This window comes from Ancylobacter defluvii (assembly GCF_018390605.1).
Lineage (GTDB): Bacteria > Pseudomonadota > Alphaproteobacteria > Rhizobiales > Xanthobacteraceae > Ancylobacter > Ancylobacter defluvii.
The window spans coordinates 118,027-174,516 of the sequence record NZ_JAHBGD010000017.1 but is presented as its reverse complement, the minus strand read 5'-3'; the positions used below and the strand labels follow the sequence as shown (position 1 = coordinate 174,516).

Below are 56,490 nucleotides of genomic sequence, written 5' to 3'. Positions count from 1 at the left end.
CGGTGGCGGCGGAGATGCTGGCCGGCATCGGCCTGCCGCTGCTGGTAATTCCCGGCAATCATGATGAGCGGGACGGGTTCCGCGCCTGCTTCGCCGGGCACACCTATCTCGCCAAGGCCGGGCCGCTGCATTTCGCGGTGGGCGATCTCGGGCCGGTGCGCATCGTCGGGCTGGACGTCACCGTGCCCGGCGAGCATTACGGTGCGGTGTATGATGAGGCCAGTTCCTGGCTGGACTCCGTGCTCGCGGCCGAGCCGGACCGGCCGACGCTGGTGATGATGCACCAGCCGCCCATCCTCAGCGGCATCCCCTATATCGACGACTATAATTGCCGGGGCGGCGATCGCCTCGCGGCGGTGCTCGCGCGAAACAGGCAGGTCGAACGGGTGCTATGCGGGCATGTCCACCGCTTCATGCAGACTCGCTTCGGCGGCACGATGCTGATCACCGCTCCGAGCACCACCACCGCCATCGCGCTGCGCTTGCGCCCGGATGCCGAGCCGGCCTCCTTCCTCGAGCCACCGGCGATGGTGCTGCATCACTGGACGCAGCCTTCCGGGCTGGTGACGCATTACGTGCCGATCGGCCGGTTTCCCGGTCCCTATCCGTTCTTCTGAACGGCGGCGTCCGAAGCCCTTTCCACGGCGGGGGTGAGGCCCCATATTCCCGCCCATGGCCAAAGCTGCACGTCCCGGCGGATTCTCCGAGCGCTCCCAGCGCGCCTTCGAACCCGCGCAACCCGCCACGCTCGATCCCGTTCTCGCCGAGAAGCTCGGCGTGGCGCCGACCTCGGGCGCTTCCGCCACCGTCGCCGCGCTGTCGGCGCTGATCGAGGGCGGCCGCCCCGAGGTCGACGGGCAGGTGTGGATGCCGCACCGGCCGGCGCGGCCGGAAAAATCGGAAGGCGGCGTCCGGTTCGTCATCAAGTCCGACTACACGCCGGCCGGCGACCAGCCGCAGGCGATCGACGAACTGGTGGCGGCGGCGGATCAGGGCGAGCGCGATCAGGTGCTGCTCGGCGTCACCGGCTCCGGCAAGACCTTCACCATGGCCAATGTCATCGAGCGCGTGCAGCGCCCGGCGCTGATTCTGGCGCCGAACAAGACGCTGGCGGCGCAGCTCTATGGCGAGTTCAAGAGCTTCTTCCCCGACAACGCCGTGGAGTATTTCGTCTCCTATTACGACTACTACCAGCCGGAAGCCTATGTGCCGCGCACCGATACCTTCATCGAGAAGGAATCGTCGATCAACGAGCAGATCGACCGCATGCGCCACTCGGCCACCCGCTCGCTGCTGGAGCGCGACGACGTCATCATCGTCGCCTCGGTGTCCTGCATCTACGGTATCGGCTCGGTCGAGACCTATGCCTCGATGACCTTCAAGATCGCCGTCGGCGATCGCATCGACCAGCGCGGCATCCTCGCCGACCTGGTGGCGCTGCAGTACAAACGCATCCAGGGTGACTTCGCCCGCGGCACCTTCCGGGTGCGCGGCGACGTCATCGAGATATTCCCGGCGCATTACGAGGACCGGGCCTGGCGGGTGTCGCTGTTCGGCGACGAGGTGGAGTCGATTCAAGAGTTCGACCCGCTCACCGGCAACAAGTCGCAGGACCTGAAATTCGTGAAGGTCTATGCGAACTCGCATTATGTGACGCCGCGCCCGACCCTCATCCAGGCCATTCAGGGCATCAAGGCCGAGCTGAAGATGCGGCTCGACGAACTCAACGCCATGGGCCGTTATCTCGAGGCGCAGCGGCTGGATCAGCGCTGTACCTTCGACCTCGAAATGATGGAGGCCACCGGCTCCTGCGCCGGCATCGAGAACTATTCGCGCTGGCTCACCGGCCGCCGCCCCGGCGAGCCGCCGCCGACCCTGTTCGAATATGTGCCCGACAATGCGCTGATCTTCTGCGACGAGAGCCATGTGACCATTCCGCAGATCGGCGCCATGTATCGCGGCGACTTTCGCCGCAAGGCGACGCTGGCGGAATATGGCTTCCGCCTGCCGAGCTGCATGGACAACCGGCCGCTGCGCTTCGAGGAATGGGAGGCGATGCGGCCGCAGACGGTGCATGTCTCCGCCACCCCCGGCCCGTGGGAGATGGAGCATTCCGGCGGCGTGTTCGTCGAGCAGGTGATCCGCCCGACCGGCCTCGTCGACCCGCCGGTGGAAGTGCGCCCGGCGCGCACGCAGGTCGACGATCTGCTCGGCGAAGTGCGGCAGGTTGCGGCGCAGGGCTACCGCACGCTGGTGACGGTGCTCACCAAGCGCATGGCGGAGGACCTGACGGAATATCTCCACGAGAACGGCATCCGCGTGCGCTACATGCATTCGGACATCGACACTATCGAGCGCATCGAGATCCTGCGGGACCTGCGGCTCGGCGCCTTCGACGTGCTGATCGGCATCAACCTGCTGCGCGAGGGCCTCGACATCCCGGAATGCGGGCTGGTGGCCATTCTCGATGCCGACAAGGAAGGTTTCCTGCGCTCGGAGACCTCGCTGATCCAGACCATCGGCCGCGCGGCGCGCAATGTCGACGGGCGAGTGGTGCTCTATGCCGACAACATCACCGGCTCGATGGAGCGGGCGATGGCGGAGACCGAACGTCGCCGCGCCAAGCAGGTGGCGTGGAACGTCGAGCACGGCATCACGCCGGAGAGCGTGAAGAAGGCGATCGGCGACATCCTCAACAGCGTCTATGAGCGCGACCATGTGACCGTCGATACCGGGCTCGCCGAGGCGCCGGCGGCCTATGGCAACAATCTCGCGGCGGTCATCGCCGACCTCGAGAAGCGGATGCGGGCGGCGGCGGCGGATCTCGATTTCGAGAAGGCGGCGCGGCTGCGCGACGAGATCAAGCGGTTGCAGGCCACAGAACTGGCGATTTCCGACGACCCGCTGGCGCGGCAGGAGACCATCGACGACAAGACCGGCGGCTATCGCGGCGAGCGCAAATATGGCCGCTCGGCCAATCTGCCGGAGAAGAAGGGCAAGGGCGGACGTGGTGGCGCGCGGTCCTCGCCCGGCCATGTCTCCTCCGGCCATCAGGCGCGGGCCGACGAGGCGCAGGCCGGCTACGCGGCTGATGATGGAGCGCATGGCGGCTCGCGCATCGTCAGGCCGTCGCTCGACGACATGGGTCCCGGCACCGATCGCACCGAGCCGCTGCGTGCTACCGAATGGACCCGCCCGGAGCGGCCGGACCCGATGACCAAGGGCCATCGCAAGGGTGGACGGCGCGCGCCGAAGCGGTAGTTGGCTATGTTGTGGCGATTCGTTATATCGGCCGTTACGTTTTCCATCCGTTGGATACTTCCACCATGCCGCCGAGAACCCTCCGCACCGAGAAGGCCGGCAAGAAAGAATTGCGGCTCGTACTCGATGGCAATGTCTATGTTGGTCTAGTCGATGGCCATCGGCTGGCGGACGGGGAGGATGCAGACGAAGTCTGGTCGAATCTGCGCCGCAATGTCGGCGTCGCCGATCCGCGCTATTTCGGCTATTCGGGGGCGATCAATCACTTCCGGCGGTTCTTCCCGAACGGCTTCGCCTCGCAGGGTTTCGCCTCGCAGGAGCGAGGCGACAAGATCGTGGCTCTGGACGAGCTGTCCCGTAACGTGCCGCTTGTCGCAGCGGTGGACGGAACCGGTCTTGCCGAAGCGGTGCTCGCCGTCTTCCGACGGACGAACTTGCCGGGAAAGTTCGAGCAGATTTGGGTGCAGAACCTATTACGCAGCGCGGATGCGGACCGGTTCATTCAATTCTCGGCACGCTTTGCACTCGAGCCGTCGCGCAAGCATCTCGCCGAACTCGCCACATGCGCCAAGCCCCATAAAGCCGCGACCTGGCCGATCCTCACCTATCTCCCGTTCTTCTGGCAGCCGGAGCGGCATATGTTCCTGAAACCCGAGGTGACTCGGGAATATGCGGCCCGCGTGGGGCACATCTTCGCCGAACTCTATGCATCGCCGCCGGACTTTCCCACTTATGAGGCTCTGCTTGATCTCGTCGATGTCACACGTCGGAAGATCGGCGAGCTCGATCAGCGGGACGGCATTGATATACAGGGCTTCATTTGGGTTGTCGGCGGCGGCTACAGGGAAAGCGACGGCGTCTATCCGTAGCCGCTCGCGTTGCCGGCCTTGCCGTAGCGTTCCGACAGTGCCGAGGGGTGCGGTCTCGTGAGACGGGAGGAGGACAGCATGGGCTTCACGCAGGCGATTTCGAGCGTTCTGGGAAAATACGCGACCTTTCAGGGGCGCGCGCCGCGCTCGGAATATTGGTGGTGGGCCCTGTTCACCATCCTGCTCAACTGGGTGCTCGGTCTGGTCGATCTCGCGCTGTTCGGCGCGTTTTCGTTCATCGCGACGGGCGACGTGCACATGTTCACGCCGCTAACCACCCTTGTCGGCGTCCTGCTGATCCTTCCGTCGATCGCGGTGGGTGCGCGTCGCTTCCACGATATGGATCGCACGGGCTGGTGGCTGCTGATCGGCCTGACCGGCATCGGCGCGCTGGTGATCTTCTTCTGGTTCATGTTCAAGGGAACCGAGGGGCCGAACCGCTTCGGGCCGGACCCGCTGGCCCGGTACTGAGGCGGCACGGACCCAGGCAAGAAAAAAGCCTCCATGACGGACTGCCCGTCATGGAGGCTGTTGATTCAGGCGCGGGCACCCGGCTGGCCGGGCACCTGCGGGTCAGGGAGGGCTTAGCCGCCCTGCTGGATGGCGCTTACCGTCCACTCGCCGCCGCCGGCGGGGCGGGTGAAGGTCCAGAATTCCACCACCGATTCGAGGCGGTCCGGGTCGCCCTGCACCAAGCGGCCGCTGGCGCGCTCGATCACCGTGTCCTTGAGCTGGTAGCGCATGGCGACGGTGGCGAAGTCGCGGCCATCCTCGCTCCAGGCCTCGGAGAGGTCGCCTTGCAGCAGCTTCACCTCGTCGAGGCGATTCTGCAGGCCGTCCTGCGCATAGCCGTCGAGTTCCTCGGAGACATAGCCGAGCATTTCCGGCGTCATCAGCTGCGACAGGGTGGCGCGGTCGTCGCGGCTATAGGCGTCCTGCACATCGCTGAGCTTGCGCTCGAAGGTGTCGAAATCGGCACCCTGAAGCTGCAGCGGCCGGCCGCGCGGGCGGCTGGCGAAGCCGGAGCGACCGGCAGCGGCGGCGTTCGAGGCGGGAGCCGAGCTGCCGCCGCCGAACATATCGCGGGCCAGCGGCGCGCCGGGCTGCGGGCCTTGTGCGGTGGCGGTGGCCGGACGGTTGCGCGAGGCGAACCAGCGCATCGCCAGCCGGACGACGATGAAGATCAGCCCGACCTGCAGCAGCAGGCCGAGAATGCCGGCGAGGCTGCCGAGGCCGGAGAAGAAGCCGCCGCCCATCAGCAGGCCGAACAGGCCGGCGCCGAGCAGGCCGCCCATCAGCCCGCCCATGAAGCCGGGACGGTTGAAGAAGCCGCCCTGGCGCGCCGGTGCGGCCATGCCGGGATTGGTGGCACCCGGCTGGGTGGCCGAGCGCTGCATGGTCTGGGCGGAAGGGGCGGTGGGTGTGGGGGCGGGGGCGGACCAGGTGCGCGCGCCGCGGCTTCCCATGCTCTTGCCGCCGCCCACGCGGGCGTCGGCATCGGGAACGACGGCAATCAGGCTGCCGGCCACGATCAGGGCCGCCGCGCCGGCACGCGCGGCGGTAGCCAGGGTAGGCAGGCGGAACAGGGACGTGATGCGCATGGCCTCTCTCGGAACTGACACGGGGGTCACGATGTGACGCTGCGTCAGCATATGGGGAAGCCATCGCCATTTGTCACCTCCCCGGCCGATCAAGCCTGCGGGAGGGCGACGCTCAGAAGCCGAGCTGCGTCTCGATGGCGGCGATGGAGCCGACCGGTGCGGGCGCTACGTTGGAAGCCTGCTTCTCGGTGGAGGTCTCGACAGCGCGGGGGACCGTCTTGAGGGCGGCGGCGGGCTGACGGAGCGCGGCGGGAACTCGTTCCTCGGCGCGATTCCTGACGGCGGACATAACTCAATCCTCTTTTGTACGCGATACGCGGTTACGCGATGCGACGTCTCTAACGGTAGGCACGTCTAACGGTAGGCACGACACCTTTATGGACCCACAATCCTGAATGAGGACTGACTGGTCCGTTCATGGTCACGGCTATTTCGTTCAGAATCGCGGCGGGTTCTAGGCGAATAGCGGGTAACTCGACGGCAGCGGCCTCCCGCGTGTGGATTTGGAGATGCTGCGGCCAAATGGCCACACCCCGGCATGCTAATTGCTAAGTTGCGTCGATCACGGGAGCGAATAAGCCATGTCTTTTGCCCTCACACTCGCCCAGCCGGATGCCGAACCCGAAGTCGATGCCGGGATCGATCACTCGCTGCGCGACGACATCCGTATGCTGGGTCGCGTGCTTGGCGATACACTGCGCGACCAGGAAGGCGAGCCGACCTTCGATCTGGTGGAAACCATTCGCCGGGTCTCGACCCGCTTCCATCGCGAGGACGACGAGGGCGCGCGCCACGAGCTGGAGGAGATCCTGCTCGGCCTCGACCCCGACGAGACCATCTCCATCGTCCGCGCCTTCAGCTATTTCTCCCACCTCGCCAACATTGCCGAGGACCAGCATGTGATCCGTCGCGGCCGCGCGCTGGCCGCTGCCGGCCAAGGGCCGCGCCCGGGCACATTGGCGAATGCCATCGAGCGGGCGATGGAGGAGGGGGTGTCGACGGAGGGGCTGCGCAAGTTCTTCGACACCGCGCTGGCGAGCCCGGTGCTGACCGCGCACCCGACCGAGGTGCGCCGGCGCAGCACCATGACGCATGAAATGCGTATCGCCGAGCTGCTCGCCGAGCGCGAACGTACCATCGAGCCGACGCCGGAAGAGTTCGCGCTGATCGACGACGAGCTGCGCCGGCGGGTGCTGACGCTGTGGCAGACCAACCTGCTGCGCAAGACCAAGCTGACGGTGCTCGACGAGGTGGCCAACGGCCTCGCCTATTATGACTACACGTTCCTGCGGCAATTGCCGCGGCTTTATGCGTCGCTGGAGGACCGGCTCGCCGCCATCGAGGAGGCCGGGCCGGTGGCGCCGGAGGTCGGCTCCTTCCTGCGCATGGGCAGCTGGATCGGCGGCGATCGCGACGGCAACCCCTTCGTCACCGCCGCCGTCACCCGCGAAACCATGCGCATGCAGGGCGCGCAGGCGGTGCGCTTCTATCTGCAGGAGCTGGACGAGCTCGGCGCCGAACTGTCGATCAGCACCATCCGCGTCGCGGTGTCGGAGGAATTGCTGGCGCTGGTGGATTCCTCGCCGGATCTCTCGCCGCACCGGCGCAACGAGCCTTATCGCCTCGCCGTCACCGCCATCATCGGGCGGCTCAAGGCCACCGCCTTCCGACTGGAGGTCGCGGACCTCGTCGGCGTTACCGAGAAGCCGAAGGTGCGCCCCTACGCCTCGGCGGCCGAGCTGCGCGCCGATCTCGACGTGATCGACGGCTCGCTCAAGACCCACAAGTCCGGCGCCATCGCCCGTGGCAAGCTGCGTGAGCTGCGCCGCGCGGTCGATTGCTTCGGCTTCCACCTCGCCATCCTCGATTCCCGGCAGAATTCGGACGTGCATGAGCGCTGCATCGCCGAGCTGTTCGAGGTGGCGGCGCCCGGCACCGGCTATAAGAGCCTGCCGGAGGGCACCCGCGTCGCGCTGCTGCTGCGTGAGCTGACCACCGCGCGCCCGCTCACCTCGCCCTTCGCGAGCTATTCCGACGAGACCGTCGGCGAAATGGACATGCTGCGCACCTGCGCCCGCATTCACACGATCTACGGCCCCGAGGCGATCCAGACCTGCATCATCTCCAAGGCCGAAGGCGTCTCCGACATGCTGGAGCTGGCGCTGCTGCTGAAGGAGGTCGGCCTCGTCGATCCGGCCGGCGCGGCGGCGGTGAACATCGTGCCGCTGTTCGAGACCATCGAGGATCTGCGCAACTCCGCCAAGGTGATGGAGCAGATGTTCCGCCTGCCGGAATACCGCATGCTGGTCGACAGCCGCGGCGGCATGCAGGAGGTGATGCTCGGCTATTCCGACAGCAACAAGGATGGCGGCTTCGTCACCTCCGGCTGGGAGCTCTACAAGGCGGAGATCGAGCTGATCGAGGTGTTCAAGCGCCATGGCGTGCGGCTGCGGCTGTTCCACGGCCGCGGCGGCTCGGTCGGCCGCGGCGGCGGGCCGAGCTACGACGCCATCCTCGCGCAGCCGGGCGGGGCGGTGCAGGGGCTGATCCGCATCACCGAGCAGGGCGAGATCATCTCGTCGAAATACTCGAACCCGCAGGTGGGGCGCGGCAACCTCGAAACCCTCGCGGCGGCGACATTGGAGGCGACGCTGCTCTCCGGCGATGCCAAGGCGCCGCGCGAGGAATACCTCACCGTGATGGAGGCATTGTCCGATGCCGCCTTCAAGGCCTATCGCGGCCTCGTCTACGAGACCCCGCGCTTCGAGGACTATTTCTGGGAATCCACCGTCATCAACGAGATTGCGACGCTGAACATCGGCTCGCGTCCGGCCTCGCGCAAGAAGACGCGGCGCATCGAGGACCTGCGCGCGATTCCCTGGGTGTTCTCCTGGGCGCAGTGTCGGTTGATGCTGCCGGGCTGGTATGGCTTCGGCACCGCCATCCGGCAATGGCTGGCCAAGAACCCGGACGGCTTGCCGCTGTTGCAGGAGATGTATCGCGAATGGCCGTTCTTCCGCACCCAATTGTCCAACATGGACATGGTGCTGTCGAAGAGCTCGATCGCCATCGCCTCGCGCTATGCGCAACTGGTGGAGGATGTCGAACTGCGCGAGAGCATCTTCGGGCGGATCCGTGCCGAACATCAGGCGGCGATCGAGGCGCTGCTGTCGATCTCCGAACAGGAGAAGCTGCTCGGCTCCAACCCGCTGCTCGACCGTTCGATCCGCGCCCGCTTCCCCTATATCGACCCGCTCAACCATGTGCAGGTCGAGCTGCTGCGGAAGTACCGCGCCAGCGACACCGACGAGAAGGTGCTGCAGGGCATCCAGCTGACGATCAACGGCATCTCGGCGGGCTTGCGCAACTCGGGGTGAAGGCGCGGCGATAACGGGTGGTGGCCTCCCGGCCGGCGGGACATGTTGGACCTTGAGAAGAGTCCAACATGTCGTTCCGCATCACCGGGCTGTCGCCGGTGCCGTTTCAACGCTACTTCGGCCTGCCGGACGCCGAACTCGCGAGCCTGGGAATCCGGCGCGTCGTGGTCGACGAGGCGCCGGGCTTTCCCGACCGCATCGAGATGCGCGAGGCGGCGGTGGGAGAGACCGTGCTGCTGCTCAACCACACCAGCCCGCCGGCGGACACGCCCTATCGGGCCAGCCACGCGATGTTCGTCCGCGAGAGCGCCAGCCGGCGCTATGACGCCATCGACCAGGTATCGGATGTCATGCGCCGCCGGTTGTTGTCGTTGCGGGCGTTCGACGCCGACGCGACGATGGTCGATGCAGACACCGTCGAGGGCAGCGAGATGGAGGGACTCATCGAGCGCCTGCTCGCCAATCCCGCCACCTGCTACATCCACGCTCATAACGATCCACGCTCATAACGCCAAGCGGGGTTGCTATTCCGGTCGGATCGACCGCGCCTGACGACGGCGATGCGCTTTATCCCCCGCCCACCGCCGGAATCGCCTCGGGCGCGAGATTGGGCGGCACCCGCGACATCAGGAACGCCGCCTTGATCAGCGCGGCATTGCCCTCGGCCTCGTCGCCATTCGGCAGGTGCTTGCCGTCCTCCAGGCCGATGCGCCCGTCGAGACCGCGCAGCAGCGCGTCGCGGTAGAGCGGCCAGACGGTGGCGTCGAGGCCGTGCTGCAGGATCGGCACGTCGAGGCTGGCGCGAGCGAGCACGGTGCGGATGCCGGCAGCGGCCGCCAGCCCTTCCGTCTCGTCCTGCTCGTTGATCTCGATGAGAATGCGCAGGCATTTCGGCGCCTCGGCGAGCTTCACGAAGCGCTCGGCGTCGGCGACCGACCACAGGCCGGCCTCGACGCCGATGCCGCGCTTGAGCGCCAGCGCGATCATTTCCGGCGCGTCGTCCTCGATGAGATTTACCGACACATAGTCCGGCCGCTCGGTCCACCCGGCCACCGCGTCGAGCCGTCCCTTGCCGCCGGGGGCGATGCCGCCATGGGTGGACAGGCCGACCGGCACGCCGGGCACGCGGGCGCGAATGGCGGTCAGCGTGGCGGCGACGTGGGCCGGGTCGAGCGTCTCGGCCCCGCTTGCGTCGCGCGGGTGCACATGCAGTTCGCCGGCGCCGGCGGCGATCACCATTTCCGCCTGGAAGGCGAGCTCGGCGGGGGTGAACGGCGTGTCGGCGTGAAACGCCTTATCGCGCGAACCGTTAAGGCAGGCCTGGAGCATGGGCGTTTCCTGTCGGCTGGTGGGTTCCACCGCTTCAACCCGCGTGGAACCCCATTCGTTTCAAGCGCGAGACGCTTCTCTCCAAGGATTGCAGAAATTCCGAGCGGTCGCGCGGCGAAAACGGCCGGGGACCGCCGGTGATAGCGCCGGCTTCGCGCAGATCCTGCATCAGATTGCGGGTGGCCAGCTGCAGGCCGATGGAGGAGGCGGTGAACGCCTTGCCGCTCGGCGCCAAGGCTTCCGCTCCCTTGGCCACTACCCGAGCGGCGAGCGGCACGTCGGTGGTGATGACGATGTCACCGGGCTCCACCCGCTCGACGATCCAGTCGTCGGCGACGTCGGCACCGGCCGGCACGATCACCCGCTCGATCCAGTCGGTGCGCGGCGTGTTGACGAAGCTGTTGGCCACCACGAACACCTTGAGCCGATGGCGCTCGGCGACACGATAAGTCTCGTCCTTCACCGGGCAGGCGTCGGCGTCGATATAGATGATGATGGATTTCGCCAAGGTATTAATTTGCAGTTGATGAGGAAGGCTCAAGAAAGAAGGGCTGCCCGTGAGGACAGCCCTTCCCATGTCAGACCGCGGCCCGGCCCGGTAACCGTCCGAAGGACGGTGCTTTGTGTCGCATCACGCGGCACGGACCTCGCTAAAGGCAAGAGTCCAGGTCACGGATACCGACGACCGCGGATCAAGACGATCAGACACTGGATCACCTCCTTTCGATTGTTGACGACGATGTGAGCTTAACGTGATTCGCGCCGACGTCATCCTCCCTTACGGCACGACTGTTCACATCGGGTTGCGGTGTGACATGTTCGGTGAGCGGAGCGGCGCCTGATCGGCCCGAACAAGGCTCCATGTCTGGATTCGAGTGCCATTCCGATCGATCGGAACGGCCTCTCGATACGGGAGGTGACGATGCGCAGTGCCTATGGCTATGCCCTGAACAGGCCACTTGGATGGATTTTGGCCGCGGCGCTGATGGCGACGCCCGCCCTCGGCCAGCAGGCTTCGGACACGCAGGCGCCGGAAGCCCCGAGCGCCATTGCCGCCGCAGCGAAGTCGGCGACCTCCACGCACTGGATGGTCGCCACCGCCAACCCGCTCGCCACCCGGGCCGGCGCGGCGGCGCTGCGCAATGGCGGCAACGCCATCGACGCGCTGGTGGCGGCGCAGGCGGTACTCGGCCTTGTCGAGCCGCAATCCTCCGGCCTCGGCGGCGGCGCGCTGCTGGTCTATTGGGATGCGGCGGCGGGTCGCCTCACCACCTTCGACGGCCGCGAGACGGCGCCCCGCGCCGCGACGCCGACGCTGTTCCAGGACGCCAAGGGCGAGCCGCTGAAGTTCATGTCGGCCGTGGTGGGCGGCCGCTCGGTCGGCACGCCGGGAACGCCGCGGTTGCTGGAATTCGTGCACCGGCGCTACGGCCACATCGCCTGGGCGCATCTGCTCCGCCCGGCGGTACGGCTTTCCGAGGAGGGCTTCCCGGTGTCGCCGCGGCTCTCCAAGCTGATCGCCGAGGATGCCGAGACGCTGAAGGCCAATCCGGTCGCCGCCGCCTATTTCTTCGACGACAAGGGCGCGCCGCTCGCCGTCGGCTCCACGCTGAAGAACCCGGCCTATGGCGATACGCTGCGCCAGCTCGCCCGCTATGGCTCGGCCGCCTTCTATCGCGGCCCGATCGCCCGCGACATCGTGCGCACGGTGCGGGGGGCGAAGGGCAATCCCGGCGTGCTGACGCTGGAAGATTTGCGCGCCTATCGGGTGAAGGAGCGGGCGCCGGTCTGTGCCGATTATCGCGACGTGGATGTCTGCGGCATGGGGCCGCCGAGCTCCGGCGCCCTGACCGTCGGGCAAATCCTCGGCATGCTGCAATCCTACGACCTCAAGGCGCTGGGGCCGGAGTCGCCGGAGGCCTGGCGGCTGATCGCCGATGCCTCGCGCCTCGCCTTTGCCGACCGCGACCGCTACATGGCCGATCAGGACTATGTGCCGATGCCGACCAAGGGGCTGCTGGCGCCGGACTATCTCAAGCGCCGCGCCGAACTGCTGCGGGGCGACGACGCGCTGCCGGAAGTGGCGCCGGGCAACCCGACCTGGGACCATGCCATGCTGGCGCCGAAGCGCGCCGACGACGAGGCGATCGAACTGCCGTCGACGACGCAGATCACCATCGTCGATGCGGCCGGCAACGTCGCCTCGATGACCTCGACCATCGAGGCCGGCTTCGGCTCGCGGCTGATGGTGCGCGGCTTCCTGCTCAATAACGAGCTGACCGACTTCTCCTTCCGCTCGCAGCGCGACGGGGTGCCGATCGCCAACCGCGTCGAGCCCGGAAAGCGCCCGCGCTCCTCCATGGCGCCGACCATCGTGATGAAGGACGGCAAGCCGCTGCTGGCGCTGGGCTCGCCGGGCGGCAGCCAGATCATCGGCTATGTCGCGAAGACGCTGATCGCCCATCTCGACTGGGGCATGGACCTGCCCGCCGCCATCGCCGCTCCCAATGTGCTGGCGCGCTTCGACACGGTGGAGATCGAGGAGGGCACCCCGGCCGAGTCGCTGGAGCCTAAGCTCACCGCGCTGGGCTTCAAGGTGAAGAAGGCACCGATGACCTCGGGCGTGCAGGCGGTGCTGATCGGGCCGAATGGATTGACCGGCGCCGCCGATCCGCGCCGCGAGGGGTCGGTGATCGGGGAATGAGGCGGCGCCTGGGCTCGTCATCGCCGGGCCTGGCCCGGGGATGACGAGACGGTGCCCGGACTTGAAAGGCGTGGATGGCGGGGGCCAGGCCCGGCCCTGACGAAGGGAATGCCGCCGCGCCGCTCAGTGGCTGATCATCCACGGGCGCGCCGAGGGAAAGCTCTTGGCGCCGCTCGCCGAGGTGGCTGTGCGGTTCTTCTTCGTCCGGCTCTTCATGCCGCCGGAACAGCAGGAGCAGCCGGCGGCATGTCTGGCGCGCTCCTGCTTCTCCCGGTAGCCATCGACGCTCATCGGCGCGTGGCGGGCCTGCTCGTTGGTCGCGTGGGCGCTGAAGCTCGTCCGCGACATCGAGGTGAAATGCGGGGCGGTGAGCATCACGCGCGGGGCGGAGCGGGCGCAATCCGGGCAGGGCTGCGGGTCGAGATACTCGCTCATCGGGCGCAGCGCGGTGAAGTCGCCGCACTCCTCGCAGAGATATTCATAGACGGGCATGAGCCTTCTCCTCGGGCGTTTCCTCGATGGAGGCGGGGCGGCGTCGCCACCGTCCCGCCGGCCGGACGTTCAAATGGGGGTCAGAGGTCCGGCGAGAGCGGCATGTCGACCGAGCCATCGATGAACTTGGTCGGACCGGCCGAGGAGGGCTTGATGTCGAAGTCGAAGATCTCGGTCGGCAGCCACAGCGTGGCGCAGGAGTTCGGGATGTCGACCACGCCGGAGAGATGGCCCTGCACCGGCGCCACGCCGAGGATCGAGTGCGCCTGCGCGCCGGAATAGCCGAACTTCTTCAGGTACTCGATGGCGTTGAGGCAGGCCTGGCGATAGGCGACATTGGCGTCGAGATAGTGCTGGGTGCCGCTCTCGTCGACCGAGATGCCCTCGAAGATCAGGTAATCCTTGTAGTTCGGGGTGATCGGCGACGGCTTGAAGATCGGGTTCTTGATCCCGTACATCTCCATGCCGTTCTTGATCAGGTCGACCTTGATGTGCAGCCAGGCGCCGAACATCTCGATGGCGCCGCAGAAGGTGATCTCGCCGTCGCCCTGGGAGAAGTGCATGTCGCCCATGGAGAGGCCGGCGCCGTCGACATAGACCGGGAAATAGATCTTCGAGCCGCGCGACAGGTCCTTGATGTCGCAATTGCCGCCATGTTCGCGCGGCGGCACGGTGCGGGCGCCCTCCGAGGCCACCTTGTCCCAGGCGTCGCCCTTGCCGAGCTTGCCGAGATGCGCGGTCTTGGGCGCCGGCGGGTTGGCGAGCGGCGGCACGCGGGTCGGGTTGGTGTCGATCAGTGCCTGCTCGCGGGCGTTCCAGGTGTCGAGCAGCTTCTGCGAGGGCAGGGTGCCGATGAGGCCGGGATGGATGAGGCCGGCGAAGCCGACGCCCGGCACGTGGCGCGAGCGGGTGAACATGCCCTCATAGTGCCAGATCGACTTCTGGGCGAACGGGAAGTGATCGGTAAGGAAGCCGCCGCCGTTCTTCTTGGAGAAGAAGCCGTTGAAGCCCCATTCATGGCCCTTCAGCGTGCCGGCGTCGAGGATGTCGACCACCAGCAGGTCGCCGGGCTTGGCGCCCTTCACCCCGATCGGGCCGGAGAGATAGTGCACGGTCGACAGGTCGACATCACGGATGTCGTCGGCGGAATCATTGTTGGCGATGGCGCCGCCGGTCCAGTCGACGGTCTCGACGAGGAAGTCGGCGCCGGGCTCGACCCAGGTGGCGATCGGAATGTCCGGATGCCAGCGATTGTGCAGATATTCGTTCTCCGTGGCCGGCTTCGACAGGTCGACCGAGATCAGTGTTTCAGGCATGGCGAACTCCGTTCCCCTTGGACTGCATGCGGAAGAGTTTGGAAATGGGGCGCCGGCCCGCAGGCCGGTGCCGGGCCTCAGACGGAGAGGAAGCGCGCGACCTTGGCCTCGTCGACATCGGCGCGCTTGTCCTCATGGACGATCTCGCCGTTCTCGATCACCAGCACCCGGTCGGCGATGTCGAGGGCGAAGGACAGCACCTGCTCCGACACCACGATCGACAGGCCGCGCTCGTCGCGGATGCGCTTCAGCGTGCGCGCCATCTCGCGAATGATCGAGGGCTGGATGCCTTCGGTCGGCTCGTCGAGCAGCAGCACCTTCGGCTGGGTGGCGAGCGCGCGGGCGATGGCGAGCTGCTGCTGCTGGCCGCCGGAGAGGTTGCCACCGCGCCGGCCCTTCATCTCCAGCAGCACCGGGAACAGCTCGTAAAGGTCCGGCGGCACCTTGATCTCGCCGCGCGGGATCAGGCCGGTCTCGATGTTCTCCTGCACCGTCATGGTGGAGAAGATCATGCGGCCCTGCGGCACATAGGCGATGCCGTTGGCCACCCGCTCATAGCTCTTGAGCCTGGTGATGTCGGTGGCGCCGAGGGTGACCGAGCCGCTCTTGGTCGGCACGATGCCCATGAGCGACTTCATCAGCGTGGTCTTGCCCATGCCGTTACGGCCCATGATGGCGACGATCTCGTTCGGCGCCACCTTGATGTCGAGGCCGTGCAGCACCTCGCTCTGGCCGTAGGAGACGTGGAGGTCGGCGATATCGAGCATGGCGTGCCTCCTCAATGACCGAGATAGACTTCGATGACCTTGGGGTCCGCCTGGACCTTGGCCATCGAACCCTCCGACAGGATCTTGCCCTGGTGCAGCACCGTCACCTTGTGGGCGATGTCCTCGACGAACTTCATGTCGTGCTCGATGACGATCACCGAGCGGTCCTTGATGATGCGGTTGAGCAGCTCGGCGGTCTTCTTGCGCTCGGAGACGCTCATGCCGGCCACCGGCTCGTCGAGCATCAGCAACTCGGGGTCCTGGATCAGCAGCATGCCGATCTCCAGCCACTGCTTCTGGCCGTGCGAGAGATATTCGGCGCGCTGGTCGAGCTGGTCGGCGAGGAAAATGGTCTCGGCGACCTCCTGCACCCGCTCCTTCACCGCACTGTCACGGCGGAAGGTGAGGGCGCCCCTGACGGTGCGGCCCTTCGGGTAGGAGATTTCCAGGTTCTCGAAGACGGTGAGGTCCTCGTAGATCGACGGGTTCTGGAACTTGCGGCCGACGCCGGCGCGGACGATTTCGTGCTCCTTCATCCTGGTCAGCTCGCGTTCCTTGAAGCGGATCGAGCCGGTGGTCGCCTTGGTGCGGCCGCAGATGAGATCGAGCACCGTGGTCTTGCCGGCGCCATTGGGGCCGATGATCACCCGGATCTCGTTCTCGTCGACATAGAAGGACAGGTCGTTGACCGCCTTGAAACCGTCGAAGGAGACGGTGAGCCCCTCCACCGCCAGCACGAAGTCCTTGTTCATCTGGTCGCTGATGACATTGGCGTTCATGGTTCCGGCTCCTATTCCGCTACGGCAGGGGCGGCGGGTACGGCCGGCTCGGAGGCCGGCGAGGGGACGGCGCGCTTCGCCGTCCCGCCGAACAGCGGCCCGAGGCGCGGGGCGACATAGGTCTGCCAGAGGCCGGCGAGGCCGTTCGGGAAGATCAGCACCACGGCGATGAACAGGCCGCCGAGGCCGAACAGCCACAGCTCCGGGAAGCTCTCGGAGAACGAGGTCTTGGCCCAGTTGACCAGCAGCGTGCCGTAGATCGCGCCGAGGATGGACAGGCGCCCGCCGACCGCGGTGTAGATCACCATCTCGATCGACGGCACGATGCCGACGAAGGAGGGCGACATGAACCCGACCTGCAGGGTGAACATGGCGCCGCCGATCGCCGAGAGCGACGCGGCGAGGCAGAACACGAACACCTTGAAGCTGGCGACGTCGTAGCCGGAAAAGCGGACGCGATCCTCCTTGTCGCGCATGGCGACGAGGATGCGGCCGAGCTTGGACGACTTCACGTAATAGGCGAGCAGGATGCAGGCGATGAGCAGGCCGACGCAGACGAAGTAGAGGATGGTCTTGGCGGCGTCGGTGCGGATGTCCCAGCCGTGCAGGGTGCGCAGGTCGGTAATGCCGTTGATGCCGCCGGTATAGCCCTGCTGGCCGACGATCAGGATGGTGAGGATGGCGGCAAGCGCCTGGGTGATGATGGCGAAATAGACGCCGCCGACCCGCCGCTTGAACATCGCGAAGCCGACGATGAAGGCGAACAGCGCCGGCACCAGAATGACGGCCAGAATCGTCAGCCCGAGATTGTTGAAGGGCTGCCACATCAGCGGAAGTTCGGTGATCTGGTTCCAGTCCATGAAATCGGGGATGCCCGGCGTGGTCTGGATCTTGGTGTTCGCGACGCTGGAGGCTTCCAGCTTGAGGAACATCGCCATGCAGTAGCCGCCGAGGCCGAAGAACACGCCCTGGCCGAGCGAGAGGATGCCGGCATAGCCCCAGCACAGCACCAGGCCGAGCGCGACGAAGGCATAGGTGAGGTACTTGCCGACGAATTGCAGGCGGAAATTGTCCAGCGTCAGCGGCAGGATCACCACCAGCAGGACCGCGAGGATCGCGATCCCGATCATGTCCTGCGGGCGCAGGAAGAAGGTGCGGCCGGATGTCGGAGCGGATGTGGTCACGGGCATCTCCTCAACGACGGACCTTGATGACGAACAGGCCCTGCGGCCGCAGCATCAGGATGACGACCACGCCGAGCAGCGTGAGAACCTTTGCCATCGAACCGGACAGGAAGAATTCCATGGTCGATTGCGCCTGCGAGATGGTGAAGGCGGAGGCGATGGTGCCGAGCAGGCTCTGCGCGCCGCCGAACACCACCACCAGGAAGGTGTCGACGATGTAGAGCTGGCCGGAGGTCGGGCCGGTCGAGCCGATCATGGTAAAGGCCGAGCCGGCGACGCCGGCGATGCCGCAGCCGAGGCCGAAGGTGTAGCGGTCGACCTTCTCGGTGTTGATGCCGACGGCGCCAGCCATGACGCGGTTCTGCACCACCGCGCGCACCTGCTTGCCCCAGCTCGACTTGTACATGAGCAAGGCAACGGCGACGGTGATGGCGATGGTGAGGCCCATGACGAACAGGCCGTTGATCTGCACCTCGACCACCTCGGTGACGGGAAGCGAGCCCATCATCCAGCTCGGCAGCTCGACGCCGACCTCGCGCGGACCGAAGACCGAGCGGTAGACCTGCTGAAGAATGAGGCTGAGGCCCCAGGTGGCGAGCAGGGTGTCGAGCGGTCGTTTGTAGAGGTGGCGGATCATCAGCCACTCCGTCGCCATGCCGAGCGCGCCGGAAGCGAGGAAGGCGAGGATCATCGCGATGAAGAAGTAGATGCCGAACAGCGACGGCAGGTAATTCAGGAATAATTGCGAGGTGAAATAGGTGACATAGGCACCGAGGATCATGAACTCGCCATGCGCCATGTTGATGACGCCCATCTGGCCGAAGATGATGGCGAGGCCGAGCGCCATGAGCACGAAGACGGAGAACAGGATCAGGCCGGCGAAGCCCTGCATCAGGAAGATGGAGCTGAGCTCGGCCAGCGAATAGTCGGAAAACATCAGGAATCCCCCGGCGTGCGCCCGATGGCGCGGTTCTCGACAACCGAAAGAACCCCGGAGAGGGCGGAACCCTCTCCGGGCGACGGCGTCAGCCGATCACTGGTAGCCCTTGGGGAACGGATCCGGCTCGATCAGCTCGGGCGTCTCGAACACCACCTTGAACTGGCCATCGAGCTGCGCCTGGCCGACGCGGGTCTTCGACCACAAATGGTGGTTCGGGTGGATCTTGACGTAGCCTTCCGGTGCTTTGTTGAACTCGATGCCGGCCGAGGCCTCGGCAATCTTGTCGACATCGAAGGAGCCGGCCTTCTCGACGGTCATCTTCCACAGCCACGGGCCGAGATAGGCGGCCTGGGTGACGTCGCCGATCACCGTCTTCTCGCCCCACATCTTCTTGAAGGCGGCGACGAAGTCCTTGTTGTTCGGGTTGTCGAGCGACTGGAAGTACTTCATGCAGCTATAGGCGCCGGCGATGTTGTCGCCGCCGATGCCGTCGATTTCGTCCTCGGTGACCGAGATGGTCAGCAGCGTCTGCTTGTTGAGGTCGATGCCGGCGGCCTTGAGCTGCTTGTAGAAGGCGACGTTCGAGCCGCCGACGACGGCGCAGTAGATCACGTCCGGCTTGGTCAGCTTGATCTTGTTGATCACCGAGTTGAACTGGGTGTGGCCGAGCGGAAAGTACTCTTCGCCGGAAACCTTGCCGCCGAGATGCGCCTCGATGTGCTTGCGGGCGATCTTCATCGAGGTGCGCGGCCAGATATAGTCGGAGCCGATGAGATAGAAGCTCTTGGCGCCCTTGGTCTTATTAACCCAGTCGAGGCCGGCGAGGATCTGCTGGGTGGCTTCCTGGCCGGTATAGATGACGTTCTTCGACTGCTCCAGGCCTTCATAGAAGGTGGGGTAGTAGAGCATGCCGTTATACTGCTCGAACACCGGCAGCACCGCCTTGCGCGAGGCCGAGGTCCAGCAGCCCATCACCGCCGCCACCTTGTCGTTGACCAGCAGCTTCTTGGCCTTCTCGGCGAAGGTCGGCCAATCGGAAGCGCCGTCCTCCTGGATGAACTTGATCTTGCGGCCGAGCACGCCGCCCATGGCATTGATCTGCTCGATGGCGAGCTTCTCGGCCTGCACCGAGCCGGTCTCGGAGATCGCCATGGTGCCGGTGACGGAGTGGAGGATGCCGACGGTGACTTCCGTGTCGGTCACGGCAAGGCCGGTCGTGTTGATCGCCGATGTCGCCGGTGCCTGGGCGAAGGCCGAGGTAGAAAACAGGGCGGTTGACGAAAGCAGAGGCGCCGCGGGAAGGGCGGCGAGACCTTTCAGAAGTCTGCGGCGCGTCGAAGAAAAATTATCCGAGCCGTCGTTATGCGAAGACATACGATCCCCTCCACGGGTTTGACGTGGCCTCAACAAGCTTCTCGATGTGCTTGTGTTGATGCGATGGTGGGGAACGATGCCGTGCCGCAGCAATACGTCGATTGACGTATAGGGGTTTGCCGGCGCCGGCCTCACCATGTCTGCGAGCTTGGTGGAATAGAATCCGCCGATCGGGCTATTTGTTTTTACGCGCGTGCGCGCGTGTGCGCGAAGGGGACGGGGAGGCTTCTACTTTTCGAATGACCGGATAGTGGCGTCGCCCGGTGTCGCCCGGCGGTCATTCCATTTTCGATTTCGGCGCGAGTGCATGGGTTCGGCGGTCGCGCGGCACAATCCTGGCGTGCGTGGTGCGTTTTTTGCTGGCGTGCGACCGGCCCGGACGTGGCTGGCGACAGAACAGGGCGTGGGAGGAACGGGGAGGGAATGGCGAGCGGCGGGGCGGCGAGGCAGGAAACCATGGCGGCCGAGCAGAGGATCGTGCGCGTGCGACGCCGCTACAATCAGTGGGTCGTCAACGAAACGCTCGAGGATTATGCGCTGCGCTTCACCGCCAAGAGCGCCCGGCGCTGGTCGGCGCTGCGGGTCGCCAATACCGCGCTCGGGGCGGTGTCGTTCCTGGCGCTGGAGGCGATCGGCGGCGCGGTGACGTTGAGCTACGGCTTCCACAACGCCGTCGCCGCCATCCTCGTCGTCTGCGTGCTGATCTTCGCCACCGGCCTGCCGATCAGCTATTACGCGGCGAAATATGGCGTCGACATCGATCTGCTGACCCGCGGCGCCGGCTTCGGCTATATCGGCTCGACCGTCACCTCGCTGATCTACGCCTCCTTCACCTATCTGTTCTTCGCCATCGAGGCGGCGATCATGGCGCTGGCGCTGGAGATGTGCTTCGGCGTGCCGCTGATGGTGGGCTACTTCATCAGCGCGCTGGCGGTGATCCCGCTGGTGACGCACGGCATCACCTTCATCAGCCGTTTCCAGCTCTGGACCCAGCCGGTCTGGGTGCTGCTCAACATCGTACCGCTGGGCTTCGTGCTGTATGCCGGCGGGGACTCGCTGCAAGAGTGGACGCGCTATACCGGCCGGCTCGGCGCGCCGGACGGCTCCTTTGATCCGCTGCTGTTCGGCGCCGCCGCCACGGTGATCTTCGCGCTGGTGGCGCAGATCGGCGAGCAGGTGGACTTCCTGCGCTTCCTGCCGCGCCGGGCGCCCGGGCGGAGCGCGGCGGCCCGCAACACGCTGTGGTGGCTCGCCCTGCTCTCGGCCGGCCCCGGCTGGATCGTGGTCGGCGGCATCAAGATGCTGGCGGGATCCTTCCTCGCCTATTTTGCGCTCACCCATGGGGTGCCGTTCGTGCATGCGGCGGAGCCGACGCAGATGTATCTCGTCGCCTTCGAGATCGGCCTGTCGCCGCAGACGGCGCTGGTCACCACCGGGCTGTTCGTCATCCTGGCGCAGCTGAAGATCAACGTGACCAACTCCTATGCCGGCTCGATCGCGTGGTCGAACTTCTTCTCGCGGCTGACCCACAGCCATCCCGGCCGGGTGGTGTGGCTGGTGTTCAACGTCACCATCGCGCTGATGCTGATGGCGCTGGGCATCTACAAGGTGCTGGAGCAGATCCTCGGCCTCTACGCCATCGTCGCGGTGGCGTGGGTGGCGGCGCTGGTGGCCGATCTGGTGGTCAACAAGCCGATGGGCTGGAGCCCGCCGGGCATCGAGTTCAAGCGGGCGCATCTCTACGACATCAACCCGGTGGGGGTCGCCGCGGTGATGGCGGGCACCGGCATCGCCGTGCTGGCCTTCGCCGGGCTGTTCGGCGCCACCCTGCAGGCCTTCGCCCCCTTCGTGGCGCTGGTGGTATCCTTCGCCACCGCCTGCGGCGTCGCCTGGGGAACCGGCGGGCGCTATTACCTCGCCCGCCATGCCTCGAAGAAGTGGGAGGGGCGCACGACGCTGAAGTGCTGCATCTGCGAGCACAAATTCGAGCCGGAGGACATGGCGCATTGCCCGGTCTATGCCGGGCCGATCTGCTCGCTGTGCTGCTCGCTCGATGCGCGCTGCCACGACCGCTGCAAGGAGGGCGCGCGGTTTCCCGACCAGATCCTCGCCATGCTGAGCGCGACATTGCCGATGTGGGCGGTGGCGCGGATCAATTCGCGGCTCGGCCACTATATCGGCGTGCTGTCGCTGCTGGCGCTGGTGATCGGCGCCATTCTCGGGGTGATCTATTTCCAGGCCGCGCTCTCGCCACCCGCCGAACGCGAGGCGATCGGCGGCATGCTGTTCACCCTCTACTTCATCCTGCTGATCATTGCCGGCGTCGCCGCCTGGCTGTTCGTGCTGGCGCAGGAGAGCCGGCGCGTCGCCCAGGAGGAGAGCAACCGCCAGACCGCGCTGCTGATGCGCGAGATCGAGGCGCACAAGCGCACCGACGCCAAATTGCAGAAGGCGAAGGAGGTGGCGGAGGCCGCCAATCTGGCCAAGAGCCGCTATGTGGTCGGCATCAGCCATGAGCTGCGCACGCCGCTCAACGCCATTCTCGGCTATGCGCAGCTCCTGGAGCGCGATGCCGCCATCCCGCCGCACCGGCGCGATTCCATTCGGGTGATGCGGCGCTCGGCGGAGCATTTGTCCGGGCTCATCGACGGCCTGCTCGACATATCGAAAATCGAGGCCGGGCGGCTGCATCTCACCCGCGACGAGGTGCGCATCGGCGATTTCCTCGACCAGCTGGTCGACATGTTCCGCCTGCAGGCGACCGCCAAGAGCATCGATTTCGTCTATGTCCGGCCCGAGCGGCTGCCGGCGGTGGTCTATACCGACGAGAAGCGGCTGCGGCAGATCCTGATCAACCTGTTGTCCAACGCCATCAAGTTCACCGATTCCGGCCGGGTGGCGCTGCGCGTCGCCTATCGCAACCAGGTCGCCGAGTTCGAGGTCGAGGATACCGGCATCGGCATTCCCAAGACCGACCACACGCGGATCTTCGAACCCTTCGAGCGCGGCGAGCGGGCCGGCACCTATTCCACCGCCGGCATCGGCCTCGGCCTGACCATCACCAAACTGCTCACCGAGATCATGGGCGGGGAGATCGCGCTTACCTCGGCGCCGGGCGCCGGCAGCCTGTTCCGGGTGAAGCTGATGCTGTCGGAAGTGGCGCGGCCGAGCCGAACCGCCGCGCTGCCGCACCGGCGGATCGCCGGCTATACCGGGCGGCGGCGCACCGTGCTGGTGGCCGACGACGACAGCGCGCATCGCGACCTGATGCACGAATTGCTGGTGCCGCTCGGCTTCACCGTGCTCGCCGCCGCCGACGGCGTGGCGGCGCTGGAGATGGTGCGGCAATGGGAGCCGGAACTGGTGCTGCTGGATATTTCCATGCCGGGGCTGAACGGCTGGGAGGTGGCGCGTCAGCTGCGCGACGAGGGCTTCGTGCGGCTGCGCATCCTGATGATCTCCGCCAATGCCGGCGAGATCATCGGCGAGGGTCTCGATGCCCGGCATCACGACGACCAGATGGCCAAGCCGGTGCAACTCGCTGCGCTGCTGGAGAAGCTCGAGAAGCTGCTGGAACTCACATGGATCGTCGACGGGCAGGTTGCACCGCCGGTGCCGGTGCGTCCGCAGGTGCTGCGACCGCCGGCCGTCACGCATATCGAGGATCTGATGAAGCTCGGCGAGATCGGCTATGTGCGTGGAATCCAGGCGAAGCTCACCGAGATCGAGGCCGCCTCGCCGGACAATGGCGCCTTCGTCTCGCATATGCGGGATCTGATGGACACGTTCGACCTCAAGCAATACATGGCCGTCCTGGAGGCGTTGCGCAGCAATGATGCATAGCGTGGAACGCCGCGACATCGTCCTGGTGGTGGACGATTCGCCCGAAACCCTGAGCCTGCTGACCGACGCGCTCGAAGCCGCCGGCGCCACCGTGCTGGTGGCGGTGGAGGGCGCCAATGCGCTCGCTCTGGTCGAGCGGATCACCCCCGACGTCATCCTGATGGACGCGGTGATGCCGGGCATGGACGGCTTCGAGACCTGCCGCCGGTTGAAGAGCAACAAGGCGATCGCCCATGTGCCGGTGATCTTCATGACCGGCCTGTCGGAAACCGAGCAGATCGTGAAGGGGCTGGAAGCCGGCGGCGTCGACTATGTCACCAAGCCGATCTCGCCCTTCGAGCTGATCGCCCGCATCCGGGTACATCTCGCCAATGCCCGACAGACTCATAGCGCACGGGCGGCGCTCGATGCCTCCGGCCGCTTCCTGCTGTCCGCGACAGCGGAGGGAAGGGTGCTGTGGAGCACGCCGCAGGCCACCGCGCTGCTCACCGCCATCACCGTCTCGCCGCCGGGTGATGCGTTCCTGCTGCCGGAGCCGGTGCGGCGCTGGCTGGCCGGTCGCCGCGGCGACGGGGCGCCGGGTTCCGGCCGCGAGGCGATCGATCTGCCGGTGGAGGCCTCGACGCGGCGGCTGCGCCTGTCCTATGTCGGGCAGATCGGGCCGGACGAGCTGCTGCTGCGCATTGTCGAGGATGACGGGCTGGCGCCGGAACAGGTGCTCAAGGCCAAGCTCAATCTCACCCTGCGCGAGGCCGAGGTGCTGATGTGGCTGGCGCGCGGCAAGGCGAACCGCGATATCGGCGAGATCCTCGGCCTGTCGCCGCGCACGGTGAACAAGCATCTGGAGCAGATCTATTCGAAGATCGGCGTCGAGAACCGGGCGGCGGCGACGGCGCTGGCGGTCACCGCCCTCACGCCGCGCTAGCGGCAGGCGGCAGGCGGCAGGCGGTCTCGTCGTCGATCCCCGGTCTAGCCGTTCACCCCTCGTCCGATGGGGGCGAGGCGATCGAGGTCGGCATCGGTGAACAGGCGGGAGCGGGTGAGAAAGCGGACGCCGCGGCCGTTCTCCAGGCTGAACATGCCGCCGCGCCCCGGCACCACGTCGATGATCAGCTGGGTATGCTGCCAATAGTCGAACTGCGACGGGCTCATATAGAACGGGGCGCCGCCGATCTCGCCGAGCCGGACATCCTCGTCGCCGACGATGTAGTCGCCCTGCGGGTAGCACATTGGCGAGGAGCCGTCGCAGCAGCCACCGGACTGGTGGAACAGCACCGGCCCGTATTCGCCGCGCAGCTCGACGATGAGCGCCAGGGCCGCGTCGGTGGCGAGGACGCGGGAAACCACGTCGTTGGCAGCGTGCGGATCGGCGGTGAGGGCGTCGGTCATGGTCTCCTCCCGTATGGTGCCGCGGCCGTTATTGTTGTCTCGGCGCCGTTGTCGGCTCGCGCGGCTTCGATGATGAGGCCGCCTCCGGTCATCGGCAAGCGCGGCGGTGGCGCCGGCAGATTGGCCGGGCGGCGGCGGGCCGCCGTCCGGCGTGGCGTCCGCGCTCAGGCGGCGATGTCGAGCACGATGCGGCCATCGATCTTGCCGGCGTGCATGCGCGCGAAGATGTCGTTGATGTCCTCGAGCCTGCCCCGCTCGACCGTCGCCCTCACCTTGCCCTCGGCGGCGAATTCGAGCGATTCCTGCAGATCGAGCCGGGTGCCGACGATGGAGCCGCGCACCGTGGTGCCGTTCAGCACCATGTCGAAGATCGGCAGATCGAAGGCGCCGGGCGGCAGGCCGTTCGCCACCAGGGTGCCGCCGCGGCGCATCATGCCGATCGCCTGGCTGAACGCCTTGGGCGACACCGCGGTGACCAGCACGCCATGGGCGCCGCCGATCTCCTTCTTCAGCACCGCCACCGGGTCCTGCTCCAGCACGTTGACGGTGACGGCGGCACCGAGCTTGCGCGCCAGATCGAGCTTGTCGTCGGCGACATCGACCGCCGCGACGTTGAGGCCCATCGCCCTGGCATATTGCACCGCCATGTGGCCGAGCCCGCCGACGCCGGAGATCACCACCCAGTCGCCCGGCTTGGTGTCGGTCATCTTCAGGCCCTTATAGACCGTGACGCCGGCGCACAGCACCGGGGCGATGTCGACGAAGCCTATGTTCTTCGGCAGGTGGCCGACATAGTTGGGATCGGCGATGACGTAGTCGGCGAAGCCGCCATTCACCGAATAGCCGGTGTTCTTCTGCTCCTCGCACAGCGTCTCCCAGCCGCCGAGGCAGTGGGGACAATGGCCGCAGGCGGTATAGAGCCACGGCACGCCGACGCGGTCGCCTTCCTTCACATGCTTGACGCCGGCCCCGACGCCGGAGACGTAGCCCACCCCCTCATGGCCGGGGATGAAGGGCGGATTCGGCTTCACCGGCCAATCGCCCTCGGCGGCGTGCAGATCGGTGTGGCACACGCCCGACGCCTGGATGCGGACCTGGATCTCGCCGGGGCCGGGCTCGGGGACCGGCACCTCCTCGATGACGAGGGGCTTGCCGAAGGCGCGGACCACTGCCGCCTTCATCGTCTTTGCCATGAACGCTCTCATCTCCGTTCGAGCCGGCACCGGATGCGCCGGCCAACATGGTTCCGGCAGGATGGAAGCGCATTCCATCCTGCCGATCCTTGATCTGACCCCGCGTGGCGGACGGCCAGAAAGGCCGGGCTCAGAAGAAGCCGAGCTTCTTCGGCGAGTAGCTGACCAGCAGGTTCTTGGTCTGCTGGTAGTGGTCGAGCATCATCTTGTGGTTCTCGCGCCCGATGCCGGACTGCTTGTAGCCGCCGAACGCCGCATGGGCGGGATAGGCGTGGTAGCAATTGGTCCACACCCGGCCCGCCTGGATGGCGCGGCCGAAGCGATAGGCGCGGTTGCCGTCGCGGGTCCACACGCCGGCGCCGAGGCCGTAGAGCGTGTCATTGGCTATGGAGAGCGCCTCGTCCTCGTCCTTGAAGGTGGTCACGGACACGACCGGCCCGAAGATCTCCTCCTGGAAGATGCGCATCTTGTTATGGCCCTTGAACACCGTCGGCTTCACGTAGAAGCCGCCGGCGAGATCGCCGCCCAGCTCATTGCGCGCGCCGCCGGTGAGCACCTGGGCGCCCTCCTGCTTGCCGATGTCGATATAGGAGAGGATCTTCTCCAACTGCTCGGAGGAGGCCTGGGCGCCGATCATCGTCGCCGGATCGAGCGGCGAGCCTTGGACGATGGCCTCCACCCGCTTCAGCGCCTTCTCCATGAAGCGGTCATAGACCTTTTCCTGGATGAGGGCGCGGCTGGGGCAGGTGCAGACCTCGCCCTGATTCAGCGCGAACATCACGAAGCCTTCGACCGCCTTGTCGAAGAAGTCGTCATCCTCGGCCGTCACGTCGTTGAAGAAGATGTTGGGCGATTTGCCGCCGAGTTCCAGCGTCACCGGAATGAGGTTCTGGCTGGCATATTGCATGATCAGCCGGCCCGTCGTGGTCTCGCCGGTGAAGGCGATCTTGGCGATGCGCGGCGAGGAGGCGAGCGGCTTGCCCGCTTCAAGGCCGAAGCCGTTGACGACGTTCAGCACGCCCGGCGGCAGCAGGTCGGCGATCAGTTCGACCAGCACCAGGATGCTCGCCGGGGTCTGCTCGGCCGGCTTCAGCACCACGCAATTTCCCGCCGCCAGCGCCGGGGCCAGCTTCCACACCGCCATCAGGATCGGGAAGTTCCACGGGATGATCTGGCCAACCACGCCCAGCGGTTCGTGGAAATGATAGGCCACGGTGTCGTGGTCGATCTCGGAGAGCCCGCCCTCCTGCGCCCGCACGGCGCCGGCGAAGTAGCGGAAATGGTCGATGGCGAGCGGCATGTCGGCGGCCGTGGTCTCGCGGATCGGCTTGCCATTGTCCCAGGTCTCGGCGAGCGCGAGCAGATCGAGGTTCTCCTCCATCCGGTCGGCGATCTTGTTGAGGATCAGCGCCCGCTCGGCGACGCTGGTCTTGCCCCAGGCGTCCTTGGCCTTGTGGGCGGCGTCGAGCGCCTTCTCGATATCGTCCTTGTCGGAACGGGCGATCTCGCAAATCTTGCCGCCGGTGATCGGCGAGGTGTTGTCGAAATAGCGGCCATTCACCGGTTCGACGAACTGGCCGCCGATATAATTGCCGTAGCGCGCCTTGAAGGGCGACTGGCGGGTGATGGCGATTTCCGGTTTGTTCATTTTGGGTTCCTCCCATGTTGGGTGAGCCCTTGGTTGCACCGCCTGTGCCAGAGTTTTGTCGCGGTGCAAAAAATCGTTGATGCGGCACGGCAAAATATTGAAACGACTGGTGTAAGAATTCAGTTCACATTCGCTTCAAAACAAAGGGTGTGGACCGCGTGCCGGAACTTTGCCACAACTGTCGTATAGAACAACAATAACTAGAACAGGTGTTGCAGAATGCGACACGCCGGGAGGAACTTATGCGAGCCGACACGGGGTCGAAGGCGGTTTCCACCGCCCGCAGGCAGTTCTTCAACGAAGGGCGGCCGCCGCAATCGCTGGTCGCCGAGCCGATCCTGCGCTCATGGCGGCGCTGTGCCGATCTTGGTCTCGACAATCAGGTGCTGCCCTCGCTGGTGCCGCTGACCGAAGGCGAACTGCGCCGGGCCAGCGAGCGCAACGAGCGGCTGCGGCGGCTGAGCCGGCCGGAGATCGAGAGCCTCTATGCCGAGGCGATGCAGACCGGCTGCGTGATCATCCTCACCGACGCCTCCGGGCTGATCCTGGAATCGCGCGGCCATACCGCCTTCGCCTCGCGCGCCGCGCAGGTGGCGTTGCGGCCCGGTGTCGACTGGAGCGAAAGCGCCACCGGCACCAATGCGGTGGGCACGGCGCTGCTGGAAGGCCGGCCGATCGCCGTGCATGGCGGCGAGCATTATTTCGATCCGCATGGAATCCTCAGCTGCTCGGCCGCGCCAATCATGGACCCGTTCGGTCGCGCGGTCGGGGTGCTCGACCTTTCCGGCCCGGCGGCGGTGGACCATCGCCATGCCCTCGGCCTGGTGCGCCTCGCCGCCGAGCAGATCGAGCATCGCTTCTTCGACGATGGGTTCGCCGGCCTGCAGGTGCTCAGGCTCGGCGCCGACCGGGCACTGCTGGGCACCGCGCGCGAGGGCGTGCTGGTGTTCGACGATGGGCGGCTGGTGGCGGCGAACCGGCATGGGCTCGGCCTGTTCGGCATCGACTGGTCGGCGCTCGGCACCCGCAGCGTGGATGAACTGGTCGAGCGATTGCCGCAGGGCGCGGGCATCGCCCGCATGGAGACGGCGGGGCGCGGCGTGCTGTTCGGGCGGATGGACGGCGAGGAGACGGTTCCGTCCCGCCCCCGCGGCGCGCGCATGGCGCCGCGCGGCTTGCCGCAGTTCGGCGAGCTGCTGCTGCGCGAGGAGGACGAGCGGGGGCTGCTGCGCGCGGTCAAGATGATCGATGCTGGCGTGCCGGTGCTGATCCAGGGCGAGACCGGGACCGGCAAGGAGATGGCCGCGCGCGAGGTGCATCGCCGCGGGCCGCGGGCCGCGGCGCCTTTCGTCGCGGTGAACTGCGCGGCGATCCCGGAGACGCTGATCGAGGCGGAGCTGTTCGGCTATGAGGAGGGCGCCTTCACCGGTGCCCGCCGCCACGGCCGCAAGGGGCTGCTGCGCGAGGCGGAGGGCGGGGTGCTGTTCCTCGACGAAATCGGCGACATGCCGCTCTCCCTGCAGTCGCGCCTGCTGCGGGTGTTGCAGGATCGCGAGGTGCTGCCGCTGGGCGGCGGCCGTCCGGTGAGCGTGGATTTCGCGCTGGTCTGCGCCACCCACCGCCATCTCAAGGGGCTGGTCGAGAGCGGGACGTTCCGTTCCGATCTCTATTTCCGCATCGCGCATTACACCATCGAGCTGCCGGCGGTGCGCGATCTGCCGGACCGCCTCGCCACGGTGCGCGAGCTCTGGCGCCGGGTGGCGCGCGACGAGAGGCTGGTACTGACGGCAGCTTGCGAGGAGCGGCTGGCCGCCTATGACTGGCCCGGCAACTTCCGCCAGCTGGTCGGGGTTCTCAGGATGCTGGCCGCGCTGGCCGAGCCGGGCCAGCCGGTCGGCACCGATCTGCTGCCCCAGGAGGTTAGCGAGAATGCGCGCCCGCAGCCGGCTCGCGCCGCCTCCGACGCGCCGGCATCCGAGCCGGCCGATCTCGACGCCATCGAACTCGCGGCGATGCGGCGCGCGCTGGACGCCCATGGCGGCAACGTCTCCAAGGCGGCACGGGCGCTCGGCATCAACCGCTCGACGCTCTACCGGCGGCTGCTCAGCACCCATTGAGCCGCCGAGCCCGGTTGCCGGAACGTTGCAGGACGTTCCCGGAGCGGGCTCGGGTGTGTGGACAGGAGGCGTTCCGGTCAGGCGACGCCCGATCGGGAAAGGCTTTAGCCGTCGTGGCGGTCCAGCGAGGCGTGGTCGCTCTTGGGCACCTCGGGATTGCCCTCGACGCGGTCGCGGTGCAGGGAGGCGCGGGCGAGCAGCACCAGAGTTATCGGGGTGGTGATGGTGACGAAGAGGGCGATCAGCACCTCGTGCACCACCGGGCGGCTTTGCAGCACGCTGAAGCAGATCATCGAGCCGATCAGCAGGCTGCCGACGCCGAGCGTGGCGCCCAGGGTTGGGGCGTGGACGCGGGCATAGAAGCTGTTCAGCCGGATGAGGCCGACTGAGCCGATCAGGGCGATGGCGGCGCCGATCACCATCAGGGCGGAGACGACGAGAGCCGCCCAAAGCGGGAGTTCGGGAGCGGTGCTCATTCGATCACCTCGCCGCGCATGAGGAACTTGGCCAGCGCCACCGTGCCGGAGAAGCCCAGCAGCCCGATCGCCAGCGCCGCCTCGAAATAGAGGGTGGTGCCGGAGCGGATGCCGATGGTGAGCAGCAGCAGCATGGCGTTCACATAGAAGGTGTCGAGCCCGAGGATGCGGTCCTGCGCGCGGGGGCCGACAAGTATGCGGCAGGCGGCACAGGCCATGGCGAGGCCGACGAGCAACTGCGCGAAGGTGAGCGACCAGCCGAGGATGAGGACTTCGAGCGGCGCCGTCATTCGAAGATCTCCATCAGCAGGCGCTCGTAGCGGAGCTTGATGAGGTCGATCCAGCTCTGCTCGTCGACGAGATCGAGCACATGCAGCAGCAGCGTGCCGCGCGCCGGGTCGTGATTGACCCACAGCGTGCCGGGCGTGCAGGTGAGGATGATCGCCAGCACCGCGAGGCCGTATTCGCTACGCAGGTCGAGCTGGACGGTCATGAAGCCGGCATGGTCGCTGTGCCGGTTGCCGCGCAGGATGATGGTGCCGACCGCGAGATTGGAGCGGAACACGTCGACCAGCACCCGCAAGGCGAGGCGCAGCATCGCCGCCGGCCGCCGCAGCCGCACCGGTTCGGGATCCAGCGCCGTCATCGCCCAGGTGGCGCCAAGTGCGACCAGGGAGCCGAGCACGATATGGCCGGGTGCCAGCGACTGTTGCAGCAGCAGCCACATAACGAGCAGGGCCAGGAACAGCAGCGGGAAGGGAATGACCCGGCGCAGCAGGCTGGAGGCGCGATTCATGGCTTGCCCTCCGTACCGAGGGTGGGGCGCAACGGCACCGTGCCGGCCGGCGCGATGCCCAGGATGTCGCGTGCATATTCCTGCGGCCAGTAGAGCAGCTGCGCGGTGGCGTCCATGTAGCGCATCGCCGGCCCGCCCAGCACGGTGAGCGTGACGCAGAGCGCCAGCAAGGCGCCGATCGGCGCCGCCTCCACCGCGCGCACCCGCGGGATGGTGCCTTCGCGCGGCATCCACAGCGTGCGGATACCGGTGCGGGTCATGGCGATCAGCGTGGCGAAGCCGGTGAGCATCATCAGCGCGATCAGCAGCCAGTGCGAGAACGAGATCGAGCCAGCCTCGTTGATAAGCGCCGACAGCATCGCGACCTTGCCGATGAAGCCGGAAAGCGGCGGCAGTCCGGCCAGCAGCGCGGTGCAGGCGACGAAGGCGCCGCCGAGCAAGGCGATGGTCGCGGGGATGGCGACGCCGACCTCGCCCTCGTCGTCGTCTTCCTCGTCGTCGCTCTCGCCGTCGCCATAGGCCTCCATGGTCACGGCGAGCACGTCGGCGCCGGCATCGCGGCCGCGCTCGATCAGCTCGATCAGCAGGAAGAAGGCGGAGATCGAGAGGGTCGAGGTGATGAGATAGAACAGCGCTCCGGAAATGACGGCGCTGTTGGTGGTGCCGATGGCGGCGAGAATGGTGCCGGAGGAAACCAGCACGCTGTAGCCAGCCAGGCGGAGCATCGATTGCGAGGCGAGCACGCCGATCCCACCGAAGGCGATGGTCGCCATGCCGCCATAATAGAGCCAGTCGGCGCCGAAGCCGGCCGAGTTCCCCGCCTCGCCGCCGAAGCACAGCAGGAACAGCCGCAGGATCACATAGACGCCCACCTTGGTCATGATGGCGAACATGGCGGCGATCGGGGCGCAGGCCGCCGCATAGGTGGTCGGCAGCCAGAAGCACAATGGCCACATGCCGGCCTTGATGAGGAAGGCGACGCCGAGGATCGCCGCGCCGGTCTCGAACAGCGCCCTCTCGTCGATATTGAGCGAGGGTACCAGCCGGGCGAGGTCGGCCATGTTCAGCGTGCCGGTGACGCCGTAGATGATCGCCACCCCGATGAGGAACAGCGAGGAGGCGACGAGGTTCACCGGGATGTAGTGCAGCCCGGCCTTGACCCGCGCCGTGCCGGACCCGTGCAGCACCAGCCCGTAGGAGGCGGCGAGCAGCACCTCGAAGAACACGAACAGGTTGAACAGGTCGCCGGTGAGGAAGGCCCCGTTGAGGCCGGCAAGCAGCAGCAGGAACAGCGTGTGGAAGCGTGGCCCGGCCTTGTGCCAGCGGGCCAGCGAATAGAGCAGGGTGGAGGCGCCGAGTACCGCTGTCAGCACCAGCATCAGCGCCGAGAGCCGGTCCACCACCAGCACGATGCCGAACGGCGCCGGCCAGTTGCCCAGCGGGTAGACCATCACGGTGGCGTCGCCGTCGGACTGGATGGTCGCCGCGCCGATCAGCAGCAGCACGGCGACGGCCAGCAGGGACGCCACGGTGATGAGGCTCAGCGTCATCTTCAGCTGCCGCCGCCGCTCGTCGAACAGCAGCATGGCCGCGCCCACCACCAGCGGCAGCAGGATCGGGACGATGACCAGGTGCTCGGCGAGGGAATGGACCACCATCAATCCTCCCGCCCGTTGACGTGGTCGGTGCCGGTGAGGCCGCGTGCCGCCAGCAGCAGCACCAGGAATAGCGCGGTCATGGCGAAGCCGATGACGATGGCGGTGAGCACCAGCGCCTGCGGGGTGGGATCGGCCATGGTGGCGGGATCGCCGACCCCCGGCACCGACAGGATCGGCGGCGCGCCGATCTTCAGCCGGCCCATGCTGAAGATGAACAGGTTGACCGCATAGGAGAGCAGCGACAGGCCGATGATCACCTGATAGGTGCGCGGCCGCAGCAGCAGCCACACGCCCGAGCCGGCGAAGACGCCGATGCCGATGGCGAGCACCATTTCCATCTATTCCCCCTCCGCCGTGCGGCTCGATCGCGTGCGGCGCAGCGACTGGTGCGCCAGCGCCACCAGCATGAGCAGGGTCGCGCCGACCACCACCGCGAAGATGCCGAGATCGAACATCAGGGCGCTGGCCACCGGAAACTTGCCGACGATCGGCCAGTCGAGATAGCGCACATGGGTGGTGAGGAACGGATAGCCGAACCACCAGGAGCCGGCTCCGGTCGCCGAGGCGATGAGCAGGCCGAGCCCCATCCAGCGCAGCGGCAGCACGCGCAGATGGTCCTCCACCCAGCGGGTGCCGGCGGCCATATACTGCACGATGAAGGCGATAGAGAGGGTGATGCCGGCGGCAAACCCGCCGCCCGGCAGATCGTGCCCGCGCATGAACAGATAGACGGCGAAGGTGGCGATCACCGGGAACAGCCACTGCATGACGAGGCGGGGAATCCTGAGATAGTCCGCCACCGTGTCGCCGGGCGAGCGGTCGGGGGCGGCCTCGTCGAATTCGTCCTGGAGACGCTGCTGCTCCGGGGCACCGACGCTCTCCGGCGCCGGGCGGAACCGGCGCAGCAGCGCATAGACGGTGAGGCCGACGAGGCAGAGCACCACCACCTCGCCCAGCGTGTCGAAGCCGCGGAAGTCGACCAGGATGACGTTGACGACATTGGTGCCGCCGCCGCCGATATAGGCGCGCTCGACGAAATAGCGCGACACGCTCTCGCCGAGAGGACGCGTCATCACCGCATAGGAGATGACGGCAATGCCGATGCCGACGGTGACGGCAATGGCGAGATCGGTGTAGCGGCGCAGCAGCACCGAGGGCGGCGGGCTGGTGGGGTAGGGCTCCTCGATGCGCTTGGGCAGCCAGCGCAGGCCGAGCAGCAGCAGCACCGTGGTGACGATCTCCACCAGCAGCTGGGTGAGTGCAAGATCCGGCGCCGACAGCCAGGCGAAGGTGATGGAACTCACCAGGCCGGCGCCGCCGAGCAGCACCAGGGCGGCGAAGCGGTGGAACTTCGCCTGCCAGGCGGCGGCGATGGCGCAGCCGGCGCCTATCGCCCACAGTAGGGCGAAGGCGGGGTCGAAGGCGGTGAGCGGCAGGGTGCCTTCCGATACCATGCCGCGCAGCCACAGCGGCGAGATGGCGGCGGCCAGCGCGACCACCACCACGATGCGCAATTGCGGTTGCAGTCGCTTGCTGCCGAAGGCGCGCTCCAGCGTGCGGGCGAGCTGCCAGGAGATCACCACCAGGATGCGCTCGAAGATGCGCTGGCCCTTCAGCTCGCGCACCAGTGGCGGGCCTTCGACGCCGCTGTCGAGATAGGCCCTGAGCCCGAGGAACAGCAGCACGCCGCCGATCATGGCGATGATGCTCATCACCAGCGCCCAGGTGACGCCGTGCCAGATGGCGAGGCTGTAATAGGGCAGGTCCGGACCGATGACGGCGCGGGCGGCATTGGCGAGCAGCGGCCCGACCGTGAAGCTCGGCACGACGCCGATCAGCAGGCAGATGAGCACTAACAGCTCGACGGGAAAGCGCATCCAGTGCGGCGGCTCGTGCGGCTTGCGCGGCAGGTCGGTCGCCGGCGGCCCGAAGAACACGCCGATGATGAAGCGCAGCGAATAGGTGACGCTGAAGATGCCGGCGAGCGTCGCCCAATAGGGCAGGCTGTCGTCGAGCAGCGAGCCGGTATGGTTCTCGACCGCCTCGGCGAAGAACATTTCCTTGGACAGGAAGCCGTTGAGCAGCGGGATGCCGGCCATCGAGGCCGCCGCCACCATGGCGAGCGTGCCGGTAATGGGCATGTAGCGGAACAGCCCGGACAGCTTGCGCAGGTCGCGGGTGCCGGTCTCGTGGTCGATGATGCCGGCGGCCATGAACAGCGACGCCTTGAAGATGGCGTGGTTCACGGTGTGGAAGATCGCCGCCACCGCCGAGAGCGGGCTGCCGAGCCCGAGCAGCAGGGTGATCAGCCCGAGATGGCTGATGGTGGAATAGGCGAGCAGGCCCTTGAGGTCCTGCTGGAAGATCGCCGCATAGGCGCCGAGCAGCAGGGTGACGAGGCCAGCGGGAACGACAAGGTAGAACCAGGTGTCGGTGCCGGCGAGCACCGGCCACAACCGGGTCATCAGGAAAATGCCGGCCTTCACCATGGTCGCCGAATGCAGATAGGCCGAGACCGGGGTCGGTGCGGCCATGGCATGCGGCAGCCAGAAATGGAACGGGAACTGCGCGCTCTTGGTGAAGGCGCCGAGCAGCACCAGCACCACCACCGGCACATAGAGCGGGCTGGAGCGGATCAGCCCGCCGGCGTTCAGCACCTCGTCGAGCTCGTAGCTGCCGACGATGCGGCCGATCAGCAGCACGCCAACCAACAGGCAGAGCCCGCCGGCGCCGGTGACGGTGAGGGCCATGCGCGCGCCGTCGCGGGCGGCGGCGGTGTGGTGCCAGTAGCCGATCAGCAGGAAGGAGAACAGGCTGGTGAGTTCCCAGAAGAACACCAGCTGCACGAGGTTGCCCGACAGCACCACGCCCAGCATCGCCCCCATGAAGGCGAGCAGGAAGGAGAAGAAGCGCGGGACCGGATCTTCCGCCGACATATAGTAGCGGGCATAGAGCGCCACCAGCGCGCCGATGCCGAAGATGAGCAGGGCGAACAGCCAGGCGAGCCCGTCGAGCCGCAGGCTGACATTGATGCCCAGCATCGGCAGCCATTCGAGGACCAGCCGCACCGGCTCGCTGCGTTCTGCCGAGCCGTACATGAGGACAATGAGGACGCAGCCGACGACGGCTATGGCGCCGGCCATGAAGGCAGCGGCGTTGCGGGCATGGGTGGGAAGGAAGGCGGCGAGCGCGCTCCCCGCGAATGGCAGCAGCAGCGCGAGGAGGAGGAGCTGGCCGTTGGACATGGTGAAGCCGCCTCCTCGCCCGGCCGGGAACCCTCGATCTTGCGCGATTTCGCCCATTATGGTTGATTTGCGCGGTCATAGGCAAGGCGGAAACGATGGATCTGTCGCCTGAACAATGCCGCGCCGCACGCGGCCTGCTCGACTGGACGCAGGAGCGCCTTGCCGCCCGTGCCGGCGTGTCGCGTTCAACGGTACGCGATTTCGAGTGCCATCGGCACGTGCTGCATCGTGGCACCGAGACGCTGCTGATCCGCACCTTGCAGGAGGCCGGGGTGGTGCTGCTGCCGCCCGGCGAGCAGGGGCACGGGGTACGGATGCGCTGAGCCGCTGCCGCTTGACAGCGTCCGGGCAAGGCCCTAGCGCCTTGCCATCGGCCGATCCTCGGCCCACGCCAGCCTGCGTCCCCGAGCCTGCGACCAGCGAGCCTTTTGCATGAAGCCGAAGGATTTGACCGCCTATGTCGCCCTCGCGGTGATCTGGGGCCTGTCTTTCGTGGTGGTCCTGCGGGTGGTGCAGGCGTTCGGCTGGGTCGGCGCGGTCACCTTGCGCGCCTTCGTGGCGGCGGGCACGCTGCTCATCATTGCCGCCATAACCCGGCGGCGCCTGGATTTCTCGGTCGGCTGGCCGCGCCTCGCGATCGTCGGGGCGACGACCGTCGCCCTGCAACTCGCCGGCCTCAACTACGCCATGCCGATGATCGGCACCGCGATGTCGGCGATCCTGGTGGCGACCATTCCGCTGTTCTCCATGCTGATCGCCCAGCTTGCCGGCGTCGAGCGGTTGAGCGCGCCGCGCAAGGCCGGGCTGCTGCTCGGCTTCGTGGGCGTGATGCTGCTGGTCGGGTTTCCGGCGGTGCCGCTGACGGCGTCATTCGTCATCGGTTGTCTCTGCTCGCTTGCCTCCGCCTTCTTCGCCGCTCTGGGATCGAACTATGTCGGGCACCGCCTCAGCCATGTCGGTGCGTGGGAGGTGACGATCGGTTCGTTTCTCACCGGCGGCGCCATGCTGCTGCCGATGCTGGCATTCGTGCCTGTCCCCGGCTCGCCATTGCCGCTGGACTACCTCCTGCTGTTCATCGCCGGCGCGCTGATGAGCGGGCTGACCTATCTTTTGTATTTCTGGCTGGTCGGTCGGCTCGGCGCCACGCGGGCGGTCAGCGTCGAATTCGCGGTGACGCTGGTCGCGGTGGCGATCGGTGCCGGCCTGTTGGGCGAACCGCTCTCGGCGGTGCAGATGATCGGTGCGGTGACGGTGGTGTGCGGCTGCGCGCTGGTGCTCGGCCTGTTCGGCCGCGGCGGGCGGAGCCTGGCGGCCTCCTGACGGGTTCAGGCGCCGCCGAGCACGCGATCGCGAAACAGCGCAAGGTCGATATTGCCGCCGCTGAGCGGCAGGCCGACGCACCGGCCGGCCTTGGCGTCGCGCTCCTGCATCAGCGCGGCGAGCGGGGCGGCGCCGGCGCCTTCCGCCAGCTGATGCGTGTCAGTCCAATAGGCGCGGATGGCGGCGGCGATCTCGTCGTCGCTCACGGTGACGATGCGGGAGACGCCGTCGCGGATGATGGCGAAGGCCGCCGGATCGGGAATGCGCACGGCAAGGCCGTCGGCGAAGGTGTCGGCACGTTCGGTCTCGACCGGCCGGCCGGCGGCAAGCGAGCGCGCATAGGCCGGCGCGCCGGCGCTCTGCACGCCGATGATCTCGGTGGACAGGCCGAGCAGGTCGCGCACGCGGATGGCGCCGCAAATGCTGGAACCGAGGCCGATCGGCACATAGAGCGCATCGAGCTTCGGTGCGAGGCGGAACAGCTCCAGCGCCCAGCTGGCGACCCCGAGCACCAGATCCCGGTGGAAGGACGGCGCGAAATGGAGGCCGTGCAGCTGCGCCAGCCGCATCGCCTCGATCTTGGCTGCGTCGAAATCGGCGCCGTGCTCGATCAGCTTTGCCCCGAGCGCACGTATCGCGGCGTTCTTCTCGACGCTGTTGCCCTCCGGCACGACGATGGTGACCGGCACGCCGAAGCGCCGGCCGGCGAAGGCCAGCGACTGGCCGTGATTACCGCGCGTCGCCGAGATGAGACCGTTCGGGGCCCGCTTGTCCCGCGCCAGCTGCTCGACATGGATGAGGCCGCCACGCACCTTGAAGGCGCCGGTGGGAGTGAGGTTCTCGTGCTTGACCCAAACCTCCGCGCCGGTGCGCTCCGCGAGCAGCGGCCAGGCATAGGCCGGCGTCCCGGCAAACACCTCATGGATCCGTAGGCTGGCCGTCTCAAGTTCGTCGAGCGTGAACATCATGGTCTCCCGCGATCCGTATCGGGGAAATAGACGGGAGACGGCGGCAAGGAAATCTGTTTTCGCCGCCGCGCGTGCCGGCGGCTCTCACGAGGCCAGCGCGCGATCCAGAGTCCGCTCGGCGGCGAGCGGCGGCGGTCCGGCGATCTCGGCGCGCAGCCGCGGCAGCGCGGCCGGATAGGCCTGCTGCAGGAAGGCGATCAATTTCTCGCGCACCTCGCAGCGTATGTCGAAGGTGCGGCCGGAATTGCTGGCACTGACCAGGATGCGCACCTCCATCACGCTTTCCCTGAAGTCGGTGACCTGGACGTTCACCACCTTGCGGTCCCAGAGCGGCGAGGTTTTCACGATCTCCTCGACCTTGGCGCGCACGGCATCGACCGGCACGCTGTAATCGAGATAGATCATCACCGTGCCGATCAGCGCCGAGCCCTCGCGCGTCCAGTTCTGGAACGGCTGCTCGATGAAGTAGCTGAGCGGCAGAATGAGGCGCCGCCAGTCCCAGATGCGGATCACCACATAGGTGGAGGTGATTTCTTCGACGTTGCCCCATTCGCCCTCGACCAGCAGCGCATCGTCGATGCGGATCGGCTGGGTGACGGCAAGCTGGATGCCGGCGATGAGGTTCTTCAGCACCGGTTGGAATGCGAGGCCGACCACCAGGCCGGCGGCGCCGGCGGAGGCGAGCAGCGATACGCCATATTGCTGCACGCTCTCGAAGGTCATCAGCGCGGCGGAGAGCGCGACGGTGAAAATGATCGCCGCCGCCACCCGGCGCAGGATGCGGGTCTGGGTGACATGCTTGCGGGCGAGCAGGTTGTCTTCGGCATCGAGCTTGAAGCGCCGCAGATAGACCGTCACCCAGATGTGCAGCGCGGTGTGGGCGAGCCAGGCAATGAGCGCGATCGAGCAGACCAGCAGGATGTGGCGGACCCAGAAAGTCCCCTGCAACGACAGCGGGGCCACCGGTGCGGCGATGCCGAGCATGATGACGATGGCGGCGAGGCGGGTCGGCCCTTCGGTGCGCGAGACCAGCGAGCGCCAGAACAGGTCCATGTCTCGCACGAGGCGGGTGATCACCCGAAAGGCGATCCGGTGCAGGACGATGCCGACCACGACGGCGATGGCGAAGAACAGCAGGCTGACCAGCCAGTCGGGAGCCCAGTAGAGCAGGCCTTCGATTTCGTCCGCCAGACGCCGTACTGTGAGCATGCATCCCCTCCGAGTTAGCTGGGCTAACGTGCTGTCAACGGATCGGGTTCCGCCGCGACGCGATATTTTGCTGCGATGCGGCAGAAAATTTGCGGCGGATCATTTTGTGGTCGTCGACGGTAGCATATGCTCCTCCCCGACCGACGGCGGCCGACACGGTGCCGCGCCCGCCGATTGGGCGAAGAGCGGGCTTTTGCCCGCACGGGACGTGCCGTTCGGCGCGTCGGAGAGGGCGAGACATGAGCGACACAGAAGCGACGGACCCCGCCGCCGGCGGGGCAGGGCAGGCGCCCATTCTCGTCGATCTGGCCCTGCAGGGTGGCGGCTCGCATGGTGCCTTTACCTGGGGCGTGCTCGACCGGCTGCTCGAAGAGCGCCGGCTGACCATTGACGGCATTTCCGGCACCTCCGCCGGCGCCATGAACGCCGCGGTGCTCGGCTATGGCTATGCGAAGGGCGGCGCCGAGGGCGCCCGCGAGGCGCTGGCGCATTTCTGGGGCGAGGTCTCGAAGGCGGCGCGCTTCAGCCCGTTCCAGCGCGGACCGATGGATCGGCTGCTGGGGCGCTGGACGCTGGACAACTCGCCGATGTTCGTCGCCATGGACCTGATGTCGCGGCTGGTGTCGCCCTATGACCTCAATCCGGGCGGCAGCAATCCGCTGCGCGGCATTCTCGAGCAGCTCGTCGATTTCGAGCTGCTGAAAGCCTCACCGATCAGGCTGTTCATCACCGCCACCAGCGTGCGCACCGGTCGCGGCCGGGTGTTCCGCAACGGCGAGATCACGCCGGAGGTGCTGCTCGCCTCGGCCTGCCTGCCGACCATGTTCCAGGCGGTGGAGATCGACGGCGAGCCCTATTGGGACGGCGGCTATTCCGGCAACCCAACCATGACGCCGCTGGTGCGTGAGCTGGATTCCGACGACACCATCCTGGTGCCGATCAACCCGGTCGAGCGCGAGGGCACGCCGGACAATGCGCGCGACATTCTCAACCGGCTGAACGAAGTGTCGTTCAACGCCGTGCTGCTGAAGGAGCTGCGCATGATGGCGCTGATGCGCAAGGTCGCCGACCCCGGCAATTCCGAAGGCGCGCAATGGGCCAAAATGCGCATCCACATGGTGCCCAATCCGGTGATGGCCTCGCTGGGCTATTCCTCCAAGCTCAATGCCGAATGGGAGTTCCTCAGCATGCTGCGCGACGAGGGGCGCAAGGCGGCACAGACCTTCCTCGACAATCATGGCGACGATATCGGCAAGCGTTCCACCCTCGACATCGACCAGCTTATCGAGGGGGTGTGAGCGATGGGTGCAACCCTGGGTCTCCTCGGCATCCTCGTCGGCCTCGGCCTGCTGATCGCCTTCGCCTTCCGTGGCTGGTCGGTGCTGCTGCTGGCGCCGATCGCGGCGCTGGTCGCCGCCGCCTTCGCCGGCGAGCCGCTGCTGGCGCACTGGACGCAGACCTTCATGGGCAGCGCCGCGCGCTTCGTGGCGCAGTTCTTCCCGCTGTTTCTGCTCGGGGCGCTGTTCGGCAAGATCATGGACGACAGCGGTTCGGTTACCGCCATCGCCAATTTCATGACCGAGAAACTCGGTGCCGAGCGGGCGGTGCTGGCGGTGGTGCTGGCCGGCGCCTTCGTCACCTATGGCGGCGTGAGCCTGTTCGTCGCCTTCTTCGTGCTGGCGCCGATGGGCCTCGCGCTGTTTCGCGCCGCCGGCGTGCCGCGGCGGCTGATGCCGGCCGCCATCGCGCTAGGTACCTCCACCTTCACCATGTCGGCGCTGCCCGGCACCCCCTCGATCCAGAACGCCATCCCGATGCCGTTCTTCGGCACCACGCCGTTCGCGGCGCCGGGGCTCGGCATCCTCGCCTCCGCGATCATGCTGGGTTTCGGCCTGTGGTGGCTGCGCTACGCCGAGGCCAAGGCGCGCCGCGCCGGCGAGGGATTCGGTGCCGACGAGCCGGCGCCAGTGGATGCCGCCGCCGAGGATCCGCTGGTGCGCGAACGCGCCACTACCGCGCGCGAGTTCGATCCCGCCGAGATCCACAACGGCGTCCATGCCTATACCAATCCGCCGATTGTCCTGGCGGCGCTGCCGCTGATCGTGGTGGTGGCGGTGAACCTCGTCATGTCGATGGCGGTGCTGCCCAATCTCGACACCGCCTATCTCGCCGAGCCGCGCTGGGGCGAGACCTCGCTGGCGGCGGTTGGCGGCGTGTGGTCGGTGGCGGTGGCGCTCACCGCCGCCATCCTGACCGCGCTTGCCATCAACTGGCGGCGGCTGCCGGGCCTGCGGGCGACCATCGATGCCGGCGCCAATGCCTCGGTGCTGCCGGTGTTCTCGGTGGCGAGCCTGGTCGGCTTCGGCGCCGTGGTCGCGGCGCTGCCGGCCTTCGAGCTGGTGCGCGAATGGGTGCTCGGCATCGAGGGCGGCCCGCTGGTATCGCTGGCGGTGGCGACCAACATCCTCGCCGCGCTCACCGGCTCGGCCTCCGGCGGCCTCACCATCGCGCTCGACGCGCTGGGGCCGACCTTCATGCAGATCGCCAGCCAGACTGGGCTGGATCCGGCGCTGATGCATCGCGTGGCGGTGATCGGCTCCGGCACGCTGGACAGCCTGCCGCATAATGGTGCGGTGGTGACATTGCTGGCGGTCTGCGGCACAACGCACCGCGAGAGCTATTTCGACATCGTGATGGTCGGCATCGTCGGCGCCATTGTCGCCCTTGTTGCCGTCATCGTCGTGGGCTCGGCGGTCGGGTCGTTCTGACCCGGCCGGTGCCAATAGCGGCAGCACGCGAGGACCGATGTCGACGATCCAGATCTCTGGCCTGCTTTCCTTCACCATCTCCATCCTGGTGTTCTTCGCCGGCGCGGGCATCAACCGTGCGGTGGCGCCGCTACGGCGCTGGAACATACCGGAGGCGGTAACCGGAGGGCTGTTGGCGGCGCTGGTGACGCTGATCGCCTATCGCGTCTTCGGTACCGAGATCACCTTTGCGCTCGAAGCGCGCGACATGCTGCTGCTGTATTTCTTCACCGGCATCGGCCTCAACGCCCGGCTCAGCGACCTGATCTCCGGCGGGCGGCCGCTGCTGATCCTGCTGGCGCTGACGCTGATCTACCTCGTGATCCAGAACCTGATCGCCGCCGGCAGCGTCGCCATCCTCGGCCTGCCCGAGGGCGTCGCGGTGTTCCTCGGTTCGGCCTCGCTGATCGGCGGGCACGGCACCACCATCGCCTGGGCGCCGCTGATCGCGCAGCGCTTTGGCCTCGCCAATGCGATGGAAGTCGGTATCGCGGTGGCGACGCTCGGCCTCGTGGTGGCGAGCCTCGTCGGCGGCCCGATCGCCAAGTACTTGATCGGTCGCCACAATCTGCATGGTCCGCGCTCGGACGAGGCGGTGATGGGCCTGCCGCAGAAGCTCGATGACACCACACGTGACGACGTGAACCATGTCAGCCTGCTGCGCACCATCCTGGTCATGAATCTCGCGATCCTGATCGGCTTCGGCATCGAGGAGCTGATGGAGGAGGTGGCGCTGAAGCTGCCGCTGTTCGTCATCTGCCTATTGGTCGGCATCGTGCTCACCAATACCGTGCCGCGCCTGCTGCCGCGGGTGGTCTGGCCGACACGCACCCGGGCGCTGGCGCTGGTTTCCGACCTGTCGCTCAACGTGTTCCTGGCGATGTCGCTGATGAGCATGCAGCTTTGGACGCTCGGTGGGCTCGGCCTTGCGCTGGTGATCGTGCTCGCCATCCAGACGCTGGCGGCGGTGGCTTACATCATCTTCGTGGTGTTCCCGGCCATGGGGAAGAATTACGAGGCGGCGGTGCTGTCCGCCGGCTTCACCGGCATCAGCCTTGGCGCCACCCCGACCGCCATCGCCAACATGACGGCGGTTACCAAGGCGCATGGGGCGGCGACCCGGGCTTTCATCATTCTGCCGCTCGTTTCCGCCTTTTTCATTGATATCGCCAATGCTGCGGTGATCGGCTTCCTCGTCCGCTGACCGCTTTTGGCGGAGCAGGCAGCCCTCACGTAAGGACAGACAGATGATCAACCGCCGTTCGCTTCTCGCCGGATTGTTCTCGGCCGCCGCATTGGCGCCGCTCGCCACGCTTGCGACCTCGAGCGAGGCCGAGGCGCAGGGCCGGCCGATGGCGCCGCCGCCCCCGCCGCGCCGCGAGCGGCGGCCGCCTCCGCGCCGCGGCTATACATGGGTGCCCGGCCACTGGAACTGGCGTCGCGGGCCGGGCTGGGTGTGGCAGCCGGGCTATTGGGAGCCGAACCGGCGCGGCTTCACCTATGTCGGCCCCCGCTGGGTGCTGCGCCGCGGCGCCTGGGTCTACGAGCCGGGCCGCTGGGTGCGCAGCTGGTGATCCCCTCTCTCTGGTGAGGGAAACGCTCCAGCCGGGCGGCATGGCTGCCCGGCCGGTTCGCGTGGCCTGTTGCTTCCGGCCTATTGCTTGGCCGGATTGCCGGCGGTGTTCTTGACCACCTGGCCGAACTGGTTCACCTGCGCTTCATAGGTGCGGCGCGTCGCCGGGTCGAAGATCGCAATCGGCGCGCTGATGGCAACGCTGGCGGCGCTGCCCACCGTCTGGCCGACGCCCATGGCCACGGTGCCGATGCGATCGCCGAGGCTCATGTCGGAATCGGTCACCGTCTGGCCGGCCACCAGGCGGGTGCCGATGAGCCGCACCACTTCCGGCGATTCGGCAAAGCGACCGTGATTGAGCATATCGCCGGTGCGCAGCGCGGTGAGATCCACCACCGTGATGCCGGCTTTCTCAAGCTCGGCGTAATATTGGCTGGGATCGATCTGGCCCAGGCGGTCGACACTGCCGGCGATGCGCCGCGACACCTGCAGGGCGCGGTCGTCGCGCGAGGTGAAGACGGTGAAGCGCGCCGTCGGGTGGTTGAGCGCCCGCCACTGCGAGGCGAACACATCCACATCGACATCCGGCGAGGCGAGGATGACGTCGGTGATCTTCGGCGGCAGCCGGCCGCGGCGGATCGACATCTGCCGCAAGCCTTCCATGGCGAGCCAGGCTCCCATGGAGTGCGCCATGATGGTGACGTCCTTCACCTCCGGGTCGGTGGCGATTTCCCACACCGTCTCTTCGAAGGCGTCGCGCGAATAGATGGTGCTTTCGCGGTCGAACAGATAGTCGAACACCCGGGCGCGCGAGGGCCAGGTGAACAAGACCGGCGTCGCATCGGCCTTGGAATCGTGGGAGATCTGCGCGAAGCGGTAGACCGCGTCTTCGAAGCGGTTGTTGAAGCCATGCACGAAAATCAGCACCCGGCGGCTGGGCGAGAGGTGTTCGTGCAGCCAGCGGCGCGACGATTTCAGTCCGTCGAGCGGCCGGGCCTCGAGGGTGGCGAAATCGGTCTGCGGGTTCGGCGGCAGCCGGCGCGGCCACTGCACCTCGCCGACCTGGCGGTTCTGGTCCGGCGGGATCGATACCACGAAAGAGGTCAGCGCCACCTGCCGGCCGCGCTCGCCGGTGAACATGATGCCCGGATCGTCCGAGGGCGCGCGGGTGGTGGCGACCAGCATGTCGACCTTGGTGGCGTCCGGTGCGGTCTCGACGACCGGCGCCAGCACGCCGACCGGACGGTTGGCGCAGCCTGCCAATAGGATACCGGCGCAGGCGGCGAAGAGAAGCCGGACCGCCATTCCTGCCATATGTCGCGTGGTCCTGGGCTCTCCGACCCGCATACTCTCACGCCACCCCGTTCGCCGACGGACAATCGGCTTGTACGCCACCTCGCGAGCGTCATCGATATCGAAACGGGCAGGGTCGCTCAAGCGTTGGAGGTATTAATTAACCTCCTACGGGATGGAATCCTGCCGATAGTTGCATCGCGGCACCAAGGCCGAGGAGCAGCAGCAGGAGCAGCGCGCCGGCGACCGGCCAGCTGCGCAGCGTTTCGTCCATACGGTCCGCGGCATCGGCAAGCCGGCGGATGGCCGGCACCAGCCGCGCGGCAAGGACGATCAGATCGCCCTCTGGAATAGAGGGCATCCGGAGCGCCGAGCGCCGCAGGGCGAGCGCGAGTGCGGCGCCGAGCAACATTGGCCAGCTCGCCTTCCACAGCGCTTCCGGCGCGAAGACGGCAGCGTAGGGAGTGCCAGTCGACGGCAACAGCAGGCAGGCGACGAGGAAGGAGGCGGCGGCCGTGGCAAGGAAAGGCAGCAGCAGGCCTGCGGGCGGTCTCACCTCGATATCGGACGCCGAAAGTCGGGAAAGGCGGCGCAGGAAATGCAGCATCAGCAAGGTGCTGCCCGTCGCCGAGAGCGTAGCCGCAAGCGCGGCGATGCCGTTGCCGAACAGGTCCTTCACCGCATATTTGGCCAGCGCGCCGGAGGTGAACGGCAAGCCCGCCAGCGCCAGCGCCAGCGCCGCCATGACGACGAATACCGGGCGGGCGGACGGTCCGCCGGCGGCGGCGATCACCCCGACGCCGAGAAACAGCGCGCCCTTCACCAGCATGTGGTGCAGGGCGTAGAAGGCGACGAGAACCGGTGTCGCGTTGCTGTCGGAGACGAGGCCGGCGCCGGCGATCGCGGCGACCACGCCCATCTGGCTTACCGTCGAATAGGCGAGCACCACTTTCGGGTGCGGCTGGGTCAGGCCGATCGCGACGGCATAGAAGGCGGTGAACAGGCCGAGGATGATCAGCGCCTCGCCCCAGCCTCCCAGCGGAGCGCCAAAGGGCAGGAAGCGGATGAGCCCGATGACGCCGGCCTTGACGACGATGCCCGAGAGCACGGCGGAGGCCGGCATCGGCGCGACCGGGTGGGCGAGCGGCATCCAGACATGCAGCGGCACCAGCCCCATCTTCAGCCCGAAGCCGAGTACCAGTAAGGCAAGAATGGTATCGCGGAACGGCGAGGTGGCAACGCCGGCCACCGCTTGGGCGATGGACGGGTTGCCGCCGCCGGGAACGCCGATGGCCATCATGACGAAGGCGAGCAGCAGGAACGCCTCGCCCAGCAGCGCCAGCGCCATGTAGACCAAGCTGGCGCGCTGCGCCGTCGGCGTCGCCTCATGGGCGACGAGGCCGTAGGCAGCGAGGCTGGCGACGGTAAAGAACAGGTAGAAGCTCGTCATATCGGCGACGAGGCACAGCCCGAGGCTGCCCGCCATGGTGAGCAGCCACCACACCGCGAAGGCCGTGCGCCGTGGCGATGTCGCCAGATAGCTGGCCGCATAGGCGCCGGCGGCACACCACAGCAGCGCGCTGGCGCCGAGCAGCATCGCGCCGGGGGTGTCGAGCGCGAGGGTGAGGCGCAAGGGATCGGGCGTCAGCACCAGCGAGCCGCCGGGAGCGAGGATGGCGGCTGCCAGAGCCGGCAGCGGCGCGACCGGCAGGAGCGCGAGCAGGCGGCCGCGCATCGCCGGCCATAGTGCCGCGGCGGCGAGGGCGAGGGGCAGGGCGAAGCTGGCCGCTATGAGAAGGCGGGTCATGGCAGCGCCTCCATCGCCTCGAGCGGTCGTCCGATCGCCAGCAGCGCAAAGGGGCGCAGTGGCACGAAACCGAGCGCCAGCGCGCAGAGCGCCAGCGCCAGCACCGCTCCCTGCCTGTAGAGCGCGACCGGGGCGACCGCCGGCGTGCCTTCGGCCAGCGCGCTGCCAAGGGCGCGGAACACATAGAAGGCGGCAAGGATGCCGCCGGCGAGGACGACGATGGCGATCCACCAAGCGCCGGCCTCGACGGCAGCGGTCAGCAGCAGCAGCTTGGCGATGAAGCCGCCGCTCGGCGGCAGGCCCATCAGCGACAGGCCGGCGATGGCGAAGGCGACCAGCGTCATAGGCTGGCGGCGGGCGAGGCCAGCGAGCTCGCTCACCCGGTCATGGCCGAGGGCTTCGTAGATCAGGCCTGCGGCGAGGAACATCGCCGCCTTGGCGATGCCGTGCGAGACCAGTTGCAGGATCCCGCCGGTCCAGCCGATATCCAGCCAGGGAGCCGGTCCGGGCATCAGCGGAAACATGAGGAACAGGTAGCCGATCTGCGCCAGGGTCGAATAGGCGATCATCAGCTTAAGTCGTTGCTGGCGCAGCGCTAAAATGCTGAACAGCAAGATCGCCACACTGCCGAGCCCGGCCAGGATCTGCGGCGGCGCGGTGGCGGCGGACAATGGCAGCAGGTCGACCCACAGCCGCAGGATGATCAGGAACGGCGCCTTCACCACCAGTGCCGAGAGCACCGCGCTCGCCGGGGCCGGAGCGCTGGCATGGGCGGGCGGCAGCCAGAGATGCAGCGGGAACAGGGCCGCCTTGGCCATCAGGCCCACGGTCATCAGCGCCAGGGCGGCGAGGGTTACCGGGTCGGCCTGGGCGATCTCGCGCAGACCGGCGAGATCGAGCACCGCGTAGCGGCCATAGATCATGCCGACGCCGAGCAGATAAAGCACCGAGCCGGCGAGGGCGAACAGCAGGTAGCGCAGCGCCGCGGTGAGCGCGTCGCGGCTGCCGTCGAGGGCGACCAGCGCCACGGCGCTGAAGCTAAGCATCTCCAGCGCCACGAAAAAATTGAAAAGGTCCTGGGCGATGAAGGCGAGGTTGAGCGCCGACCACAGCGCCAGCAGCAAGGCCCAGAAGCCGGAGCGGCCGCGCCCGCCCGCACCATCAGCCGGCGCCCAGGCGCAGATGGAGACGCCGACCATGACCAGCGCCGTCAGCGCCAGCAGAACCGCGCCGACGCCATCGGCGCGCAGGGTCAGGCCGAGCGGCGGCAGCCAGCCGCCGAGCGCGTAGACCAGCGAGGCTTCATGGCTAATGACCTCGTAAGCAATTGATATCGAAAGATATAATCCAATCGCGATAAAGGGCGCGGCGACCCATTCCGGCCGCAGCCGGCCCTCCAGGAGCAGCAGGGCGCACAGGCCGATGACCGGCGCGAGCACCGCCCAGACCGGCAGCAGGCTGACCGTCATGGCTGCTCTCCCGGCTCCGACAGCCGCGCCAGCAATGTCGCGGCCAGCGCGGTGGCCGCGAAAGCGACGACAATCCCAGTAATCACAATGGCTTGCGGAACAGGGTCGCCGGGGAGGCCTGCCGCGGCCGCCCGGCGCGCCACCACGCCGAAAATGAGGAAGACGCCGGCGCCGACGAGGTTGAAGGCGAGCAGCTTGCGCAGTGCGGTGGGGTGGACGATCAGGCCGAAAAGGCCGATCCCGACCAGCAGCGCGCCGGTGAGGCCGAGGATGGTGGCGCTCATCGCCCGGCCTCCGGCTCGGGCGGGCCGGCGACCAGCATGACCAGCGCCACGACGACCGAGGCGGCGAGTGCCAGCTCGACCACGACGATCATCGGCTTGGCCACCGGCTCGGGCCAGGCGAGGAAGCTGCCGGTGGCGGCGAGGCCGATCGCCCCGGCGGCGATGAAGGCGAGCGGGCCGACGGCGAGGGCGATGCCGGTCCACCCGCCGCCGGTGCGCGGCGCCGGTGCCAGCCCGGCCATGATGGCGAGCAGCCACAGGGCGGCGACGAGGGTGCTCGCCTGGAACTTGCCGCCCGGGGCATCGGCGCCGACCCAGAACAGGTAGACGGCAAAGACCAGGCCGGCGGGGACGAGCAGGCGGGCGAGGAACACCAAGGCGGGGGACGGCTCGGCCGCCGGCCAGGGCACCGGCCGGCCGGCCCAGCCGCGCTCCGCCCCCATCACCCGGATGCCGACCACGGCGATCAGCAGCACCGCGATCTCCAGCAGGGTGTCGAGGGCGCGATAGGCGATGAGCACCGCCGTGATCGGGTTGCTGATGCCGAGGGTCGGCAGCGGCTCCACCGTCGCCGCCGCCAGGCTCGGCGCCGGGTCGGGCAGGGCGAGCAGCAGGGCGCCGAGGACAAGGGTGACCAGCACGGCCAGCAGGCCGGCGACGATCCGCAGTTGCGGTCCCGCCGGCTGGCCCAGCGACACCGTGCGGCGCATGCGGGCGTTGAGCCGCAGCAGCAACAGCCCGGTGGCGCCGCCACCGATGGCGGCCTCGGTGAGGGCGACGTCGATGGCCTCCAGCTCTACCCAGGCGAGGGCGAGGAAGAGGCCGAAGGCGAAGAAGCCGAACAGGGCGGCGCGGGTCGAGGCGGCCAGCACGATGAACAGCGCGCCGAGAACCAGCGGGAAGGCGAGGGCGAGCGCCAGCAGCTCATTCATCGGCTGCCTCCCGCCCGAGGTGGAAGCGCGCCAGCATCTGACCGGCGGCGGTGCTGCCGATGATCACCAGCAGCCAGACCAGCAGCAGCTTCAGCGCCATCCAGATGCTGCCCGCCTGCGGCACCAGGCCGAGCGCGATCAGGCCGAGGCCGAGCGAATCCGCCTTGGTAAGCGCGTGCAGGCGCGACAGCGGATCGGGAAAGCGCAGCAGGCCGACGGTGCCGGCGAGGAAGAACGCCGCGCCGGCCGGCACCAGGACGAGGGTGAGGAGATCGGCGATCATCACTTCCCCATCGGTTCGCGGGGCAGGACCGGCCGGGCCGGCGGCGCGTCCGCCGCATCGATGCGGGCGGGCCGGCCGGAACGGCTCATCACGGCGGTGCCGAGCGCCGCCAGCACGGCGAGGGTGAGGGCGACATCGACCAGCGCCGGGCTGGCCTGCGTCACCGACAACAGCAGGCAGACGCCGGCGCCGGCGGTGCCGGCGAGCTGCACCGCCATCATGCGGTCGACCGGGCTCGGGCCGCGCAGCAGCCGGAGAAGGCCGAGCCCGGCGGTGGCGGCGACGAAGGCGGCCATGGCGGTGAGAAAGCCGGTCATGCCGCGTTCTCCATGGCGCGAAAGGCCGGCGCTTCGTCGTCCACGCGCGAGGGTGCGCGATGAGAGGGCGGGAGCGTGTGGGCCGCGAGGTCGGCCCCGACGCGGAGCCAGCCGCCGCGCGGGTTCGAGCCGGAGAGGCGGCGGAACCCTGCCCCGCGCGCGGGGCGCGATGGGTGGGCCGCTTCCCCCGGAGCCCCGAACACCGCCGACACGCGCGTGGCGGACGAGGACGCCCGGCGGATGGCGGGCCATGGGTGCCGCGCCGCGCCGGGGCTGGGAAGCTGGCGGCGGCGGGGAGGGGGTTGGCGAGGAGGGGGGCTGCGGCGCAGGCGGGAAGCCGGGCGGACGGATGTCCCACCCTCGATGCGTGAGCCGATGACCGGAGAGACGGCAGGCCGGCTCATGCGGCGTCCTCCGAGCCGAGAGCGCGGCGGAAACGCGCCTCGTCCTCGGCGAGGGCGGCGACGACGGGGGCGTGGATGTCGAGGCAGTGCACCAGCCAGCCGTCCTCGTCCTCGGCCTCGAAGGCGAGAGCACCGGGCGGCAATCCCATCAGCGCGCGCAGCGCGTCGCGGGCCGGGCCGGGCGGGGTGCGCGGATGGTAGCGCAGGATGCCGGGGGAAAGCGGAAGCGCGGGCGTGAAGGCGCGGCGCGCCACATCGACGCCGCCGGCCACCATGGAGACGGCGAGCCGGCCGAGGAAGCGAATCAGCGCCGCCGGGGCCGGCCGCAGCGGGCGCGGCGGCAGCAGGGCCAGGCTGACCGGCGCGGCGACGGCGGCGGCGAGGATGCCGGGCAGCACCATGGCGAGGCTGCCATCGGTCAGCACCAGCCAGAACAGCAGGAAGCCGGCGCCCCGCGCCACGAAGGGAAGGGCGGCAATCCGGCTGCCGGGCCGCATGGCAGGCCTGCGATTCGTCACCACCCACCGCTCCACGGGCGGTGCGGACCGGCCGCGTCGCGGCGTATAAGAGGAGCGGCCGGTCTGGAGACCGGCACCGCGACGCAGGCCCGCAGGCGGTTGCGCATAATGCTTCCCTCAGCCGCGCATGATCGTCACACCATCATGATGCCATCGATGTTGCAACTGCGAACGATACCGGACCCGGGTGGCGACCACGACAAAGTGTGGTGTGTCTTTACCGTGGGGTTTATCCGAGGATATGCCGTAATGGCAAAAGCGTGCACCATCGCACCGGCGGCGGTATCCGAAAGGACCGGCGCCGAAACCAGCCGAGCCTCGTCCAAGCGAGAACGCAAGCGAGAATGATCGTCATGTTGAAGCGCACTGCCGTTAGAAGGTCCTGGCCCGGCTTGAGCCTCGCGCTCGGGGCGGCGCTGCTGACAGCGGCCTGCTCGCAGGAGGAGGCGACCGCGCCGCCGCAGGTGCGGCCGGTACGGGTGATCACGGTGGTGGAGGCGCCGGCGCGCGAGTCGGTGTCGATCACCGGCACCATCCAGGCCGAGGACGAGGCGGCGCTGGCCTTCCGGACCGGCGGGCGGATGATCGAGCGGCTGGTCAATGTCGGCGACCAGGTGAAGGCCGGCCAGGTGGTGGCCCGGCTCGACCCGCAGAACGCGCTCAACACCCTGCGCTCGGCGCAGGCCGGCGTGACGGCGGCGGAGGGGCGGCTGGTGCAGGCCTCCAACCATTTCGACCGGCAGGAGCGGCTGCTGCAGAACGGCTTCACCACCCGGGCGCTCTATGACGAGGCGCGGCAGGGCCGGCTGGCGGCGCAGGCGCAGGTCGACGACGCGCAGGCGCAGCTGAAGATCGCCGAGGACAATGTCGGCTACACCGAATTGAAGGCCGACGCCCCCGGCGTGGTGACGGCGCGCGGCGCCGAGCCCGGCGAGGTGGTGCAGGCCGGGCAGCTGATCGTGCAGCTGGCGCGGCAGGGCGGGCGCGACGCGGTGTTCGACGCCTCGGCGCAGCTGATGCGGCAGGTGCCGGCCGATCCGCTGATCACCGTCTCGCTCACCGACAATCCGGCGGTGACCGCGGTCGGTCGGGTGCGCGAGGTGGCGCCGCAGGCCGACCCGATCACCCGCACCTTCCGGGTGCGGGTGGGGCTCGACAACCCGCCCGAGGCGATGCGGCTCGGCTCCACCGTGACCGGCCGCGTCGACATCGAGAGCGGCGCCGGGATGGAGGTGCCGGCCTCGGCGCTGACCGCCGCCAACGGCCAGCCGGCGGTGTGGGTGGTCGATCCCTCCACCGCCACGGTGGCGCTGCGCAATGTCGAGGTGGCGCGGTTCAACCCGGCGACGGTGGCGATCGCCTCCGGCCTCGCGGTGGGCGACGTGGTGGTCACCGCCGGCGTGCAGGCGCTGCATCCGGGCCAGAAGGTGCGGCTGCTGGGCGCCGCGCCGGCGGTCACCTCGGGGGCGTCGGGTTCGTGATGCGGTTCAACCTGTCGGAATGGGCGATCCGCGAGCGTTCGCTGGTCATCTTCTTCATGCTGGTGGTGGTGGTCGCCGGCATCGGTTCGTATTTCCGGCTCGGGCGGGCCGAGGACCCTTCCTTCGTCATCAAGACCATGGTGGTGCAGGCGGCGTGGCCCGGCGCCTCGACGCAGGACATGCTGCAGCAGGTGACCGAGCGGCTGGAGCGCACCCTGCAGGAGACGCCGCATCTCGACCGCCTGCGTTCCTATACCCGGCCGGGCGTGACGACGATCTTCGTCGACCTCGACGGCGCCACCACGGCGGCGCAGGTGCCGGACGTGTGGTACCACGTGCGCAAGAGCGTCGCCGACATGCGCCACACCCTGCCGCAGGGCGTGGTGGGGCCGGGCTTCAATGACGAATTCGGCGACACGTTCGGGCTGATCTACGGCTTCACCGCCGACGGCTTCACCCATCGCGAACTGCGCGACTATGTCGAGCAGGTGCGCTCGCGGCTGCTGCAGGTGCCCGACGTCTCCAAGATCGAGATCCTCGGCGCCCAGGACGAGCGCATCTTCGTCGAGTTCTCGATGGAGGAACTCGCCAGCCTCGGCATCAACCGGCAGGCGCTGGTGGCGGCGCTGCGCAGCCAGAACGTGGTGCAGCCCTCCGGCACCATCCAGACCGGCGACGAGACGCTGGCCTTGCAGGTGTCGGGCGCCTTCGACAGCGAACGCGACATCGCCAACATCAACTTCGCCGTCGATGGGCGGATGCTGCGGCTCGCCGACATCGCCACGGTGCGGCGCGGCTATGCCGATCCGCCGCAGCCGATGTTCCGCGTCAATGGCGAGCCGGCGATCGGCCTCGCCATCGCCATGCGCGACGGCGGCGACATCCTGCAGCTCGGCGCCAACATCAAGACGGTGATCACCGAAGTCACTGGCGACCTGCCGGTGGGAATCAACGTTGCCCTGGTCGCCGACCAGGCGGTGACGGTGGAGCATGCCATCGGCGAGTTCATGGAATCGCTGTGGCAGGCGATCGCCATCATCCTGGTGGTCAGCTTCATCTCGCTCGGCGTGCGGCCGGGCCTGGTGGTGGCGCTGTCGATCCCGCTGACGCTGGCGGCGGTGTTCTGCGTCATGGACCTCGCCGGCATCGACATGCAGCGCATCTCGCTCGGCGCGCTGATCATCGCGCTCGCCCTCATGGTCGACGACGCGATGACCACCACCGACGCCACCATCAACCGGCTGGCGCTCGGCGAGAAGCCGGAAGTGGCGGCGACCTATGCCTTCAAGACCTACGCCTTCGCCATGCTGGCCGGCACGCTGGTGACCATTGCCGGCTTCGTGCCGATCGGCTTCGCCGCCTCCTCGGCCGGCGAATACACCTTCTCGCTGTTCGCGGTGGTGAGCATCGCGCTGCTGGTGTCCTGGCTGGTGGCGGTGCTGTTCGCGCCGCTGATCGGCATGGCGCTGCTGAAGCCGCCGAAGACCCCCTGCACCGGCGAGCCGGGGCGGGTGATGCGGATCTATCGCGGCTTCCTGTCGGCGGCGCTCGCCGCGCGCTGGGTGACCATCGCGGTGACGGTGGCGCTGTTCATCGGCGCGGTGCTGCTGCTGCCGCTGATCCCAAGCCAGTTCTTCCCCTCTTCCGACCGGCCGGAGCTGCTGGTCGACCTGACCTTGCAGCAGAACGCCTCCATCCATGCCACCGAGACCGCCATGGAGCGGCTCGACGCGGCGCTGAAGACCGATCCCGACGTCGAGCGCTGGAGCGGCTATGTCGGCCAGGGCGCCATCCGCTTCTACCTGCCGCTCAACGCGCAGCTGCCGAACGACTTCTTCGGCCAGGCGGTGGTGGTGGCCAAGGACACGCCGGCACGCATCCGCCTGCAGGCGCGGCTGGAGAAGCTGCTGGCGGAAGAGTTCCCCGGCGTGGTGGCGCGGGTGTCGCCGCTGGAGCTCGGCCCGCCGGTCGGCTGGCCGGTGCAGTACCGGGTGCTCGGCCCCGATCTGGCGCAGGTGCGCGACATCGCCCTCAAGCTGGCGCAGGTGGTCGCCTCCAACCCGCAGGCGACACAGGTCAATTTTGACTGGATCGAGCCGGCGCGCGAGGTGCGGATCAAGGTCGACCAGGACGAGGCGCGCCGGCTCGGGCTCTCCTCCGAGACCATCGCCAGCGTGCTGAACACGGTGATCTCCGGCGCGCCGGTGACGCAGGTGCGCGACGACATCTATCTCGTCAATGTGGTGCTGCGCGCCACCGACGAGCAGCGCTTGTCGCTCGACAGCCTGCGCACGCTGCAAATGCCGATCCCCGGCGGGCGCACCGTGCCGCTGTCGCAGTTCGCCACCTTCGACTATGCCCAGTCCTACCCGCTGGTGTGGCGCCGCGACCGGGTGCCGAGCCTCACCGTGCAGGCCGACGTGACGCCGGGCACGCTGCCCGACGAGGTGGTGAGCGCGCTCGCCCCCAAGATCGCGGCGCTGAACGCCGACCTGCCGCGCGGCTATCGCATCGAGACCGGCGGCACGGTGGAGGAGAGCGCCGAGTCGCAGGCCTCGGTGGTGGCGGTGGTGCCGCTGATGCTGTTCATCATGCTCACCGTGCTGATGTTCCAGCTCCGGCGCTTCTCGCTGACCTTCATCGTGGTCTCGGTGGCGCCGCTGGGGCTGATCGGCGTGGTGGCGGCGCTGCTGCTGTCGAACCGGCCGCTCGGCTTCGTCGCCATTCTCGGCGTGCTCGCCTTGCTCGGCATGATCATCAAGAACGCGGTGATCCTGATCGGCCAGATCGAGGCCGAGCGGGCGGCGGGGAAGAAGGTGCGCGAGGCGGTGCTCGATGCCTCATCCGCCCGCTTCCGGCCGATCATGCTCACCGCGGTCTCCACCGTGCTCGGCATGATCCCGATCGCGCCGACGGTGTTCTGGGGGCCGATGGCGTTCGCCATCATGGGCGGGCTCCTGGTCGCCACCGTGCTGACGCTGATCTTCCTGCCGGCGCTCTATGTGGCGACGATGCGGGAGACGCCCGCCTCGGCCTAGCCGGCGGCAGGGCCTTCGCGTGACGGTGGCGGTGGCGGCCGCCGGGCGGGGCGCGGGAAGGCCGGCGAACAATGCCGGCGGGAGGCCCGCTCTGGGGCTCCGGTCGGCGAATGGGTGCTGCCCCTATTGTTGGCGAAATCCGCCGGCGGTATGAAGGTGTTGCTGATTCACCCTGGGGGAGCCTCATATGGTTCGCGTTGTTGCCATTTCTCTTGTCGCGCTTTCGCTCGCCGCCTGCACCACCACCGAGAAGCGCGCCGGTACCGGCGCCCTGATCGGCGGCGGCGCCGGCGCCATCATCGGCGGCATTGCCGGCGGCGGCACCGGTGCTGCGGTGGGCGCGGCGGTTGGCGCCGGCACCGGCGCGGTGATCGGCGCGGCGACCGCGAACTGATCGACCCCGGATAATTCAACGGCCGCGCATCGCGA

49 protein-coding genes (1 of these 49 only partly in view) are annotated in these 56,490 nt (G+C 67.8%); 19 read left to right on the top strand and 30 right to left on the bottom strand.

Translation table 11 applies throughout. From position 1 onward, the window contains the following. The 4 genes from KHC24_RS12460 to KHC24_RS12445 form a co-directional block, all read left to right on the top strand. Positions 1-617, top strand: partial view of a phosphodiesterase gene (locus KHC24_RS12460; RefSeq protein WP_213363593.1) — the 3' portion only. 181 nt of this gene lie to the left of the window's left edge; the window shows 617 of its 798 coding nt (coding positions 182-798); its start codon lies off the left edge, out of view; the stop codon is at positions 615-617. Between the two features lie 55 nt (positions 618-672). Then, a complete protein-coding gene (gene uvrB, locus KHC24_RS12455) occupies positions 673-3,261 on the top strand; it encodes an excinuclease ABC subunit UvrB (RefSeq protein ID WP_213363592.1) in 2,589 nt (862 codons plus the stop codon). Positions 3,262-3,326: 65 nt separating this feature from the next. Beyond that, a complete protein-coding gene (locus KHC24_RS12450; protein WP_213363591.1) occupies positions 3,327-4,130 on the top strand; it encodes a hypothetical protein in 804 nt (267 codons plus the stop codon). Positions 4,131-4,208: 78 nt separating this feature from the next. Beyond that, positions 4,209-4,601 carry a DUF805 domain-containing protein gene (locus tag KHC24_RS12445; protein ID WP_213363590.1) on the top strand — a complete coding sequence of 131 codons (393 nt, stop codon included), beginning with the start codon at positions 4,209-4,211 and terminating at the stop codon, positions 4,599-4,601. A gap of 113 nt (positions 4,602-4,714) precedes the next feature. Here KHC24_RS12445 and KHC24_RS12440 read toward each other — a convergent pair whose 3' ends face one another. Both KHC24_RS12440 and KHC24_RS12435 read right to left on the bottom strand, forming a co-directional pair. Next, on the bottom strand, positions 4,715-5,731 hold the full coding sequence (locus KHC24_RS12440; RefSeq protein ID WP_213363589.1) for a Tim44 domain-containing protein: 1,017 nt from the start codon (positions 5,729-5,731) through the stop codon (positions 4,715-4,717). Between the two features lie 112 nt (positions 5,732-5,843). Then, a complete protein-coding gene (locus KHC24_RS12435; RefSeq protein WP_213363588.1) occupies positions 5,844-6,020 on the bottom strand; it encodes a hypothetical protein in 177 nt (58 codons plus the stop codon). Between the two features lie 292 nt (positions 6,021-6,312). Here KHC24_RS12435 and ppc point away from each other — a divergent pair, with 292 nt between their 5' ends. Then, positions 6,313-9,108, top strand: coding sequence for a phosphoenolpyruvate carboxylase (ppc, locus tag KHC24_RS12430; protein ID WP_213363587.1), 2,796 nt, complete (start codon positions 6,313-6,315; stop codon positions 9,106-9,108). Positions 9,109-9,176: 68 nt separating this feature from the next. Continuing rightward, a complete protein-coding gene (locus KHC24_RS12425) occupies positions 9,177-9,617 on the top strand; it encodes a DUF1203 domain-containing protein (RefSeq protein ID WP_213363586.1) in 441 nt (146 codons plus the stop codon). A gap of 58 nt (positions 9,618-9,675) precedes the next feature. Here the strand turns inward: KHC24_RS12425 and KHC24_RS12420 are convergent, their stop codons facing one another. Both KHC24_RS12420 and KHC24_RS12415 read right to left on the bottom strand, forming a co-directional pair. After that, on the bottom strand, positions 9,676-10,437 hold the full coding sequence (locus KHC24_RS12420) for a 3-keto-5-aminohexanoate cleavage protein (RefSeq protein WP_213363585.1): 762 nt from the start codon (positions 10,435-10,437) through the stop codon (positions 9,676-9,678). 34 nt (positions 10,438-10,471) lie between these two features. Next, positions 10,472-10,945 (bottom strand): YaiI/YqxD family protein, encoded by a 474-nt coding sequence (locus tag KHC24_RS12415; protein WP_246546851.1) that lies wholly within the window; start codon positions 10,943-10,945, stop codon positions 10,472-10,474. A gap of 414 nt (positions 10,946-11,359) precedes the next feature. Between KHC24_RS12415 and ggt the strand changes: the two genes are divergently transcribed. Further along, positions 11,360-13,141 carry a gamma-glutamyltransferase gene (gene ggt, locus KHC24_RS12410; RefSeq protein WP_213363583.1) on the top strand — a complete coding sequence of 594 codons (1,782 nt, stop codon included), beginning with the start codon at positions 11,360-11,362 and terminating at the stop codon, positions 13,139-13,141. Positions 13,142-13,264: 123 nt separating this feature from the next. Here ggt and KHC24_RS12405 read toward each other — a convergent pair whose 3' ends face one another. From KHC24_RS12405 to urtA, 7 genes are all read right to left on the bottom strand, one after another. Continuing rightward, on the bottom strand, positions 13,265-13,633 hold the full coding sequence (locus KHC24_RS12405; protein ID WP_213363582.1) for an FmdB family zinc ribbon protein: 369 nt from the start codon (positions 13,631-13,633) through the stop codon (positions 13,265-13,267). Positions 13,634-13,713: 80 nt separating this feature from the next. After that, entirely contained in the window at positions 13,714-14,949 is a 1,236-nt protein-coding gene (gene fmdA, locus KHC24_RS12400; RefSeq protein WP_213363581.1) for a formamidase, read from the bottom strand. A 77-nt stretch (positions 14,950-15,026) separates the two neighbouring features. Next, positions 15,027-15,716: an urea ABC transporter ATP-binding subunit UrtE gene (gene urtE, locus KHC24_RS12395; RefSeq protein WP_213363580.1), complete on the bottom strand. Its 690-nt coding sequence runs from the start codon at positions 15,714-15,716 to the stop codon at positions 15,027-15,029. A gap of 11 nt (positions 15,717-15,727) precedes the next feature. Beyond that, the gene (gene urtD, locus KHC24_RS12390) at positions 15,728-16,495 is read right to left on the bottom strand and encodes an urea ABC transporter ATP-binding protein UrtD (RefSeq protein ID WP_213363579.1); all 768 of its coding nucleotides are present in this window, start codon (positions 16,493-16,495) and stop codon (positions 15,728-15,730) included. Between the two features lie 11 nt (positions 16,496-16,506). Next, positions 16,507-17,625 carry an urea ABC transporter permease subunit UrtC gene (urtC, locus tag KHC24_RS12385; protein WP_246546915.1) on the bottom strand — a complete coding sequence of 373 codons (1,119 nt, stop codon included), beginning with the start codon at positions 17,623-17,625 and terminating at the stop codon, positions 16,507-16,509. Positions 17,626-17,689: 64 nt separating this feature from the next. Next, a complete protein-coding gene (urtB, locus tag KHC24_RS12380) occupies positions 17,690-18,616 on the bottom strand; it encodes an urea ABC transporter permease subunit UrtB (RefSeq protein WP_213363577.1) in 927 nt (308 codons plus the stop codon). 96 nt (positions 18,617-18,712) lie between these two features. Beyond that, the gene (gene urtA, locus KHC24_RS12375; RefSeq protein ID WP_213363576.1) at positions 18,713-19,993 is read right to left on the bottom strand and encodes an urea ABC transporter substrate-binding protein; all 1,281 of its coding nucleotides are present in this window, start codon (positions 19,991-19,993) and stop codon (positions 18,713-18,715) included. A 456-nt stretch (positions 19,994-20,449) separates the two neighbouring features. On the opposite strand from urtA, the gene KHC24_RS12370 reads away from it, so the two are divergent. After that, positions 20,450-23,836, top strand: a complete 3,387-nt coding sequence (locus KHC24_RS12370; protein ID WP_213363899.1) for a hybrid sensor histidine kinase/response regulator — start codon at positions 20,450-20,452, stop codon at positions 23,834-23,836. Further along, positions 23,826-24,761: a response regulator gene (locus KHC24_RS12365; RefSeq protein WP_213363575.1), complete on the top strand. Its 936-nt coding sequence runs from the start codon at positions 23,826-23,828 to the stop codon at positions 24,759-24,761. The genes KHC24_RS12370 and KHC24_RS12365 overlap by 11 nt, the downstream gene beginning before the upstream one ends. A 44-nt stretch (positions 24,762-24,805) precedes the next feature. Here KHC24_RS12365 and KHC24_RS12360 read toward each other — a convergent pair whose 3' ends face one another. The 3 genes from KHC24_RS12360 to adh form a co-directional block, all read right to left on the bottom strand. After that, complete coding sequence (locus tag KHC24_RS12360; protein ID WP_213363574.1) at positions 24,806-25,225, bottom strand: DUF779 domain-containing protein; 420 nt, start codon at positions 25,223-25,225, stop codon at positions 24,806-24,808. 164 nt (positions 25,226-25,389) lie between these two features. After that, entirely contained in the window at positions 25,390-26,418 is a 1,029-nt protein-coding gene (gene adhP, locus KHC24_RS12355) for an alcohol dehydrogenase AdhP (RefSeq protein WP_213363573.1), read from the bottom strand. Positions 26,419-26,548: 130 nt separating this feature from the next. Continuing rightward, positions 26,549-28,066: an aldehyde dehydrogenase gene (gene adh / locus KHC24_RS12350; RefSeq protein WP_213363572.1), complete on the bottom strand. Its 1,518-nt coding sequence runs from the start codon at positions 28,064-28,066 to the stop codon at positions 26,549-26,551. Between the two features lie 242 nt (positions 28,067-28,308). Here adh and KHC24_RS12345 point away from each other — a divergent pair, with 242 nt between their 5' ends. Then, complete coding sequence (locus KHC24_RS12345; protein WP_213363571.1) at positions 28,309-30,183, top strand: sigma-54-dependent Fis family transcriptional regulator; 1,875 nt, start codon at positions 28,309-28,311, stop codon at positions 30,181-30,183. Between the two features lie 104 nt (positions 30,184-30,287). On the opposite strand, the gene mnhG is transcribed toward KHC24_RS12345, so the two are convergent. The 6 genes from mnhG to KHC24_RS12315 are packed head-to-tail and all read right to left on the bottom strand — an operon-like array spanning position 30,288 to position 36,358. Next, on the bottom strand, positions 30,288-30,659 hold the full coding sequence (mnhG, locus tag KHC24_RS12340) for a monovalent cation/H(+) antiporter subunit G (RefSeq protein ID WP_213363570.1): 372 nt from the start codon (positions 30,657-30,659) through the stop codon (positions 30,288-30,290). After that, complete coding sequence (locus KHC24_RS12335; RefSeq protein WP_213363569.1) at positions 30,656-30,949, bottom strand: K+/H+ antiporter subunit F; 294 nt, start codon at positions 30,947-30,949, stop codon at positions 30,656-30,658. Before KHC24_RS12335 ends, mnhG begins: the two co-directional genes overlap by 4 nt. Then, complete coding sequence (locus tag KHC24_RS12330; RefSeq protein WP_246546849.1) at positions 30,946-31,455, bottom strand: Na+/H+ antiporter subunit E; 510 nt, start codon at positions 31,453-31,455, stop codon at positions 30,946-30,948. The genes KHC24_RS12335 and KHC24_RS12330 overlap by 4 nt, the downstream gene beginning before the upstream one ends. Next, positions 31,452-33,113, bottom strand: a complete 1,662-nt coding sequence (locus KHC24_RS12325) for a monovalent cation/H+ antiporter subunit D (protein ID WP_213363568.1) — start codon at positions 33,111-33,113, stop codon at positions 31,452-31,454. Before KHC24_RS12325 ends, KHC24_RS12330 begins: the two co-directional genes overlap by 4 nt. Then, positions 33,113-33,451 (bottom strand): Na+/H+ antiporter subunit C, encoded by a 339-nt coding sequence (locus KHC24_RS12320; RefSeq protein ID WP_213363567.1) that lies wholly within the window; start codon positions 33,449-33,451, stop codon positions 33,113-33,115. Before KHC24_RS12320 ends, KHC24_RS12325 begins: the two co-directional genes overlap by 1 nt. Further along, positions 33,452-36,358: a monovalent cation/H+ antiporter subunit A gene (locus KHC24_RS12315; protein WP_213363566.1), complete on the bottom strand. Its 2,907-nt coding sequence runs from the start codon at positions 36,356-36,358 to the stop codon at positions 33,452-33,454. 95 nt (positions 36,359-36,453) lie between these two features. On the opposite strand from KHC24_RS12315, the gene KHC24_RS12310 reads away from it, so the two are divergent. Both KHC24_RS12310 and KHC24_RS12305 read left to right on the top strand, forming a co-directional pair. Continuing rightward, a complete protein-coding gene (locus KHC24_RS12310; protein ID WP_213363565.1) occupies positions 36,454-36,681 on the top strand; it encodes a helix-turn-helix domain-containing protein in 228 nt (75 codons plus the stop codon). A 109-nt stretch (positions 36,682-36,790) separates the two neighbouring features. After that, complete coding sequence (locus KHC24_RS12305; RefSeq protein ID WP_213363564.1) at positions 36,791-37,678, top strand: DMT family transporter; 888 nt, start codon at positions 36,791-36,793, stop codon at positions 37,676-37,678. 5 nt (positions 37,679-37,683) lie between these two features. On the opposite strand, the gene KHC24_RS12300 is transcribed toward KHC24_RS12305, so the two are convergent. Both KHC24_RS12300 and KHC24_RS12295 read right to left on the bottom strand, forming a co-directional pair. Continuing rightward, positions 37,684-38,643, bottom strand: coding sequence for a threonine dehydratase (locus tag KHC24_RS12300; RefSeq protein WP_213363897.1), 960 nt, complete (start codon positions 38,641-38,643; stop codon positions 37,684-37,686). Between the two features lie 87 nt (positions 38,644-38,730). After that, entirely contained in the window at positions 38,731-39,855 is a 1,125-nt protein-coding gene (locus tag KHC24_RS12295; protein ID WP_213363563.1) for a mechanosensitive ion channel family protein, read from the bottom strand. A 239-nt stretch (positions 39,856-40,094) separates the two neighbouring features. Here KHC24_RS12295 and KHC24_RS12290 point away from each other — a divergent pair, with 239 nt between their 5' ends. The 4 genes from KHC24_RS12290 to KHC24_RS12275 are packed head-to-tail and all read left to right on the top strand — an operon-like array spanning position 40,095 to position 44,236. Continuing rightward, a complete protein-coding gene (locus KHC24_RS12290) occupies positions 40,095-41,153 on the top strand; it encodes a patatin-like phospholipase family protein (protein WP_213363562.1) in 1,059 nt (352 codons plus the stop codon). Between the two features lie 15 nt (positions 41,154-41,168). Beyond that, on the top strand, positions 41,169-42,623 hold the full coding sequence (locus KHC24_RS12285) for a GntP family permease (RefSeq protein ID WP_213363896.1): 1,455 nt from the start codon (positions 41,169-41,171) through the stop codon (positions 42,621-42,623). Positions 42,624-42,660: 37 nt separating this feature from the next. Next, positions 42,661-43,866 (top strand): sodium/glutamate symporter, encoded by a 1,206-nt coding sequence (gene gltS, locus KHC24_RS12280; RefSeq protein WP_213363561.1) that lies wholly within the window; start codon positions 42,661-42,663, stop codon positions 43,864-43,866. A 43-nt stretch (positions 43,867-43,909) separates the two neighbouring features. Next, positions 43,910-44,236 (top strand): YXWGXW repeat-containing protein, encoded by a 327-nt coding sequence (locus KHC24_RS12275; protein WP_213363560.1) that lies wholly within the window; start codon positions 43,910-43,912, stop codon positions 44,234-44,236. An 80-nt stretch (positions 44,237-44,316) separates the two neighbouring features. On the opposite strand, the gene KHC24_RS12270 is transcribed toward KHC24_RS12275, so the two are convergent. The 8 genes from KHC24_RS12270 to KHC24_RS12235 form a co-directional block, all read right to left on the bottom strand. Then, positions 44,317-45,549 carry an alpha/beta hydrolase gene (locus KHC24_RS12270; RefSeq protein ID WP_213363559.1) on the bottom strand — a complete coding sequence of 411 codons (1,233 nt, stop codon included), beginning with the start codon at positions 45,547-45,549 and terminating at the stop codon, positions 44,317-44,319. Positions 45,550-45,688: 139 nt separating this feature from the next. Next, positions 45,689-47,335, bottom strand: a complete 1,647-nt coding sequence (locus KHC24_RS12265) for a complex I subunit 5 family protein (protein WP_213363558.1) — start codon at positions 47,333-47,335, stop codon at positions 45,689-45,691. Next, on the bottom strand, positions 47,332-48,804 hold the full coding sequence (locus KHC24_RS12260; RefSeq protein WP_213363557.1) for a complex I subunit 5 family protein: 1,473 nt from the start codon (positions 48,802-48,804) through the stop codon (positions 47,332-47,334). The genes KHC24_RS12265 and KHC24_RS12260 overlap by 4 nt, the downstream gene beginning before the upstream one ends. Then, complete coding sequence (locus tag KHC24_RS12255; RefSeq protein ID WP_213363556.1) at positions 48,801-49,088, bottom strand: NADH-quinone oxidoreductase subunit K; 288 nt, start codon at positions 49,086-49,088, stop codon at positions 48,801-48,803. The genes KHC24_RS12260 and KHC24_RS12255 overlap by 4 nt, the downstream gene beginning before the upstream one ends. Further along, entirely contained in the window at positions 49,085-50,020 is a 936-nt protein-coding gene (locus KHC24_RS12250) for a hydrogenase subunit MbhD domain-containing protein (RefSeq protein WP_213363555.1), read from the bottom strand. The genes KHC24_RS12255 and KHC24_RS12250 overlap by 4 nt, the downstream gene beginning before the upstream one ends. Continuing rightward, complete coding sequence (locus KHC24_RS12245) at positions 50,013-50,303, bottom strand: cation:proton antiporter (protein WP_213363554.1); 291 nt, start codon at positions 50,301-50,303, stop codon at positions 50,013-50,015. The genes KHC24_RS12250 and KHC24_RS12245 overlap by 8 nt, the downstream gene beginning before the upstream one ends. Further along, complete coding sequence (locus tag KHC24_RS12240) at positions 50,303-50,620, bottom strand: monovalent cation/H+ antiporter complex subunit F (RefSeq protein WP_213363553.1); 318 nt, start codon at positions 50,618-50,620, stop codon at positions 50,303-50,305. The genes KHC24_RS12245 and KHC24_RS12240 overlap by 1 nt, the downstream gene beginning before the upstream one ends. Before the next feature lie 400 nt (positions 50,621-51,020). Next, positions 51,021-51,542 carry a Na+/H+ antiporter subunit E gene (locus KHC24_RS12235; protein ID WP_213363552.1) on the bottom strand — a complete coding sequence of 174 codons (522 nt, stop codon included), beginning with the start codon at positions 51,540-51,542 and terminating at the stop codon, positions 51,021-51,023. 353 nt (positions 51,543-51,895) lie between these two features. Here KHC24_RS12235 and KHC24_RS12230 point away from each other — a divergent pair, with 353 nt between their 5' ends. The 3 genes from KHC24_RS12230 (at position 51,896) to KHC24_RS12220 (ending at position 56,455) form a co-directional block, all read left to right on the top strand. Beyond that, a complete protein-coding gene (locus tag KHC24_RS12230; protein WP_213363551.1) occupies positions 51,896-53,023 on the top strand; it encodes an efflux RND transporter periplasmic adaptor subunit in 1,128 nt (375 codons plus the stop codon). Further along, positions 53,023-56,061, top strand: coding sequence for an efflux RND transporter permease subunit (locus KHC24_RS12225; RefSeq protein WP_213363895.1), 3,039 nt, complete (start codon positions 53,023-53,025; stop codon positions 56,059-56,061). Before KHC24_RS12230 ends, KHC24_RS12225 begins: the two co-directional genes overlap by 1 nt. A gap of 187 nt (positions 56,062-56,248) precedes the next feature. Then, positions 56,249-56,455 (top strand): glycine zipper domain-containing protein, encoded by a 207-nt coding sequence (locus KHC24_RS12220; RefSeq protein ID WP_213363550.1) that lies wholly within the window; start codon positions 56,249-56,251, stop codon positions 56,453-56,455. The last annotated feature ends 35 nt before the right edge of the window (positions 56,456-56,490 follow it).

Excerpts from the sequence above, each read along its gene's own strand:
- uvrB (WP_213363592.1), top strand. The coding sequence starts at position 673 with ATGGCCAAAGCTGCACGTCCCGGCGGATTCTCCGAGCGCTCCCAGCGC.
- KHC24_RS12450 (WP_213363591.1), top strand. The coding sequence starts at position 3,327 with ATGCCGCCGAGAACCCTCCGCACCGAGAAGGCCGGCAAGAAAGAATTG.
- KHC24_RS12445 (WP_213363590.1), top strand. The coding sequence starts at position 4,209 with ATGGGCTTCACGCAGGCGATTTCGAGCGTTCTGGGAAAATACGCGACC.
- KHC24_RS12440 (WP_213363589.1), bottom strand. The coding sequence starts at position 5,731 with ATGCGCATCACGTCCCTGTTCCGCCTGCCTACCCTGGCTACCGCCGCG.
- KHC24_RS12435 (WP_213363588.1), bottom strand. The coding sequence starts at position 6,020 with ATGTCCGCCGTCAGGAATCGCGCCGAGGAACGAGTTCCCGCCGCGCTC.
- ppc (WP_213363587.1), top strand. The coding sequence starts at position 6,313 with ATGTCTTTTGCCCTCACACTCGCCCAGCCGGATGCCGAACCCGAAGTC.
- KHC24_RS12425 (WP_213363586.1), top strand. The coding sequence starts at position 9,177 with ATGTCGTTCCGCATCACCGGGCTGTCGCCGGTGCCGTTTCAACGCTAC.
- KHC24_RS12420 (WP_213363585.1), bottom strand. The coding sequence starts at position 10,437 with ATGCTCCAGGCCTGCCTTAACGGTTCGCGCGATAAGGCGTTTCACGCC.
- ggt (WP_213363583.1), top strand. The coding sequence starts at position 11,360 with ATGCGCAGTGCCTATGGCTATGCCCTGAACAGGCCACTTGGATGGATT.
- KHC24_RS12405 (WP_213363582.1), bottom strand. The coding sequence starts at position 13,633 with ATGCCCGTCTATGAATATCTCTGCGAGGAGTGCGGCGACTTCACCGCG.
- fmdA (WP_213363581.1), bottom strand. The coding sequence starts at position 14,949 with ATGCCTGAAACACTGATCTCGGTCGACCTGTCGAAGCCGGCCACGGAG.
- urtE (WP_213363580.1), bottom strand. The coding sequence starts at position 15,716 with ATGCTCGATATCGCCGACCTCCACGTCTCCTACGGCCAGAGCGAGGTG.
- urtD (WP_213363579.1), bottom strand. The coding sequence starts at position 16,495 with ATGAACGCCAATGTCATCAGCGACCAGATGAACAAGGACTTCGTGCTG.
- urtC (WP_246546915.1), bottom strand. The coding sequence starts at position 17,625 with ATGATCGGGATCGCGATCCTCGCGGTCCTGCTGGTGGTGATCCTGCCG.
- urtB (WP_213363577.1), bottom strand. The coding sequence starts at position 18,616 with ATGTTTTCCGACTATTCGCTGGCCGAGCTCAGCTCCATCTTCCTGATG.
- urtA (WP_213363576.1), bottom strand. The coding sequence starts at position 19,993 with ATGTCTTCGCATAACGACGGCTCGGATAATTTTTCTTCGACGCGCCGC.
- KHC24_RS12370 (WP_213363899.1), top strand. The coding sequence starts at position 20,450 with ATGGCGGCCGAGCAGAGGATCGTGCGCGTGCGACGCCGCTACAATCAG.
- KHC24_RS12365 (WP_213363575.1), top strand. The coding sequence starts at position 23,826 with ATGATGCATAGCGTGGAACGCCGCGACATCGTCCTGGTGGTGGACGAT.
- KHC24_RS12360 (WP_213363574.1), bottom strand. The coding sequence starts at position 25,225 with ATGACCGACGCCCTCACCGCCGATCCGCACGCTGCCAACGACGTGGTT.
- adhP (WP_213363573.1), bottom strand. The coding sequence starts at position 26,418 with ATGGCAAAGACGATGAAGGCGGCAGTGGTCCGCGCCTTCGGCAAGCCC.
- adh (WP_213363572.1), bottom strand. The coding sequence starts at position 28,066 with ATGAACAAACCGGAAATCGCCATCACCCGCCAGTCGCCCTTCAAGGCG.
- KHC24_RS12345 (WP_213363571.1), top strand. The coding sequence starts at position 28,309 with ATGCGAGCCGACACGGGGTCGAAGGCGGTTTCCACCGCCCGCAGGCAG.
- mnhG (WP_213363570.1), bottom strand. The coding sequence starts at position 30,659 with ATGAGCACCGCTCCCGAACTCCCGCTTTGGGCGGCTCTCGTCGTCTCC.
- KHC24_RS12335 (WP_213363569.1), bottom strand. The coding sequence starts at position 30,949 with ATGACGGCGCCGCTCGAAGTCCTCATCCTCGGCTGGTCGCTCACCTTC.
- KHC24_RS12330 (WP_246546849.1), bottom strand. The coding sequence starts at position 31,455 with ATGAATCGCGCCTCCAGCCTGCTGCGCCGGGTCATTCCCTTCCCGCTG.
- KHC24_RS12325 (WP_213363568.1), bottom strand. The coding sequence starts at position 33,113 with ATGGTGGTCCATTCCCTCGCCGAGCACCTGGTCATCGTCCCGATCCTG.
- KHC24_RS12320 (WP_213363567.1), bottom strand. The coding sequence starts at position 33,451 with ATGGAAATGGTGCTCGCCATCGGCATCGGCGTCTTCGCCGGCTCGGGC.
- KHC24_RS12315 (WP_213363566.1), bottom strand. The coding sequence starts at position 36,358 with ATGTCCAACGGCCAGCTCCTCCTCCTCGCGCTGCTGCTGCCATTCGCG.
- KHC24_RS12310 (WP_213363565.1), top strand. The coding sequence starts at position 36,454 with ATGGATCTGTCGCCTGAACAATGCCGCGCCGCACGCGGCCTGCTCGAC.
- KHC24_RS12305 (WP_213363564.1), top strand. The coding sequence starts at position 36,791 with ATGAAGCCGAAGGATTTGACCGCCTATGTCGCCCTCGCGGTGATCTGG.
- KHC24_RS12300 (WP_213363897.1), bottom strand. The coding sequence starts at position 38,643 with ATGTTCACGCTCGACGAACTTGAGACGGCCAGCCTACGGATCCATGAG.
- KHC24_RS12295 (WP_213363563.1), bottom strand. The coding sequence starts at position 39,855 with ATGCTCACAGTACGGCGTCTGGCGGACGAAATCGAAGGCCTGCTCTAC.
- KHC24_RS12290 (WP_213363562.1), top strand. The coding sequence starts at position 40,095 with ATGAGCGACACAGAAGCGACGGACCCCGCCGCCGGCGGGGCAGGGCAG.
- gltS (WP_213363561.1), top strand. The coding sequence starts at position 42,661 with ATGTCGACGATCCAGATCTCTGGCCTGCTTTCCTTCACCATCTCCATC.
- KHC24_RS12275 (WP_213363560.1), top strand. The coding sequence starts at position 43,910 with ATGATCAACCGCCGTTCGCTTCTCGCCGGATTGTTCTCGGCCGCCGCA.
- KHC24_RS12270 (WP_213363559.1), bottom strand. The coding sequence starts at position 45,549 with ATGGCAGGAATGGCGGTCCGGCTTCTCTTCGCCGCCTGCGCCGGTATC.
- KHC24_RS12265 (WP_213363558.1), bottom strand. The coding sequence starts at position 47,335 with ATGACCCGCCTTCTCATAGCGGCCAGCTTCGCCCTGCCCCTCGCCCTC.
- KHC24_RS12260 (WP_213363557.1), bottom strand. The coding sequence starts at position 48,804 with ATGACGGTCAGCCTGCTGCCGGTCTGGGCGGTGCTCGCGCCGGTCATC.
- KHC24_RS12255 (WP_213363556.1), bottom strand. The coding sequence starts at position 49,088 with ATGAGCGCCACCATCCTCGGCCTCACCGGCGCGCTGCTGGTCGGGATC.
- KHC24_RS12250 (WP_213363555.1), bottom strand. The coding sequence starts at position 50,020 with ATGAATGAGCTGCTGGCGCTCGCCCTCGCCTTCCCGCTGGTTCTCGGC.
- KHC24_RS12245 (WP_213363554.1), bottom strand. The coding sequence starts at position 50,303 with ATGATCGCCGATCTCCTCACCCTCGTCCTGGTGCCGGCCGGCGCGGCG.
- KHC24_RS12240 (WP_213363553.1), bottom strand. The coding sequence starts at position 50,620 with ATGACCGGCTTTCTCACCGCCATGGCCGCCTTCGTCGCCGCCACCGCC.
- KHC24_RS12230 (WP_213363551.1), top strand. The coding sequence starts at position 51,896 with ATGTTGAAGCGCACTGCCGTTAGAAGGTCCTGGCCCGGCTTGAGCCTC.
- KHC24_RS12225 (WP_213363895.1), top strand. The coding sequence starts at position 53,023 with ATGCGGTTCAACCTGTCGGAATGGGCGATCCGCGAGCGTTCGCTGGTC.
- KHC24_RS12220 (WP_213363550.1), top strand. The coding sequence starts at position 56,249 with ATGGTTCGCGTTGTTGCCATTTCTCTTGTCGCGCTTTCGCTCGCCGCC.